The organism is Psychrobacter sp. I-STPA10 (genome assembly GCF_021012795.1).
GTDB lineage: Bacteria > Pseudomonadota > Gammaproteobacteria > Pseudomonadales > Moraxellaceae > Psychrobacter.
Genome location: NZ_VFYU01000018.1, coordinates 57,672 through 113,293 on the forward strand (window position 1 = coordinate 57,672; position 55,622 = coordinate 113,293).

The 55,622-nt window shown below is 39.5% G+C and carries 72 protein-coding genes and 1 tRNA gene (2 of these 73 cut by a window edge); 56 read left to right on the top strand and 17 right to left on the bottom strand.

Annotated elements, in window-relative coordinates; translation table 11 throughout:
- The 6 genes from accD to FHK89_RS08990 form a co-directional block, all read left to right on the top strand.
- Window positions 1-111: the 3' end of an acetyl-CoA carboxylase, carboxyltransferase subunit beta gene (gene accD, locus FHK89_RS08965; RefSeq protein WP_230659191.1), read on the top strand. The gene continues 825 nt to the left of window position 1, outside the view; only the last 111 of its 936 coding nucleotides appear in the window; its start codon lies off the left edge, out of view; it ends in the stop codon at window positions 109-111.
- Window positions 112-344: 233 nt separating this feature from the next.
- On the top strand, window positions 345-1,703 hold the full coding sequence (locus tag FHK89_RS08970; protein ID WP_230659193.1) for a bifunctional folylpolyglutamate synthase/dihydrofolate synthase: 1,359 nt from the start codon (window positions 345-347) through the stop codon (window positions 1,701-1,703).
- 175 nt (window positions 1,704-1,878) lie between these two features.
- Window positions 1,879-3,267 (top strand): SPOR and LysM peptidoglycan-binding domain-containing protein, encoded by a 1,389-nt coding sequence (locus tag FHK89_RS08975; RefSeq protein WP_230659195.1) that lies wholly within the window; start codon window positions 1,879-1,881, stop codon window positions 3,265-3,267.
- A 307-nt stretch (window positions 3,268-3,574) separates the two neighbouring features.
- Window positions 3,575-4,129 carry a DUF2726 domain-containing protein gene (locus FHK89_RS08980; RefSeq protein ID WP_230659197.1) on the top strand — a complete coding sequence of 185 codons (555 nt, stop codon included), beginning with the start codon at window positions 3,575-3,577 and terminating at the stop codon, window positions 4,127-4,129.
- Window positions 4,130-4,416: 287 nt separating this feature from the next.
- Entirely contained in the window at window positions 4,417-5,868 is a 1,452-nt protein-coding gene (locus tag FHK89_RS08985; RefSeq protein ID WP_230659199.1) for a hypothetical protein, read from the top strand.
- A gap of 142 nt (window positions 5,869-6,010) precedes the next feature.
- Window positions 6,011-7,234 (top strand): hypothetical protein, encoded by a 1,224-nt coding sequence (locus tag FHK89_RS08990; protein ID WP_230659201.1) that lies wholly within the window; start codon window positions 6,011-6,013, stop codon window positions 7,232-7,234.
- Window positions 7,235-7,289: 55 nt separating this feature from the next.
- Here the strand turns inward: FHK89_RS08990 and FHK89_RS08995 are convergent, their stop codons facing one another.
- Together FHK89_RS08995 and FHK89_RS09000 are read right to left on the bottom strand one after the other, a co-directional pair.
- Complete coding sequence (locus FHK89_RS08995) at window positions 7,290-7,877, bottom strand: DUF1853 family protein (protein WP_230659203.1); 588 nt, start codon at window positions 7,875-7,877, stop codon at window positions 7,290-7,292.
- The gene (locus FHK89_RS09000) at window positions 7,840-8,301 is read right to left on the bottom strand and encodes a DUF1853 family protein (RefSeq protein WP_230659206.1); all 462 of its coding nucleotides are present in this window, start codon (window positions 8,299-8,301) and stop codon (window positions 7,840-7,842) included. Before FHK89_RS09000 ends, FHK89_RS08995 begins: the two co-directional genes overlap by 38 nt.
- 230 nt (window positions 8,302-8,531) lie before the next feature.
- Between FHK89_RS09000 and FHK89_RS09005 the strand changes: the two genes are divergently transcribed.
- Window positions 8,532-9,713, top strand: coding sequence for an AI-2E family transporter (locus FHK89_RS09005; protein WP_230659208.1), 1,182 nt, complete (start codon window positions 8,532-8,534; stop codon window positions 9,711-9,713).
- Window positions 9,714-9,890: 177 nt separating this feature from the next.
- A complete protein-coding gene (locus tag FHK89_RS09010) occupies window positions 9,891-10,625 on the top strand; it encodes a DUF6796 family protein (RefSeq protein ID WP_230659210.1) in 735 nt (244 codons plus the stop codon).
- Between the two features lie 77 nt (window positions 10,626-10,702).
- On the opposite strand, the gene FHK89_RS09015 is transcribed toward FHK89_RS09010, so the two are convergent.
- The 11 genes from FHK89_RS09015 to gatC all read right to left on the bottom strand — a co-directional run bounded on the left by FHK89_RS09015 (window position 10,703) and on the right by gatC (window position 16,713).
- Window positions 10,703-10,779: transfer RNA gene (locus FHK89_RS09015), tRNA-Pro, on the bottom strand.
- 87 nt (window positions 10,780-10,866) lie between these two features.
- Window positions 10,867-11,130, bottom strand: coding sequence for an SWEET family sugar transporter (locus FHK89_RS09020; protein WP_230659212.1), 264 nt, complete (start codon window positions 11,128-11,130; stop codon window positions 10,867-10,869).
- 77 nt (window positions 11,131-11,207) lie between these two features.
- Window positions 11,208-12,713: an Asp-tRNA(Asn)/Glu-tRNA(Gln) amidotransferase subunit GatB gene (gene gatB / locus FHK89_RS09025; protein WP_230659214.1), complete on the bottom strand. Its 1,506-nt coding sequence runs from the start codon at window positions 12,711-12,713 to the stop codon at window positions 11,208-11,210.
- A 159-nt stretch (window positions 12,714-12,872) separates the two neighbouring features.
- Window positions 12,873-13,007 (bottom strand): hypothetical protein, encoded by a 135-nt coding sequence (locus tag FHK89_RS14890; protein ID WP_268992950.1) that lies wholly within the window; start codon window positions 13,005-13,007, stop codon window positions 12,873-12,875.
- A gap of 98 nt (window positions 13,008-13,105) precedes the next feature.
- The gene (locus FHK89_RS09030; RefSeq protein WP_230659215.1) at window positions 13,106-13,480 is read right to left on the bottom strand and encodes a hypothetical protein; all 375 of its coding nucleotides are present in this window, start codon (window positions 13,478-13,480) and stop codon (window positions 13,106-13,108) included.
- A gap of 83 nt (window positions 13,481-13,563) precedes the next feature.
- Window positions 13,564-13,866: a type II toxin-antitoxin system RelE/ParE family toxin gene (locus tag FHK89_RS09035; protein ID WP_230659217.1), complete on the bottom strand. Its 303-nt coding sequence runs from the start codon at window positions 13,864-13,866 to the stop codon at window positions 13,564-13,566.
- Window positions 13,856-14,101 (bottom strand): addiction module protein, encoded by a 246-nt coding sequence (locus FHK89_RS09040; RefSeq protein WP_230659218.1) that lies wholly within the window; start codon window positions 14,099-14,101, stop codon window positions 13,856-13,858. The genes FHK89_RS09035 and FHK89_RS09040 overlap by 11 nt, the downstream gene beginning before the upstream one ends.
- 79 nt (window positions 14,102-14,180) lie before the next feature.
- Window positions 14,181-14,393, bottom strand: coding sequence for a hypothetical protein (locus FHK89_RS09045; protein ID WP_230659220.1), 213 nt, complete (start codon window positions 14,391-14,393; stop codon window positions 14,181-14,183).
- Entirely contained in the window at window positions 14,390-14,827 is a 438-nt protein-coding gene (locus FHK89_RS09050) for a putative toxin-antitoxin system toxin component, PIN family (RefSeq protein WP_230659224.1), read from the bottom strand. Before FHK89_RS09050 ends, FHK89_RS09045 begins: the two co-directional genes overlap by 4 nt.
- Before the next feature lie 2 nt (window positions 14,828-14,829).
- Window positions 14,830-16,332, bottom strand: a complete 1,503-nt coding sequence (gene gatA / locus FHK89_RS09055; protein WP_230659228.1) for an Asp-tRNA(Asn)/Glu-tRNA(Gln) amidotransferase subunit GatA — start codon at window positions 16,330-16,332, stop codon at window positions 14,830-14,832.
- Window positions 16,333-16,401: 69 nt separating this feature from the next.
- Window positions 16,402-16,713, bottom strand: a complete 312-nt coding sequence (gatC, locus tag FHK89_RS09060; protein WP_230659230.1) for an Asp-tRNA(Asn)/Glu-tRNA(Gln) amidotransferase subunit GatC — start codon at window positions 16,711-16,713, stop codon at window positions 16,402-16,404.
- A 907-nt stretch (window positions 16,714-17,620) separates the two neighbouring features.
- Here gatC and FHK89_RS09065 point away from each other — a divergent pair.
- The 34 genes from FHK89_RS09065 to rplQ all read left to right on the top strand — a co-directional run bounded on the left by FHK89_RS09065 (window position 17,621) and on the right by rplQ (window position 38,213).
- Complete coding sequence (locus FHK89_RS09065; protein WP_230659232.1) at window positions 17,621-18,649, top strand: rod shape-determining protein; 1,029 nt, start codon at window positions 17,621-17,623, stop codon at window positions 18,647-18,649.
- Window positions 18,650-18,780: 131 nt separating this feature from the next.
- Window positions 18,781-19,641 carry a rod shape-determining protein MreC gene (mreC, locus tag FHK89_RS09070; RefSeq protein WP_230659234.1) on the top strand — a complete coding sequence of 287 codons (861 nt, stop codon included), beginning with the start codon at window positions 18,781-18,783 and terminating at the stop codon, window positions 19,639-19,641.
- A gap of 109 nt (window positions 19,642-19,750) precedes the next feature.
- Window positions 19,751-20,236 (top strand): rod shape-determining protein MreD, encoded by a 486-nt coding sequence (gene mreD / locus FHK89_RS09075; protein ID WP_230659236.1) that lies wholly within the window; start codon window positions 19,751-19,753, stop codon window positions 20,234-20,236.
- Between the two features lie 166 nt (window positions 20,237-20,402).
- Window positions 20,403-21,029: a Maf family protein gene (locus FHK89_RS09080; RefSeq protein ID WP_230659238.1), complete on the top strand. Its 627-nt coding sequence runs from the start codon at window positions 20,403-20,405 to the stop codon at window positions 21,027-21,029.
- Between the two features lie 257 nt (window positions 21,030-21,286).
- On the top strand, window positions 21,287-23,065 hold the full coding sequence (locus FHK89_RS09085; protein WP_230659240.1) for an Rne/Rng family ribonuclease: 1,779 nt from the start codon (window positions 21,287-21,289) through the stop codon (window positions 23,063-23,065).
- A gap of 109 nt (window positions 23,066-23,174) precedes the next feature.
- Window positions 23,175-23,660 (top strand): DUF4825 domain-containing protein, encoded by a 486-nt coding sequence (locus FHK89_RS09090; RefSeq protein ID WP_230659242.1) that lies wholly within the window; start codon window positions 23,175-23,177, stop codon window positions 23,658-23,660.
- Window positions 23,661-24,083: 423 nt separating this feature from the next.
- Complete coding sequence (gene rpsJ / locus FHK89_RS09095) at window positions 24,084-24,395, top strand: 30S ribosomal protein S10 (RefSeq protein ID WP_003656991.1); 312 nt, start codon at window positions 24,084-24,086, stop codon at window positions 24,393-24,395.
- A gap of 55 nt (window positions 24,396-24,450) precedes the next feature.
- Window positions 24,451-25,089 (top strand): 50S ribosomal protein L3, encoded by a 639-nt coding sequence (rplC, locus tag FHK89_RS09100; RefSeq protein WP_230659244.1) that lies wholly within the window; start codon window positions 24,451-24,453, stop codon window positions 25,087-25,089.
- A 14-nt stretch (window positions 25,090-25,103) separates the two neighbouring features.
- Window positions 25,104-25,706, top strand: coding sequence for a 50S ribosomal protein L4 (gene rplD, locus FHK89_RS09105; protein WP_230659245.1), 603 nt, complete (start codon window positions 25,104-25,106; stop codon window positions 25,704-25,706).
- A complete protein-coding gene (gene rplW / locus FHK89_RS09110; protein ID WP_230659247.1) occupies window positions 25,703-26,068 on the top strand; it encodes a 50S ribosomal protein L23 in 366 nt (121 codons plus the stop codon). The genes rplD and rplW overlap by 4 nt, the downstream gene beginning before the upstream one ends.
- Before the next feature lie 11 nt (window positions 26,069-26,079).
- On the top strand, window positions 26,080-26,910 hold the full coding sequence (gene rplB, locus FHK89_RS09115; RefSeq protein WP_230659249.1) for a 50S ribosomal protein L2: 831 nt from the start codon (window positions 26,080-26,082) through the stop codon (window positions 26,908-26,910).
- A 12-nt stretch (window positions 26,911-26,922) separates the two neighbouring features.
- Complete coding sequence (gene rpsS, locus FHK89_RS09120; RefSeq protein ID WP_230659251.1) at window positions 26,923-27,198, top strand: 30S ribosomal protein S19; 276 nt, start codon at window positions 26,923-26,925, stop codon at window positions 27,196-27,198.
- 10 nt (window positions 27,199-27,208) lie between these two features.
- Window positions 27,209-27,538 (top strand): 50S ribosomal protein L22, encoded by a 330-nt coding sequence (gene rplV / locus FHK89_RS09125; protein WP_227429913.1) that lies wholly within the window; start codon window positions 27,209-27,211, stop codon window positions 27,536-27,538.
- Between the two features lie 3 nt (window positions 27,539-27,541).
- Entirely contained in the window at window positions 27,542-28,282 is a 741-nt protein-coding gene (rpsC, locus tag FHK89_RS09130) for a 30S ribosomal protein S3 (RefSeq protein WP_230659253.1), read from the top strand.
- 3 nt (window positions 28,283-28,285) lie between these two features.
- Window positions 28,286-28,699, top strand: a complete 414-nt coding sequence (gene rplP / locus FHK89_RS09135) for a 50S ribosomal protein L16 (RefSeq protein WP_230659255.1) — start codon at window positions 28,286-28,288, stop codon at window positions 28,697-28,699.
- Window positions 28,699-28,896: a 50S ribosomal protein L29 gene (rpmC, locus tag FHK89_RS09140; protein ID WP_230659257.1), complete on the top strand. Its 198-nt coding sequence runs from the start codon at window positions 28,699-28,701 to the stop codon at window positions 28,894-28,896. The genes rplP and rpmC overlap by 1 nt, the downstream gene beginning before the upstream one ends.
- Window positions 28,893-29,168, top strand: coding sequence for a 30S ribosomal protein S17 (gene rpsQ / locus FHK89_RS09145; protein WP_230659259.1), 276 nt, complete (start codon window positions 28,893-28,895; stop codon window positions 29,166-29,168). The genes rpmC and rpsQ overlap by 4 nt, the downstream gene beginning before the upstream one ends.
- Window positions 29,169-29,273: 105 nt before the next feature.
- Entirely contained in the window at window positions 29,274-29,642 is a 369-nt protein-coding gene (gene rplN, locus FHK89_RS09150) for a 50S ribosomal protein L14 (protein ID WP_227429908.1), read from the top strand.
- An 8-nt stretch (window positions 29,643-29,650) separates the two neighbouring features.
- The gene (rplX, locus tag FHK89_RS09155; RefSeq protein WP_230659261.1) at window positions 29,651-29,968 is read left to right on the top strand and encodes a 50S ribosomal protein L24; all 318 of its coding nucleotides are present in this window, start codon (window positions 29,651-29,653) and stop codon (window positions 29,966-29,968) included.
- Window positions 29,969-29,989: 21 nt separating this feature from the next.
- Window positions 29,990-30,526, top strand: a complete 537-nt coding sequence (rplE, locus tag FHK89_RS09160) for a 50S ribosomal protein L5 (protein ID WP_230659264.1) — start codon at window positions 29,990-29,992, stop codon at window positions 30,524-30,526.
- 20 nt (window positions 30,527-30,546) lie between these two features.
- Window positions 30,547-30,852 carry a 30S ribosomal protein S14 gene (gene rpsN, locus FHK89_RS09165; protein ID WP_230659266.1) on the top strand — a complete coding sequence of 102 codons (306 nt, stop codon included), beginning with the start codon at window positions 30,547-30,549 and terminating at the stop codon, window positions 30,850-30,852.
- A gap of 12 nt (window positions 30,853-30,864) precedes the next feature.
- Entirely contained in the window at window positions 30,865-31,263 is a 399-nt protein-coding gene (gene rpsH / locus FHK89_RS09170; protein ID WP_230659268.1) for a 30S ribosomal protein S8, read from the top strand.
- A 186-nt stretch (window positions 31,264-31,449) separates the two neighbouring features.
- The gene (gene rplF / locus FHK89_RS09175; RefSeq protein ID WP_230659270.1) at window positions 31,450-31,983 is read left to right on the top strand and encodes a 50S ribosomal protein L6; all 534 of its coding nucleotides are present in this window, start codon (window positions 31,450-31,452) and stop codon (window positions 31,981-31,983) included.
- 11 nt (window positions 31,984-31,994) lie between these two features.
- Complete coding sequence (rplR, locus tag FHK89_RS09180) at window positions 31,995-32,345, top strand: 50S ribosomal protein L18 (protein ID WP_230659272.1); 351 nt, start codon at window positions 31,995-31,997, stop codon at window positions 32,343-32,345.
- Window positions 32,346-32,347: 2 nt separating this feature from the next.
- A complete protein-coding gene (gene rpsE / locus FHK89_RS09185) occupies window positions 32,348-32,845 on the top strand; it encodes a 30S ribosomal protein S5 (RefSeq protein ID WP_230659274.1) in 498 nt (165 codons plus the stop codon).
- Window positions 32,846-32,863: 18 nt separating this feature from the next.
- The gene (gene rpmD, locus FHK89_RS09190) at window positions 32,864-33,043 is read left to right on the top strand and encodes a 50S ribosomal protein L30 (RefSeq protein ID WP_230659276.1); all 180 of its coding nucleotides are present in this window, start codon (window positions 32,864-32,866) and stop codon (window positions 33,041-33,043) included.
- Entirely contained in the window at window positions 33,043-33,492 is a 450-nt protein-coding gene (gene rplO, locus FHK89_RS09195) for a 50S ribosomal protein L15 (protein ID WP_230659278.1), read from the top strand. The genes rpmD and rplO overlap by 1 nt, the downstream gene beginning before the upstream one ends.
- Window positions 33,493-33,527: 35 nt before the next feature.
- The gene (secY, locus tag FHK89_RS09200) at window positions 33,528-34,832 is read left to right on the top strand and encodes a preprotein translocase subunit SecY (RefSeq protein ID WP_442966579.1); all 1,305 of its coding nucleotides are present in this window, start codon (window positions 33,528-33,530) and stop codon (window positions 34,830-34,832) included.
- A gap of 52 nt (window positions 34,833-34,884) precedes the next feature.
- A complete protein-coding gene (gene rpmJ / locus FHK89_RS09205; RefSeq protein ID WP_230659282.1) occupies window positions 34,885-35,001 on the top strand; it encodes a 50S ribosomal protein L36 in 117 nt (38 codons plus the stop codon).
- Between the two features lie 333 nt (window positions 35,002-35,334).
- Entirely contained in the window at window positions 35,335-35,691 is a 357-nt protein-coding gene (gene rpsM, locus FHK89_RS09210) for a 30S ribosomal protein S13 (protein WP_230659284.1), read from the top strand.
- 20 nt (window positions 35,692-35,711) lie between these two features.
- Window positions 35,712-36,101, top strand: coding sequence for a 30S ribosomal protein S11 (rpsK, locus tag FHK89_RS09215; RefSeq protein WP_230659286.1), 390 nt, complete (start codon window positions 35,712-35,714; stop codon window positions 36,099-36,101).
- Between the two features lie 43 nt (window positions 36,102-36,144).
- Window positions 36,145-36,786 carry a 30S ribosomal protein S4 gene (gene rpsD, locus FHK89_RS09220; RefSeq protein ID WP_230659288.1) on the top strand — a complete coding sequence of 214 codons (642 nt, stop codon included), beginning with the start codon at window positions 36,145-36,147 and terminating at the stop codon, window positions 36,784-36,786.
- 40 nt (window positions 36,787-36,826) lie between these two features.
- Entirely contained in the window at window positions 36,827-37,834 is a 1,008-nt protein-coding gene (locus FHK89_RS09225) for a DNA-directed RNA polymerase subunit alpha (protein WP_230659290.1), read from the top strand.
- A gap of 19 nt (window positions 37,835-37,853) precedes the next feature.
- Window positions 37,854-38,213, top strand: coding sequence for a 50S ribosomal protein L17 (rplQ, locus tag FHK89_RS09230; RefSeq protein WP_230659292.1), 360 nt, complete (start codon window positions 37,854-37,856; stop codon window positions 38,211-38,213).
- A 173-nt stretch (window positions 38,214-38,386) separates the two neighbouring features.
- Here the strand turns inward: rplQ and FHK89_RS09235 are convergent, their stop codons facing one another.
- Together FHK89_RS09235 and FHK89_RS09240 are read right to left on the bottom strand one after the other, a co-directional pair.
- Window positions 38,387-39,007: an L-threonylcarbamoyladenylate synthase gene (locus FHK89_RS09235; RefSeq protein ID WP_230659294.1), complete on the bottom strand. Its 621-nt coding sequence runs from the start codon at window positions 39,005-39,007 to the stop codon at window positions 38,387-38,389.
- 43 nt (window positions 39,008-39,050) lie between these two features.
- The gene (locus FHK89_RS09240) at window positions 39,051-39,743 is read right to left on the bottom strand and encodes an elongation factor P hydroxylase (RefSeq protein ID WP_230659296.1); all 693 of its coding nucleotides are present in this window, start codon (window positions 39,741-39,743) and stop codon (window positions 39,051-39,053) included.
- Window positions 39,744-40,260: 517 nt separating this feature from the next.
- Between FHK89_RS09240 and FHK89_RS09245 the strand changes: the two genes are divergently transcribed.
- The 6 genes from FHK89_RS09245 (at window position 40,261) to lysM (ending at window position 44,575) form a co-directional block, all read left to right on the top strand.
- Window positions 40,261-40,830: a YceD family protein gene (locus tag FHK89_RS09245; RefSeq protein ID WP_230659298.1), complete on the top strand. Its 570-nt coding sequence runs from the start codon at window positions 40,261-40,263 to the stop codon at window positions 40,828-40,830.
- A gap of 287 nt (window positions 40,831-41,117) precedes the next feature.
- On the top strand, window positions 41,118-41,300 hold the full coding sequence (gene rpmF / locus FHK89_RS09250) for a 50S ribosomal protein L32 (protein ID WP_230659300.1): 183 nt from the start codon (window positions 41,118-41,120) through the stop codon (window positions 41,298-41,300).
- A 169-nt stretch (window positions 41,301-41,469) separates the two neighbouring features.
- On the top strand, window positions 41,470-42,456 hold the full coding sequence (fabD, locus tag FHK89_RS09255) for an ACP S-malonyltransferase (RefSeq protein ID WP_230659302.1): 987 nt from the start codon (window positions 41,470-41,472) through the stop codon (window positions 42,454-42,456).
- Window positions 42,447-43,181 (top strand): 3-oxoacyl-ACP reductase FabG, encoded by a 735-nt coding sequence (gene fabG, locus FHK89_RS09260; protein WP_230659512.1) that lies wholly within the window; start codon window positions 42,447-42,449, stop codon window positions 43,179-43,181. The genes fabD and fabG overlap by 10 nt, the downstream gene beginning before the upstream one ends.
- Before the next feature lie 247 nt (window positions 43,182-43,428).
- A complete protein-coding gene (acpP, locus tag FHK89_RS09265; RefSeq protein ID WP_230659304.1) occupies window positions 43,429-43,665 on the top strand; it encodes an acyl carrier protein in 237 nt (78 codons plus the stop codon).
- Between the two features lie 400 nt (window positions 43,666-44,065).
- Window positions 44,066-44,575 (top strand): peptidoglycan-binding protein LysM, encoded by a 510-nt coding sequence (gene lysM / locus FHK89_RS09270; RefSeq protein ID WP_230659306.1) that lies wholly within the window; start codon window positions 44,066-44,068, stop codon window positions 44,573-44,575.
- 130 nt (window positions 44,576-44,705) lie between these two features.
- Here the strand turns inward: lysM and queG are convergent, their stop codons facing one another.
- Window positions 44,706-45,848: a tRNA epoxyqueuosine(34) reductase QueG gene (gene queG / locus FHK89_RS09275; protein ID WP_230659308.1), complete on the bottom strand. Its 1,143-nt coding sequence runs from the start codon at window positions 45,846-45,848 to the stop codon at window positions 44,706-44,708.
- A 153-nt stretch (window positions 45,849-46,001) separates the two neighbouring features.
- On the opposite strand from queG, the gene FHK89_RS09280 reads away from it, so the two are divergent.
- The gene (locus FHK89_RS09280) at window positions 46,002-47,765 is read left to right on the top strand and encodes an NAD(P)H-hydrate dehydratase (protein ID WP_230659310.1); all 1,764 of its coding nucleotides are present in this window, start codon (window positions 46,002-46,004) and stop codon (window positions 47,763-47,765) included.
- A 142-nt stretch (window positions 47,766-47,907) separates the two neighbouring features.
- On the opposite strand, the gene FHK89_RS09285 is transcribed toward FHK89_RS09280, so the two are convergent.
- Window positions 47,908-48,345, bottom strand: coding sequence for a DUF4124 domain-containing protein (locus tag FHK89_RS09285; protein WP_230659312.1), 438 nt, complete (start codon window positions 48,343-48,345; stop codon window positions 47,908-47,910).
- A gap of 977 nt (window positions 48,346-49,322) precedes the next feature.
- On the opposite strand from FHK89_RS09285, the gene FHK89_RS09290 reads away from it, so the two are divergent.
- The 7 genes from FHK89_RS09290 to FHK89_RS09320 all read left to right on the top strand — a co-directional run.
- The gene (locus FHK89_RS09290) at window positions 49,323-51,038 is read left to right on the top strand and encodes an acetolactate synthase 3 large subunit (protein ID WP_230659514.1); all 1,716 of its coding nucleotides are present in this window, start codon (window positions 49,323-49,325) and stop codon (window positions 51,036-51,038) included.
- Complete coding sequence (gene ilvN, locus FHK89_RS09295; protein ID WP_230659318.1) at window positions 51,038-51,532, top strand: acetolactate synthase small subunit; 495 nt, start codon at window positions 51,038-51,040, stop codon at window positions 51,530-51,532. The genes FHK89_RS09290 and ilvN overlap by 1 nt, the downstream gene beginning before the upstream one ends.
- 65 nt (window positions 51,533-51,597) lie before the next feature.
- Entirely contained in the window at window positions 51,598-52,614 is a 1,017-nt protein-coding gene (gene ilvC / locus FHK89_RS09300) for a ketol-acid reductoisomerase (RefSeq protein ID WP_230659320.1), read from the top strand.
- Window positions 52,615-52,948: 334 nt separating this feature from the next.
- Entirely contained in the window at window positions 52,949-53,386 is a 438-nt protein-coding gene (locus FHK89_RS09305) for a hypothetical protein (protein ID WP_230659322.1), read from the top strand.
- A 211-nt stretch (window positions 53,387-53,597) separates the two neighbouring features.
- Window positions 53,598-53,810, top strand: a complete 213-nt coding sequence (locus FHK89_RS09310; RefSeq protein WP_230659324.1) for a cold-shock protein — start codon at window positions 53,598-53,600, stop codon at window positions 53,808-53,810.
- 259 nt (window positions 53,811-54,069) lie between these two features.
- Window positions 54,070-54,642 (top strand): DUF421 domain-containing protein, encoded by a 573-nt coding sequence (locus tag FHK89_RS09315; RefSeq protein ID WP_230659326.1) that lies wholly within the window; start codon window positions 54,070-54,072, stop codon window positions 54,640-54,642.
- A 344-nt stretch (window positions 54,643-54,986) separates the two neighbouring features.
- Window positions 54,987-55,622, top strand: partial view of an electron transfer flavoprotein subunit beta/FixA family protein gene (locus tag FHK89_RS09320; RefSeq protein WP_230659328.1) — the 5' portion only. The gene runs 114 nt beyond the window's last position; only the first 636 of its 750 coding nucleotides appear in the window; the start codon lies at window positions 54,987-54,989; the stop codon falls past the right edge of the window.

A 55,622-nucleotide genomic window follows, 5' to 3' on the forward strand; every position in this document is an offset into this window, starting at 1 on the left:
TATTTGCTTGAGCACGGCGTTATTGATCAGGTAGTGCATCGTCAGCAAATGATTGATACCATTTATCGTCTATTGGCAAAATTGACCCATCAGCCGAATCAGCATACGTAATTAAATTTAAGTATTCAATATCTCAACTAATGGATAAAATAAATATAGATTAGTCGAGATAAGCTATTAGATATTACTCATAAGGTAGTCTGCCTTATGAGTATTTTTGTCTGTAGACGGTTATAATTATATTTTTTATTGTGCTCGAGGCTTGGTAAGCAAAATATGCCAATCTTCGCTCTTAACTTACGCTTAGTTAAAGTGATTGTTAGATTATTTATGGTGATATCCAAATGACCACAGTTGATACGCAAAAACCAGTAGAAGCACCCAATCAAAATAGCTCATTGTCACAATGGCTCATATATATGCAGCAGATTCATGTGTCTGCTATTGATATGGGTTTATCACGGGTGATACCAGTTGCTGAGCATCTAAATCTATTGCAGTCCGCCAAAGATAACGCTTATGTATTTATGGTGGCAGGCACCAATGGTAAAGGCTCAACCACCGCAGTCATTGCCGAGATTTGCCAACAGGCAGGCTATAAAACCGCATTGTATCAGTCACCACATTTGGTTGATTTTAATGAGCGGGTGCGTATCAATGGGCAGGCTGTTGGTGATGATAAACTGGTACAGGCATTTTATCAGATCGAGCAAGCTCGCATTGCCTGTGAGCTAACCTTGTCATTTTTTGAGATGACCACACTGGCAGCGATGTTGATATTTGCTGAGGCTGATTGTGATGTGTGGGTGCTTGAAGTGGGATTAGGTGGTCGCTTGGATGTGGTCAATATCATTGATGCGGATATGTGCGTGATTACTAATATTGCCATAGACCATGTGGATTGGCTCGGGGATACTCGAGAGCAGATTGGCTATGAAAAGGCAGGTATTTTGCGTCAAGATAGTACACTTATTTATGGTGAGGCAGATATGCCCAATAGTGTGCGTCAAAAAATTACTGAGTTAAATGTCACCTGTTATCAGACAGGTCAAGATTTTATTTATTGTGATAGCAGTGATGATTTAGGAGATATCTCCAGTTTAGATTGGCAATATAGTGGTGCTGCGCTGACCTTACAGTTACCCAAACCAAGTTTATCATTGGTGAATACCAGCAATGCCATATCAGCAGTTTTAGCCAGCCCTTTAAATATCGCTGAGAAGCATATTATATCTGCTATGCAGCAAGTTAAGTTGATGGGACGATTTGATGCACGTCAGTTAGCTGATAGACAGTGGTTATTTGATGTGGCACATAATGAGCAAGGTATGGCGTTTTTATTGCCCCAATTTGAGCAGTTTTGGCAGGCATATTTAACAAAACATCCAACCGCTAAGTTATATATTATTTTTTCTATGTTGGCAGATAAACCCATTGACGCTGTGGTATCACAGTTAATATCGCTGCCTATTAAGCGGTGGGTAGTAGCAGCAATTGACCATTCTCGAGCGGCATCGCTAGATGAGTTAATGGATATTTTGGCTAAGCACATTCAAGTAGATGATATTGTGACAACACCTAACTTAACAGTGGCTGCAAGACAAGCTATTGCACAGAGCCAAGAAAATGATATGATTTTGGTTTGTGGTTCATTTCATACCATTGGGGAAGTATTGACAGGTTTGTCTATATCCACATTTTAAATAAGCACAAATTTAAAAATTTAAAGAAACATGCTGATAACTGGGTGTATAAGCTGATAAGAAAGCAGACACTGTTTGGGCTTTACTCTATAATAAATAAAGTTTAATCGAGTGTTGGCTAAAATTGAGCTAATTATAATCTATAGTCGTAACATTATTTTAAAGGTAGATACTCATGAAGTTGTCAAGACAGACTCTATTAGGGGGCGTTCTTTTTTTAGGTGGAGGCTTGATGCTATTTGCTATGGTGCAGCAAATAGACATGTCTGATACTTTGCAACAAGATGCCGCATCTATTCAGCCAGTCAATGCAGAACAACCTCAAGAGACAGATGAGATGACTAATCGTCCATTGACAGCAGATATTGAAACAGAACAGCGAATTTTAGCGCAAAAGCAAAAGGAGCGTGCGGCTCGAGTTGCTGAGCAAGAGCGGTTGGCAAAAGAGTTTTTGGCTGAGCAAGAGCAGGCAGAGGTATTGGCGCTTAATAAATCTAGATTAGAAAATGAACAGTATCGTGCCAACAATGCCATTGAGCCTGTACCTAGCAATGAAGATTTGCAAAATGAAGTCAATGTCACGGCTCAACAAGAAATAACGGATACTTCTTCTTCTGTGCAACCAGCGACACCAGTGATACAGTCTCGTCCCATTCCCGCACAGCCCAAACCTGCCAAGCCAGCAGAACCACAAAATCAAACCAATACCACAACAACTCAAGCGGCAAGCAATAATGAGCAACGCAATAGTAGAAATCAAGCCATTGATTATCAGGTAAAGCGTGGTGATGGATTGATTAAGATTGCACGCGAACACAATGTACCTATAGAGGTTTTATTAAAAGCAAATGATATATCGATTAATACCTCAATACATCAAGGTCAAACATTGATCATTCCTTCAACACAGCAGGTTCAGCGGTTACAACGTGAGTTGCAAGCAGCAGCAAAGACGGTAAAACCAAAGCCTAAACCAACACCAACTGTCGCTAAGTCTGAGACGACAACCAAGTCTCAGCAAGATACCACATCAAAGCCACAACCAACTAATACGGCGCCATCACGGGCAGTGGAATATCGAGTTCAACGAGGAGATGGATTAATCAAACTGGCACGGGAATATAATGTTCCTGTGGAAGCTTTGGCACAGGCAAATAACTTATCTACTTCGGCAGCTTTGCATGTGGGGCAAAAATTAACCATACCCTCACAAACACAAATTAGCCGTTTGCAAAGAGAAGCACAGTTAGCAAAACAACGTGCTGAAGCTGCTAAAACCGCGGAACAGCGTTTGGCACAGGCACGGCAAGCAGCAGCAGAAGGTGAAGCGAGAGGTACGTTTGGTGTACAAGTGGCATTGGCTGATAATCAAGCCAAAGCCGATGAAGTCGCCAAAAAAATGCGTGCAGCTGGTTATAAAGTATCAACCAGTGCAACAAGTCGCGGTGTGCGTGTGATTGTGGGGCCTGAGGAAGGCAAACCTGCAGCATTGGCACTAAAAGATAAAATTAATGCAGATCCACGGACAGGCGTAAATAATGCTTGGGTGCTTTATTGGCGTTAATTAGATGCAAATAGGCTTTATTTAGAGTCATCAAATCTAAAATAAAAAAAGACACGACATTGAACGTCGTGTCTTTTTTATTTGGTGGCAGTCTCAATTGTAAAGGTTAAGATGATCAGAGATAATAATTTAAGGTTGCTTTATTACTAGGGTCAATGAAATTGATAACTATTATGGTGTTAAGTGGTGTTAAGCTTGCTTGCTATATAACCATACTATCTGCGCTCGCCTGTCTTGTAACAGTTTATAACTTCGCTGACTATATTGAAGCTACTAATTATTACTTATTGTCGATAAAGGAAATATTTTGTTATTTCAATTCATTTTTATTGTGGTCGGAGTCGGTTTTCTTTGTTTGTTGTTATTATCTAAAACTTCCAATGCCCCTTCAAACTCAAATTCAAACGTAAATTCAAATGATACCCCTGTTCGAGGCGATGATTTGCCTATATGGCCATTTGATCCGATGCCAATCATGACAGATACAGAGGTCATATTCTTTAAAAAATTACAAAAGGCCATTCCTGAGTGTCATATTTTTAGTCAAGTGCAGCTATCCCGTATTATAGAGCCAAGCGATGAAGCAGCAAGTGACCGTCAGTTTTGGTTCAATCGTATTTGTCGACAAAGTGTGGACTATGTGTTGGTCGCCCCTGATGCTCAGACGACACTACTTGCCATAGAATTAGATGACTGGACGCACGAGAGTAAAGCACGCCAAAAGGCGGATGCCAAAAAGGATAAAGCCCTTGCTAGTGCAGGTATCCCAATTTTGCGCTTTCATGCTGAGCGACTACCTAGTATTGAGATACTTCGTCATGAAGTATTACAGGTGATTGAAACATATTCGAATTATGAATAATCAATTAAATTAATTGCAACAATAAAAAGGTAATATTATAATCAATAACTTAGGGAATTTAAGATAATGATAAGTTTATTGTTAGTTTGTTTCATTATCACTATCAAAAGTGTATATGTTGTTATAATATGAGGCATGGTTTAGTTCATGTATTTTTGCAAAGAAAAGATTAACAAACTGTAATGATAAAATGACTTGATCATCAATTTGTTGCGCAGCCATATTATTGTGCAATGATTAACTAATATCTAAGTTTATTGAAAATTTTAAAAACAAGGAGTAATAATATGAAAGTGATGAAACTAACGGCATTGGCATTGGCAACAAGTTTGGTATTGACAGGATGTGGCGATAATGATGATACAGATGCCAATGATGGCAGCAGTCAATCAGGTCAAACGGAAACTAACCTTTCTGAGCAAGAACAAGCCAAAGAAATCATCCGTACTGCTAAATTATTTGTTAGTGATAATAAGGCAATTAAAGAAGCTTATGAAGGTGCAAGTGAGATTCTAACAAATAAACAGCAAAAAAGATTTACCTATGCTTTTGATGTACCAAGCAAAATACAAAAATACATGCAAGAAAATTCTTTAACGCGTCTTGATGCAACTGAGCTTAATCGATTGATTAAATCTAAAGATTTTCAAAATGATTCTTCACGTTTAAAAATCACACCAGGTAAAGACTTTGTGGCAACGTTAGATAGTAATGGTAAGTTTACCTTATCTGGTGGAGTGACGGTTGATACGATAGAGATAGATTATCTTTATAATCGCCAAACTTTTAAAGAGGAGAAGAACGTTACTACTGATAACTTTATGACTAGCTATCAGGGCTTTGAAAATGCTACACAGAATAATACTTCAACTACCACGCCTCAGCTAAGCTTTGGCTTTGATGGTCTGACTATTGGCTCAGGTAGTGAAAAAATGATGCTGACATCGTCTAAACAAGGGCTTAAAGCTCAGGGTACATTTAGTGATAAAGTTACCATGAACAGAGAGTTTGATTGGGAAGAGACTCATAAGAAGGGTATTACTTTACAAAAAGCAGAAGTAAATTTGGATAATGTCAAACTGGTTGCCAATGATAGTACCGTAATTGCTAAAGATTTTGTAGTTGCAATGATGGATGTGAGCAGAACATTAGCTGATGGTAGTAAAGAGATTCGTAGCTTGCCTTATAAGATTGATATCACAGGTCATTTAATCAAAGGTGCGCCAAAGACCGATGTTGAAATGAGTTTTAATGCGATTGCTAATGCAGATGATGTGAAAAAGTACGTTGAACTTAGTAGTAACGATAACTTTGTAGAAAAAGATGGCAAATATGTGGGTATGACCGCAATGTTGAGCTTAAAAGGTAAAGTCACTAAAAATACTGCCTCAGATAAAGCAGTTGTGATTCCACTTGATTTTCTAGTTCGACTAAAACGTACCGCTCGTGATGAGGTTGTTTTAGAAGATTTAACTAAGTTTAGTATTGAGAACAAACCACTGCATATCAAAGGTAACTATAATCTTGATACAAGTCACAATACAACACCCACTCAGTTGATAGTAACGCAAAATAATGCTCGTATAGAGCTCAATGTGGATGCAGATGGCAAATTTAAAACAGATGATCATGGTAAGCTAAGTGATATTATGGTTAATGGTAAAGATTTTGGTGATCTGATTAATAGTAAAGATAAAATCACTGCAAAATTTAACGATAATACTTTCCTATATCTATAAATTTTGCTAAATAAGCTTGTTGGGAATAAAAAAAAGACAGTGTAATGCTGTCTTTTTTTTATCATAATCTTTCTTTGATTATTTTTATTAGCGCTATTTAACATATTTTATTTGTTGGATTTTTCTATTGGTTGAGCATTTTATGAAGTCTTCTACATTATATATTTTGACAGGCATCAGTATATTAATGATGTCTACTCATGTTTTGGCACAACCACTAGATGAGTCTTTGTCATACAGTAATACAGCCTTAAATACACAGTCTTCCATACAATTAATCCCAAAATCTGTCTCACCACAAAAGCAAATTGTTTGGACAATCAATGCCAATGCTTATAGTCCTACGCAGCCCATTGCCTCTTTTGTGGATGATTGGGATGCATCGCTTGATAAAGGTGATGTTGCTTTTGCACAAGGACAAGTTGGGATATCAGTAACACCAGCTAATAGTCAACTTAGTTACGGATTAGATTGGCGTTATGATTATTTAATGACATTTAATCAGCCAACCGCACAGGTATATTGGCAATATAAAAATGATGTTGCTGCTGATAGTCATCAAACTTACCCCTTATATCTACAAGCTCGGCATAATGAGCGATTGGGTGCACATGTTGGTATGAATTTACCATTAGCAGATGATTGGGTATTGGCAACAAAAGCACATATTTGGCAGGGTAGGCATGCGATTGATGGTCAGTTTGCTGGTAGCATGTTAACCCAACCTCTATCCAATCAGGGTTCAAATAAAAAATCTTTAAGAGACAGTCTTGAGAAAGCCAACGCAACGCTAAATTATTATTATGATCAACCTGCACTCGATGAGGAAAATCTGGGCTGGTATCCTAAATCACCGCATGGTTATGGTTATTCACTTGATGTATCACTACAAGGTCAGCTAGGTAATAGTACGCAATTGGTGATTGATGGCTATGATATTTTAGGAAAAATGTACTGGAAGGATATACCTAGTACGCATTATGATTTAGATTATGAAGACAGTCGTCGTCCACCATATACATTAGAAGGTAGTTTAAATACCGACGCTGAAGTGCAACGTATCCCATGGCGAGTAGAGACACATTTGACTCATGACTTAGCTAATCAATGGCAATTGGGCTTGCATAGTCAAAGTAATACTTATCAACACTTGTATCAATTGTCAGCAGGTTATCCGCTACACTATGGTCATCATAAGTATACGAATACTCCAATTATGCTCACAGGTTTACTAGAGCCACAATCAAAGGCAATAGGATTTGCTATAGATAGCCCGTATGCTGGTATCAAACTATTAACGGACAGTCTTAAAAGCAACGAGGCTAAACGGGCACAAGTAAGTATATATGGTCAGTATCAATGGTAGAAATGGTAGATAAGATAATGGTAGGCGAGATATTGTGCTAAATAAGAAGCTGTTCTTATGGTATTGCTTGTTTGGAATAATCAAAACTGCCAGTAAATATCACCACAGGTATATCATTAATAAAATATAACCCTTGTTTGATTTGTGTTAGCTGATGGATGTCATCAATGGATATCGACTTATTATCATAGAAATCACGTTTGCTAAACCACTCTATATAATGTGCTCGGCGTAGTTTAATTGTCAGATTCTCTGGATTATGTTTGTTAGTAGATATTTTTATATTGCTTGTCTGATTGGCAATGGCATGTAATATCTGATTTAACTGAATAGGCGAGAGCTTATTTACATCAATCCAGTAGTGCAATGGAAAAGTTGGTTCTAACCAAGCAGGGCGTATAAAATTTTGCTGATTACTGTCTATACAATAAGGTGCAAAAAATCGCCCTTTAATCACCGCCATACGTTTATCAATTTTTACCTTAGTTTGCTTATTTACATCTTCTCCCACATTCACCCACACGCTGCGAAACTGCTTTTTTTGCATGTGGGTCATTTTATACTGCAAATTATCACGCGAATTAATACCCACCCAATGGGCATAGTCATAGGGCGGTGCGCCCAAAAAAAAACTTAATCGCAAGCTCCCAATGCTCAATTTCATTTGTCTGATGATTACGAATGATAAAATCCAGTTCTCCTATGGTTTGCTTATCACGATAAAGCTGAATATTGTGTGCCAATACTTCAAATGGATGACACTTGTGGATAAAGCCATCTATTAACCAAAAATGCAGTAAGCCTTCAAAATGAAATCCTAAACGATGCGGGCTTGGTCGAGCTAATAAAAATTGGGTCAAAGCTTGATATGCTGCTGTATTGTCTAGCTCTTTAAGTCTATGGGTATAATTTATCAATTGCTGTTGCCAAAATTCAGGTGTATGCACGTGAACTGGTGGCAGTGCTTGTAATGGACAAAAATTTAGCCACTGTTTTATCACCGTTGGACAGGCGATGGCGTACGCTAAGTCACGTACAAAAGGACGGTTAAAATGCTGCCAAGGCATGGGGGTTATCAGTAAATTTGTTCTAGTCATAGCAAGTTTTAAATAAGACTACTAATGAGAAAGTACCTTAGCATAACTTTTATTGAAGCTTGCAGACATTTTTCTTGTATTCTTTGTGCTATTGCAGGCTGTTTTTGTTTGGGCTTAGTCAAGGAAAACGGTATTATGGCTTGTTTTTTATGCTGATGACCACCCATTATTTTTCCTTCATTTAGATGAGACTATCTATCATGCAGTCACTTAAAGCACAAAAATCCTTTATATTTATGGTCGTCATGGTCATTACCTTTATGCTCAGTTTGTGGCTGTTAACTCGAGTATGGCTATTAATTTTTGCCTCCATATTAATGGCAGTGTTTATTTTAAGCCTAGTATCAGGGTTACGAAACTTGCCAGTTGTTGGTAAATGGCTACAACATATCCCTCATGGTGTGATGGTGGCATTGGTGCTACTACTTATTTTTGCTGTATTTACAGGCTTTGTAACTTTGTTTGGTCAAGAGCTTTTGGCACAGCTTGAAGAGATGAAAACTGCCTTACCAGCAGCTGTTGAGCGTGTAGAAGAGTATGTCGCCCAAACGCCTTATATGAATCAGATTAGTGATTGGCTAGAACAAAATGAGCGTTTTAATCCTTTACAAGATGCCATCAGTAAAGCCATGGCATTTATGCCCAGTCTCTTGTCAGGTGTGATGGGTGGGCTTAGTAACTTTATGATTATTATGTTACTGGGTATTTTTTTAGCCATTTCACCGAGTATTTATGTTAATAGCTTTATTGCATTAATACCGCCTGCAAAACGTGATAAAGGTCGTTATTTATTTAATCAAACTTATAAAGCCTTGCGTCAATGGTTACTGGGGCAGTTTGTGGTGATGCTTTTTGTTGGTGTATGTACCAGTGTTGCGCTGTGGTGGATGGACATTCCTTTTGCCCTTGCCATGGGTTTTATTTCCTTTTTACTTGATTTTATTCCAGTTTTAGGACCTTGGATAGCTGCCATTCCCATCATTCTTATAGCCATACTATTCACTCCAGATATGGTGCTATGGGTGATTGTGATGATGATTATTGTGCAGCAGTTGGAGAGTTATGTTATTGCTCCCTTGATTCAGCAAAAACTGGTTAATTTGCCCCCTGTCGCCTTATTAATATCTCAGGTTGTGATGGGTTCTTTGACAGGGTTTTTGGGTATTGCTTTAGCAACGCCATTGGCAGTTACGTTCATCGTTTGGGTACAAGTGCTGTATATCAAATTTACTCTTGGTGATTATAAAGTACGCATTCTTGGGCAAAATATACAAGATATGTTAGAAGATGAGTATGCAAAACCCAGTAAAGTGGATAAAGAAAGTGTATACCAAGATGATGATTCTACTCAACAATCAAATGATAACACAGCAACACAGTAAGCAGGCAAGGATAAGTGTGACAATCAGGGCTAAACAGCATCTCACAGGGCAGCCTTTATTAGTACTCCAAATATAACTGCTTTAAATACCCTTGACAATGATATGGTTAAGCTTACAATTAAATGATAATGAATGTTATTATCATTTAATTAGTTGTTTAATATCAAGGGGATAGTTATGATATATCGTACGAATCAATATGTCCATTGGTCGCTATTATCAGGCATATTTGCCGCTATCTGTTGGTGTATTGGGGATATGTTACTGGTCGGATTTGCTGTCAATCCTAATGATTATCCATTATTTGCAGAGACCTATGCGAGCCAAGTTGATGTTGAGCTTGCTACCTATATGCTCACTGGTTCAACACAGCGTTTACAATGGGGCGCAATGCTTGCTGTTGCCAGTTTACCTTTTTATGCCTATGCCCTATTTGCTGTGTGGCAACTCATCAAGCCAACCGCCAAAAAGTATGGGGTTGCCCTGATTCTGTTATGGATAGTATCGCTCTGTTTCCACCCAATTGGGCACGCTGGATTTTATTATGTGGGTGAAATATACAAAGCCATATTAGCGACTGATAGCAGTGCACATGCCACCTTACTTGAGACTGCAAAAGGCTTTGAGCAAATATTGATGATTAACTGGATGATGGCAATGGGCAGCTTGGCTGCGGTCTATATTTTTTGGGCAGTGCTGGTTTATCGTCGTCAGACTTTATTGCCTCGTTGGGCAGTATGGATAAATCCTGTATTATTTTCCATACTGATTATACTAATTGCTAAGTTATTACCTCAGCCACTACAGAGCTGGGTAGGGGCTGCAACATTTAATGAAGCCAATCTTATCTTTTGGATATTTTTATACTTTTATGTGCGTCGGCAACGGATAGATTTTATTGATTATTCGTAAAAGAGAATTATTGAAATAGTAATAACACCTAAAAACAAAAAAGCCAGCAACCTAAGTTACTGACTTTCTTAAATATTTGGTCGGAACGGCAGGATTTGAACCTGCGACCACCACACCCCCAGTGTGGTGCGCTACCAGACTGCGCTACGCCCCGATGGACTGGATATTATACTCATTTTACTAAGATTTGCAAGAGCTATTTGAGCTAAGCACTAATAATAACCTAAACAGACAGCCAAGACTAAAGAGCCGTTACAAAGCATATCAACCCTAACACCACACCGGGAACATTTGCCATGATAATCGGAAAATCCTTTTTATCTCGTAGCCAGCCATAACTAATCCACAAAATACAATTAAACATCGTCACCAAAGGCAAAATAAGCGACCCTTTTGCCCCTGATAAATTTAAACGTATCTGGTCAATGTAGGACACATACATGGCAATGGCACATAAACTGGCAAGCCAACCAAGTGTTTTTAAGTGTTTATCAGATAGCGTCATAGCAGTGCCTAATAACTGAGCCTATAAAGGTCTATAAAAGCTTGTTTAGTAAGGGCTTATTAAGGCTTCTGACCTTACTACCCCAACAACTCCTTCAAAATCTGATTCACCTGTTGTGGGTTTGCCTTACCACGGCTAGCCTTCATTACCTGACCGACCAGACCATTAAACGCCTTTTCCTTACCGCCTTTATACTCATCGACCATCGCCTGATTATTAGCAATCACCTCTTCAACCATCGCCTTAATCGCTCCAGTATCAGTTTCCTGCTTTAAGCCTTTTGCCTCAATGATTTTATCCACCGCATCGGCTGAATCGCCACCTTCACCCTCATAAAGCGACGCAAACACCTTCTTGCCAAGCTTTCCTGACAGCGTATTATCATCTAAACGTTTTAGCAAACTAGCCAACTGCTCAGCCGAAATGGGAGAATCAGTAATCGTTTTATCTTCCTTATTTAACGCCCCCATCAGCTCACCCATAATCCAATTTGTCGCAAGCTTAGCGTGTTTTTTATCAGAATGGGTCAATACCGCCTCAAAATAATCCGCAAGCTCACGACTTGCTGTCAAAATACGTGCATCATATTCTGACAACCCAAGCTCACGCTCAAAGCGTTCACGTCTTGCCACAGGCAACTCAGGCATATCCGCCTTAATCTTATCCACCGTCTCTTGCTCAATACGCACCGGCAACAAATCAGGGTCAGGGAAATAGCGATAATCGTTCGCCTCTTCCTTTGTTCGCATCGAGCGAGTCTCATCAGCATCAGGGTCATACAAACGAGTTGCCTGCACCACCTTATCACCAGACTCAATCACAGAAATTTGACGCTCAATCTCTCGATTAATCGCCCGCTCAATAAAGCGAAACGAATTCAAATTTTTCAGCTCACAACGAGTACCAAGAGGAGCATTTGGCTTACGCACCGACACATTACAATCACAACGGAACGACCCTTCCGCCATAATTGCATCAGAAATCCCAAGCCAAGTCACCAACTGATGAATCGCCTTCACATAAGCAATCGCCTCCGCGGTCGAACGCATATCAGGCTCAGACACAATCTCAATCAGTGGCGTACCCGCACGGTTCAAATCCACCCCCGTCATACCTGCCACCGCATCATGCACCGACTTACCCGCATCTTCCTCTAAATGCCCACGCGTAATCCCAATCCGCTTCGCATACTCATTATCCTCACCCTCATTGACCACCACATCAATATAGCCACGCCCCACAATCGGATTAGCCATCTGCGTAATCTGATAACCCTTTGGCAAATCAGGATAAAAATAATTCTTACGGTCAAACGTATTATAAAGCCCAAGCTCAGCATTCACCCCAAGCCCAAACTTTAACGCCCGCTCAACCACGCCCTCATTTAACACAGGCAACACACCGGGCAAACCCAAATCCACAATATTTGCCTGCGTATTCGGCTCTTGCCCAAACTCAGTTGGAGAGCTTGAAAAAATCTTACTATCCGTATTTAATTGGCAATGAATCTCAAGCCCGATAACCACCTCATAGCCATCGACCAACAAATCCTCACGTACCGCAAACTCAGTCATATCCATCATAAAACCTACTATCATTAACAATTAAAAAAAATAAAAAACCAAAAATATCGTAAAAATCAAACCTATAAAATCATCTAACAACCTAACTATATTTTTTAACTCAATGCCTTATTACTGATTATATAGTAGCCATTTTGGTAGCTATTTCCCGCTTTTCGCTTATATCTGCACGTCTAGGCGTGGCGGTGGCACGGTTTGGAGTATTCCTGCTACCACGAGACTACCCCAAAACCTAGCCCCCGCAACACGCCCAGCCGTACAGGATACCGCTTCAATCGGGGCTAGCGGTAACATCATCTAACCTATAACCATCTATCGTAATTAATAATACTCTCTCACTGCTTATGATAATACCCTAACTATTGCACCCTATGCCTTAATATCTAGGCTTTTTATTTAATTGCCTGTATAAAAAAATCTTCAATTTTATCCATATGTTTAGGAGTTATCCATATTGTACTCATGGGTATACCATCAAAATCACTTGCATAAGTTGAAAACCCCATACTGTTTTCTTCATAGATTATGACTCTAATAATATAATTCTTACTTTTGTTTTTTGCAGAGAATATTGGATTGGCATCCATCATTTTTTCGCCATTGCCATAAAAAGTATTGAAAAATGGAATGACCCAGTCATCAATATCTTGCCCCAACTCATGTAATAGCTCGATAAATCTTTCCTGTATGATATTTTCGATAAATAAATACTTATCAAGGTCGTTTTGCCATAAGTCATCAACATTGATACTATCAATTTTACTCACTCAAACGCCTCTTTCTTTAGTAGCGTAGGGCAAGGTTAGCAATAGCATAACCTTTCCAAAAATTACTAGCTATAAAATATGGGCTATACATCAACTCTATCTTGCCAACGTAGCGGATTACGGCTTGCATGCATAATTGCAATCACTTGAATTGTATGATTGTCTATTAAATAAAGCACCATTACAGGGAATTTTCTCAATAATCCTCGTCGTACATCGCGATAAACAACCACATATATTTGTGGTGTGTTCTGAATAATTTTAAAAGTATTTTCAAGCTCATCAATGAAACGGTTGCCTAATCCAACTTGTTGACTTTCATACCAGTGAGCAAGCTCTATCATATCTTGCTCTGCCTGCTCGCTGATTAACAGTCTAAAACTCATTGTCAGTTACCGAGCTTGATAAGCCTTCTCGCAATTTAGTCAGAGCGTCCTGATAATCTCTACCTTGAAACCCATGGTTCTCGATATCTGCCAGACGCTTATCTAAGGTTTGTTTTTGATTATCATCTAAGGGTAAATTATGGGCATTGTTTGGATCATCTGCAATGCTATCCCAAATATCCCAAACAAGAGACACACGTTCTTCTATTGGTAGTTTCTCAAGAGCAATTTCCATAATATCCCTCATGATTATTGTGACTTCTAGTCAAGTGGTAAATTAGGGTAAACTAGCAAAAATTAACCTACACATATTTTTATTTACTCATTGCCTTTTGCAATAATGCCAAACCACGCTCAACATCACCTTGCCTAGCTCTGGTTTTAAAGCGTTGATAAGCCTCATGTTCTTTTACCATCATATCGACAGTTTTATCCATCAATTCATCAACACTGAGCCCTTGAGACAAAGCCATCTTTTGTAGATAGTTTAAACGTTCATCATTTAATTCTAAAGTTAATGTTGTCATGATAAATACTCCAAGATGGTATCAGGTAAGCACACTGTTAAACTATCAAAATGTAAATCGCTTTGTCGAAAGTCTTTTAGATTATAAGTTATCAGATAGTTAGCTTGGCTTGCTATTGCTAAATCAATTAAATGGTTATCACCCTCATCAATTAAATTGGGTCGCCAAATAAAGTAAATACGTTGCCAAAAAGCAACTGATAACACAGCATCTAAAACTTCATAACGTTCTTGTAAATTTAATTTACCTTTTACGAAAATAACTTCACGACTTAATACGTCCTCGTATTCAGCCAGTAGCGAAGCACCGATAACAGGTTGTAATTGACCTGATAAACAATGAGCAATAATTTGGTTTGCTTGATATGAGCCCAAACAAGCACCCACCAAGATATTAGTATCTATTACTACCTTGATGGGTAATTGAATAGTCACCATCAAGCCCCTTGCTTAGCAATCCCTGATAACAACGTATGATAATCCGTATGCTGTTGGAAAATATGAGCCGTTGATAACAGCTTCTCTTCGTCCCAATGCTTACCAATCAACTGTAAACCCACAGGTAAGCCTTCATCGCTAAGCCCTGCTGGCATACTAATCGCAGGCAAGCCCGCCAAATTAACCGCAATTGTATAAACATCACCCAAATACATGGTAATTGGATCAACCGCCGTATTCAGCGGATACGCCGTAGTTGGGGCAGTGGGGCTGGCAATCACATCGCACTGCTCAAATGCCTTATTAAAATCATTAACAATCAAACGGCGAACCTTTTGCGCCTTCACATAATAAGCATCAAAATAACCTGCCGATAACGCATACGTCCCCATCAAAATACGGCGTTGCACCTCATCACCAAAGCCTTCTGAGCGTGAACGAGTATAAAGGTCGTGCAAATCTTTAGGATTTTCACAGCGATAACCAAAGCGTACCCCATCAAAACGTGATAAATTCGAAGACGCCTCAGCAGGGGCAAGCATATAATATGTTGCTAACGTGATTTCAGGGTCAGTAATATGCACCTCAACAATAGTTGCCCCCAAATTCTCATATTGTTTTAGCGCAGATTTCACTTGTTTTTCTACATCGGCATTGAGCCCCGCACCAAAATATTCCTTTGCAATGCCAATTCGCAATCCTGCCAATGGTTTATCATTACCACTGGCTTGTTGTCCTGCCTGTTGCAACGCTTGCACATAATCAGGCACGTCTTTATTAATCGAAGTCGCATCACGTGGGTCATGTCCTGCCATCGGTTGCAACAAATAAGCACAATCTTCTGCCGAACGTCCAAACGCCCCCGCTTGGTCAAGACTTGAGGCATAAGCAATCATACCAAAACGAGATACGCGTCCATAAGTAGGCTTAATCCCTGTCAAACCACAAAATGACGCAGGCTGACGAATTGAACCGCCCGTATCACTACCTGTCGCAAACGGTACAAACCCTGCCGATACCGCCGATGCCGAACCACCAGATGAGCCACCGGGTACACGCTGTAAATCCCACGGATTATGCACCGCCCCATAATGTGAACTTTCATTATCTGAGCCCATTGCAAACTCGTCCATATTCAGTTTGCCCAGACACACCGCACCTGCCTCATTAATATTTTTTACAATGGTGGCATCATAAGGGGCAACAAAATTATGCAACATTTTTGAGCCACAAGTGGTCAGCACCCCTTGCGTACAAAAAATATCTTTATGAGCCATCGGTACGCCAAGTAACGGACGCTTATCACCTTCGGCAAGTTGTTTATCAGCAGACTTGGCTTGCTCTAACGCCTGTTCTTTGGTAACAGTGATAAAACTATTGATTTGCTTATCAAAGCTGTCAATACGTTGCAAAAAATGATTGGTTAACTCAACACTGCTAAACTGCTTACTTTGCAAACCTTCGATAAGTTTGGCAACTGAAAGGGTGTGTAAATCTGACATAGGGGTACAATCCATTATTTTTTATTAAGGATAAAATATGTTGCTAATATAAATTCTTTTGGCTAACTCTTACTCAATCACTTGTGGCACTAAATATAAGCCTTGCTCAACCGCAGGGGCAACTGACTGATTAAGCTCACGGTCAATATCCGTATTTGCCACATCGGCTCGCAACTCTTGGCAAGCCTCATGCACATTGGCAAGCGGTGCCAAATCATCGGTATCTACATTGCTAATGGTTTGCATCATGCTAAGGATTTTATCAATGTCATCAGCATAGCTATGTGCAGTGGTCTCATCAATACCCAAACGTGATAATTTGGCAACATTTAAAATATCGTCAGTGCTGACATGGTCTAGGGTGTCATTTTGTGTGGTCATGATATGCTCGTTGTTTTTAAATGATTGGTTAAAACTCTCTATTATGCTATGACTTTGGCGTCAAACCAAGTATAACTTAGTAGAAACCATGTCTCTTTATTTCAGATTAATTAAGATTTGATAAGTATTTCTAAATTTAATTTATAAATATTTAAAATTATTGTAGATATATATTTTTATGGGTAATTTTTATATTTAGGTTAAATTAACTAATGTCTTAACACATATCGTCAGAGTTTATATAGTCAACTTAAATTATAAAAGATGATGATTATCAGCCATTAGTAACCTATAATGCATAAGCTTTATATCATTAGGACTTACGCAAAAACACAATATTAGCCTTATACAGCGACTAGGTATTATATTGAGCTTCTGGAATTACGTACAGCTAGCTTACTTGATAAAAACTCCAGCCCACTTGATAAAAAACAATGATTAACAGTCGCCGACAATCTATAAAATTGCGTAAGTCCTAATGATATGCTGTTATCTCTCTTAAAATTATATGAATATTAGTAGAACGCGGTGAATATTTGACCACCCCTAGTAACTTAGTAACATTGAGCAATATAATCTGTTATGAAAGCCTACACCGAAATATCATGTTGCAAATTATTTATGACTGATTATTTAAGCCAAACAATTATCTATTAATTTTATATGATTTTTGTGTGATTTCTCGTTATAATTTAGCGCAATTTCTAATTTGGTCATTAAGTTAACTATTAACTACCATGGTTTTGCCTTAATTTTACTGGTCAAACCTTATTATTAGTCTGCTTTAAAAATGTATATTAATTTTCCTCATTAGAATATGACTCTTATGTATAACTTCATAAGTAATAGATTATAATAACCCTCACCCTTTGCCCTCACATTTTGAAAGACGCTGGAAAGACGATTCATGAACCTGTTTGGATTTTTATCAAATAACATTGCCATTGACCTTGGTACTGCAAATACCCTTATCTTTACACCTGGAAAGGGTGTCGTGCTCGATGAGCCTACGGTGGTTGCTTTGCGTAGCAATCGTACTCAAAACCCAACAGTAGCAGCGGTCGGTATAGATGCCAAGCAGATGCTCGGGCGTACGCCAGATAATATTACCGCCATTCGTCCATTAAAAGATGGCGTGATTGCCGATTTTGAAGTGACCCAAAAAATGCTGAAGCACTTTATTACCAAAGTCAAAGCCAAGCGTTTTTTAGCACAGCCAAATGTGGTGGTATGTGTGCCTTGTAAATCGACCTTGGTTGAGCGTCGTGCCATTCGTGAGGCAGTGACTTCAGCTGGGGCAAACAAGGTATTGCTATTAGAAGAACCGATGGCAGCGGCAATTGGTGCTGATATGCCAGTACATGAAGCCAGTGGTTCAATGGTGGTTGATATCGGTGGTGGTACAACGGAGATAGCTGTTATTTCACTTTCGGGTTGTGTTTATGCCGATTCGATCCGTATTGGTGGTGATTTGTTTGATGAGGCCATCATTGCGCATGTGCGTCGTACTCATGGCTGTGTGATTGGTGAAACGACTGCTGAGCGTATCAAACAAGTGGTTGGTTCAGCGATAGATGAAGATGCTCAGCTTGAAGTGGAAGTACGTGGTCGTAGTATGGCAGAAGGTGTGCCTAAGACATTAACGGTGACTTCAGAAGAGATTCAAAAGGCACTCAGTGACCCATTAAGTGGTATTGTCAGCGCAGTTAAAGCAGCACTTGAGCAAACGCCACCTGAGTTGTCTTCTGATATTGCAGAACGTGGTATCGTACTTACTGGTGGTGGTGCATTATTGCGTAACCTTGATACACTGTTATCTAAAGAGACAGGTTTGCCAGTATTTGTGGCAGATGATCCATTAACTTGTGTTAGTCGTGGTGGCGGTAAGGCATTATCATTTATTAATGATAAAAGTCTGAATATGATTTTTGTATAATATGATAATTAGATGTTAGATGACAAACATTAGCTAGGTTAGGGTATTGATAGTCATTTAACTTATACTTGCTTGAATTCCCATGAGTTTATGGGCATCGTTAACTACGTATTTCTTACGAAACTTTCTTTATGTCTTTTAGTTTATTTGCGCGTCAACCTTTGTCACTACGCAAGACAGCAGCAGCATTACTGTTAGCTGTTGTCTTGATGTTATTAGATAGTAAAAATCCAGACTGGTTTGCGCCAATACGTAATGTCAGTCATGCTGCCATGCAGCCCATCTATCAATTTTCTGTTGTTCCTAGTTTTGTAGACCATTGGCAGCAAGGCACATTGACAAGCAAAGAATCATTGCGCCGGGAAAATGTCAAATTGCAAACGCAACTGATGCATGCGCAAGCCAAGCTACAACAACAAGATTATATCTTAGCGCAAAATGCTCGCCTGCAAGGTATATTATCCACCACCAAGCCTGATCAATACTCTTTAAACTTAGCCCAAGTTATTGGTACAGATACCAATCCATTAAAGCAAGTTTTAGTGCTCAATAAAGGCAAGCAAGATGGGGTCCGTATTGGGCAAACTGCCATTGATGAAAATGGTGTTTTGGGGCAGATTATCAATGTGTACCCCAATACCAGTCGTCTATTGCTGATTACTGATGAGCAGCAATCTGTAGCAGTGACGGTAAAGCGTACTGGACAAAGAGCCATGGTCACAGGCGTGGGTACCCCGGATGTATTAAAGCTTGATTATATTTTTAAAACTGCTGATGTGCAGGTGGGCGACGAATTAGTGTCATCTGGATTGGGTGGGCGATTTCCTCCTGGCTATCGTGTTGGTAGTATTATAGGTATTGATCCTGAGCAAAATGACAATTTTATGAGTATCAGAGTAAAGCCTGCTGCAGATTTTATTAATGGTTCATTTGTGTTGATTTTACAAGACAAGCCATCTAATAATGTGTTTGATAATAGCATAACCAACTAGGTTTGCTGTCCTACCTTTATTATCTACCCCTGCTAGCTTTATAGTAAATTGTATTAGATTTGTTGTAGATAAAGTTAAGATATATTTACCTAACCAAGGAGGAGGTTTTATGGATAAGTCGTCTTTGACCTCTTCATCAGCATCCACAGTTGTTGTCATTATGGCAAGTTTTATGATTGCCTCTGCCATAAATGTTTACCCTTTTAATATTTCTACTGCCAGTATGCGTCCCATGGCTTTGATCATGGTATTAATTTTCTGGTTGATGTTTCAGCCTCGCTATGTTGGGGTATTTGTGGCATTTTTAATAGGGTTAAGTGCGGATTTATTATTAGATACTCGTTTGGGTCAACAAGCGTTTGCTGCGGTGATGGTAGCGTTCGTCATTAAATTAAGTAGTATTTATTTAAAGCAATTAACCCCAATAACAGCGTGGATATTAGCAAGTCTTAGTTTGTTTGTGTTTCAGCTTAGTTTATGGATTTTACAATATATTGGTCAAAATATATTTGTCAGTAACAGTGCCATAGCGATGTTAGTTAGTATAGCAACATGGCCATTGGTTTACCTAGTATTACAATATGTGAATCGCTAGGATATTGATGATATTAAACAAGTAAGCAACAATATTATATTTATATTTTAGCGATTCATTGTTGTTAATTTGGTTTTTATTAATTTTGATCTTACTTCTATTTGCTACTATCTATTGTCTATAGTATTTTTTCTAATCTTATTTACCACATCATGAATGGTACATTATGCTGCCGATTTTTTTAGCTTCAAGTTCTCCACGTCGCAAAGAGCTGTTGATCACTGCTGGTATTAATTTTTCTACTCTATCTGTAGATATAGATGAAAGTATTGCTGTTGGTGAGTTACCTACCGATTATATTGCGCGTATGGCAACCCAAAAAGCGCAGGCAGCAATGAACAAAATTGCGACAACAATCCCTGTTAATGACGTTTATATTATTATCACTGCTGATACCATTGGAGTATTAGCAGATGGTACAACGATATTAGTTAAACCCAATGATCAACAACATGCGATGCAAATGTGGCAAGCCATGTCTAATAGTACCCATGAAGTATGGACAGCAGTATGTATTAGTTTAGTGAAACCTAATCAATCCCAACATAACCTTATTAAATCTGAGCAGATTTTAGAAAAAACTCAGGTAAATTTTATTGCGTTAACTAAGCAGATGATGCAAGACTATTGGCATACTGGTGAGCCACAAGATAAAGCAGGTGGTTATGCCATTCAAGGACGGGCAGCAGCGTGGGTAAAATCCATTAATGGCAGCTATACCAATGTGGTTGGTCTACCATTAGCGCAGACATTGCAAGTGTTAAATGCTATGCAATCCATCGATTACTCATAAGTAATTGCCTTTTTATCACTCTTATCTGTTTAGCATTTACTGGCTAATCACATCATACCTTTGCTACACTATGGCTCAATATTAAAGCGTTAATAACTTTAAAACCCTAAAAAGAGAAATTTGAAGTTTTAGTATTTATTAGTTAGTAGCTAAATGTGTACCAGACATTTAATCATTTTGAGTTTTATCTATAGTCAAACTAATATAAATTTCACTACAAAACTTTCTTTAAATTATTGCTATTTATAAGGTTACCTATGTCAGAAGAGCTGCTCATTAATGTCAGTCCCATGGAATCCCGCGTCGCAGTTTTAGATAACGGGGTGCTTGGCGAGATTTATATTGAGCGGCACAACAAGCTAGGCTTAGTGGGTAATATCTATTTGGGTACTGTAGTACGAGTGCTGCCAGGTATGCAAGCAGCATTTATTGATATTGGACAGTCTCGTACCGCTTTTCTACATGTTAATGACATGCAGCGTTTGCCTCGTCCTGCCCCAACTTTGACTGAATTACCTGACATACGGACACCTGATAATAATTTACCAAATGAAGTGACTATTGAAAACAGCAGTAGTGCCAATGGTCATATTGTGTATGATAGTAGTAATAATAATAGTAGCAAAGAAGGAATTGGCGAAAAGCTGGCAGCGCAAGCCGTAGAGAATAATGACTTTGCTGACAGTCCTGATAATGATTCACCGACAAAAGTAGGGAATGCGTTAACACAATCAATCAGTGATTCCTTTAATGGCAACAATCAGAGTAGAAACAATAACAGAACCGTCAAATTGGTGACTGAGCCTGCTAAACATGAACTTATCCAAAACCGACTTTATGAAGGACAAAAGATACTGGTACAAGTTACTAAAGACCAGTTAGGTACAAAAGGTGCAAGATTAACTACCAATATCTCTTTACCCTCACGTTATTTGGTGTATTTGCCTTCGAGTGAGCATATTGGTATCTCACAGCGTATTGATAGCGAAGAAGAGCGAACACGGCTAAAAGAAGAGTTAGGTCGATTGATGCAGACAGTTGATCTTAAAGGTGGGTTGATTGCACGTACCGCTGCCGAGCGTGTGCCTGTTAATAAACTTGAAGAAGATATTTATTACTTAGTACAGTTATGGCGTACCATTCAAGCTCGAAAGCAGCAAGTGAATACCCAGTTATCATCTGTGCTTATCTATCAAGAACTGTCATTACCGCTACGTTCAATCCGAGACTTGGTACATGCCGACACCGAAAAAGTCATTATTGATAATGAAGCCATATACAATCAAGTCAGTAGTTTTGCCAAAGAATTTGTACCATTTATTTATCCTAGAATTGTGTTTCATACAGGTGAGCAGCCCATATTTGATATCCATCGTGTCGAAGAAGATCTCAAAGATGCGCTAAAACGTAGAGTGGATTTGAAATCGGGTGGCTATCTCATCATTGATCAAACTGAAGCAATGACCACCATTGATGTTAATACAGGCTCATTTGTTGGCGGGCGTTCATTAGAAGATACTGTCTATAAAACCAATCTAGAAGCCACCCATGCCATTGCTCGTCAACTGCGTCTGCGTAACCTAGGTGGTATCATTATTCTTGACTTTATTGACATGTTAGAGCAAGAGCATAAAGATGATGTACTTGCCAATTTGCAGCAACAATTAGCTCAAGATTATGCCAAAACCAATATTACCCAAGTTAGTGAGCTTGGTTTGGTAGAAATGACTCGCAAACGCACCCGTGAATCTTTAGAGCAACAACTATGTGAGCCTTGCCATACTTGTCAGGGTAGGGGATTTGTCAAAACTGCCGAGACAGTGTGTTTTGAGATTTTTCGTGAAATCATGCGCTGCGCTCGTACCTATAACTCACCGAAAAAATTCACCGTTGTAGCACATGCAGCAGTTATTGACCTATTACTATCAAGTGAAGCAGATACAGTTGCAGATTTAGAATATCTAGTAGGAAGAGTAATTACCTTTGAAGTGGAAAACTTATACACTCAAGAACAGTATGATATTGTTTTAGATTGATATACTGATACTAACCTATCAAAAATATTTTGATAGCTAAAATATTTAGTAATACAGTATTTTAAATACTATTTAAGTAGTGACTACTTATTAGGTTAGGAAGAATGTCATGCAACAAAAAAGGCTACTAACACTATCATCTTGTCTATTATTAGCGACTTTAATGATCAGTGGGTGTGACACAAAAAATACTGCTCCTCAGCCAGATTTATTCCAATATAAAAATGCTTATGTTGGTAACAGCACAGCCGTTGGTAGCATATTAAATGGTTTACCTGTCACAGGCTACTCCAAGGATTTTGAATTAGTCACCCAACAGCGACCTTATGGCATCATATTAAACTATGATGGTAGCGAATCACCGCAGCAGCAACCACAAATCGTTGTTTATACTGCAACCTATCTGTTCGCTTTAATTCAAAATGTTGACTGGATTCGCTATAATTTTGCAAACAGAGAATTGACCATCACTAAAGAACAAATGCAGCAATGGTATGGTGAAGACTTAAGTCGCATACAAAACGAAGATGAGTTGCATACTTTAATAGATAAATATATCAACGATCAGGATAAAATTAAGCAGTTAATACAATGATCGTAGATGTTATTGCATCAACAGGGCATATTAAATACATCCTTGCAATTTTATAAAATCTATGTATAATATATACCACTAAATTACGTAAGCGTGTGCAAAGCTACAAAACATATAAACTTGACTGAAAGTAGCTAGTAATAGTTAAGTAAAAAGCTACTAACAATTAAGTAGTAAATATATGGCTTTGCAATGAATCACGCAGTGACAGCCAGAGCATCGATTCTGGCAATAAACTATCTGTCTTTGCTGCCTTCCAAAACAAGGAAATGGCTGGCAAGGAATAAATTTATTCTGCTTTTTATAGCGTGTCTTTTTATGTTAATGACACCTTTAACAAGTTAAATAGTTAACAAAAACGCCTATTTGTCATCATCACTTTTATAGATATATGGCAAAAGCAATTATTAGGAGCTTGCTGGCATGGCTAACCAGAGAATCCGTATCCGACTAAAATCATTTGATCATAGATTGATTGATCAGTCGGCACAAGAGATTGTCGATACCGCAAAGCGCACTGGTGCGCAAGTATGCGGTCCTGTCCCGTTGCCTACTCGCATCGAGCGTTTCAACGTCCTAACATCGCCACATGTCAATAAAGATGCCCGTGATCAGTACGAAATCCGTACTCATAAGCGTATGATTGATATTGTGCAACCAACCGACAAAACCGTGGATGCGTTGATGAAGTTAGACTTAGCGGCAGGGGTTGATGTACAGATTGCATTAGGTTAATGCAAGCTTTACACAATACTCCAATCCATTAATAGAAGATATAAAGAGGTTTAAAATGGCGATCGGTTTAGTCGGTAAAAAATGCGGCATGACCCGAGTCTTCACTGAAGCAGGAGTTTCTATTCCTGTCACAGTAGTCGAGGTCGATGCAAACCGCATTACTCAAGTAAAAACGACAGACACAGATGGTTATCAAGCTATCCAAGTTACGACAGGTGAACGTCGTGACAGTCGAGTTACTGCAGCTCAAAAAGGACACTTTGCAAAAGCGGGTGTTAAAGCTGGACGCGGTGTTTGGGAATTTCGTGTTGACGAAAGCGAGTTAGAAGGTCGTGAAGTTGGTGGCGAGATTTTGGCTGATCTATTTGAAACAGGTCAGTTAGTTGATGTCACAGGCCAGAGCAAAGGTAAAGGCTTCCAAGGTGGTGTAAAACGCCATAACTTTAGCATGCAAGATGCCACCCATGGTAACTCAGTATCGCATCGTGTCCTAGGTTCAACTGGTCAAAACCAGACACCTGGTCGTGTATTTAAAGGCAAAAAAATGCCAGGTCAGATGGGTAACAAGCGTGTGACTGTACAAGGACTGGAAGTCGTATCTGTCGATGCTGAAAAAGGTCTACTGGTCATCAAAGGTGCCATCCCAGGTGCCAATGGTGGTGATGTCATCGTACGTCCGTCAATCAAAGCCTAAGCAAGGGGATTAACGTGAATTTAAAAACTGTTACAGGCGCGGCGATTGAGCTATCTGACACGGCATTTGGTCGTGAATTCAACGAAGCCCTAGTACACCAAGTTGTGACTGCCTATTTGGCAGGCGCACGTCAAGGTACGCGTGCTCAAAAAACGCGTGCAGAAGTTTCTGGCGGTGGTAAAAAGCCATGGCGTCAAAAGGGGACAGGACGTGCACGTGCAGGTTCTATCCGCAGCCCAATCTGGCGCAGTGGTGGTCGAGCATTTGCTGCTAAACCACAAGACTGGTCACAAAAAGTAAACCGTAAAATGTATCGTGGTGCGATGCAATGTATCTTAGCTGAGCTAGTACGCCAAGATCGTTTGGTATTAGTAGAAGAGCTTAAGATCTCTGCACCAAAAACCAAAGAGCTGGTTAGCAAATTAGCTGAGCTAGATGCGCCAAAGGCTCTAATCGTGACCAATGAAGTTGACGAAAACTTATATTTGGCTGCTCGTAACATTCCACATGTGAATGTACTTGGCACCAATGAAGTCGACCCTGTTAGCTTGATTGCGTTTGACAAAGTCATCATGTCTGTTGACGCAGCGAAACAATTTGAGGAAGCACTAGCATGAACAACGCAAGACTTTATCAGGTCTTAAAAGGGCCTGTGTTCTCAGAAAAATCTCAGCTGTTAGGTGACTCTTATGGTGTTCAGGTATTTAAAGTAGATACCAACGCCACCAAGCGTGAAATCAAAAAAGCAGTCGAGTTAATGTTTGAAGGTGTTGAAGTCACCAAAGTGAACACCTTAAATGTTAAAGGTAAAACAAAGCGTTTTGGACGCACTATAGGTCGTCGTAATGACTACAAAAAAGCCTATGTGTCTTTAAAAGCTGGTCAAGATGTAGCCAATCAGAATTTAACTGGGGCTGATGCTGGTGAAGACGTAGTGAATACTACAGATTCTGCTAGTGAAACAGCGAACAACGAATAAGGATTCAACTCATGCCTATCGTAAAAGCAAAGCCTACATCACCAGGTCGCCGTTTTGTTGAAAAAGTGGTGCATCCACACCTTTACAAAGGTCGTCCATATGCGCCGCTGGTTGAAGCAAAAGGTAAATCAGGTGGTCGTAACAATAATGGACGTATTACAACACGTCACATTGGTGGTGGTCATAAGCAACATTATCGTGTTATCGATTTCAAACGTACAAAAGATGGCATTCCAGCCACAGTTGAACGTATTGAATATGATCCAAACCGTACCGCACATATTGCATTATTAAAATATGCAGATGGTGAGCGTCGTTATATCATCGCACCAAAAAAATTGAGTGTTGGTGATAAAGTACATTCTGGCGAAGGTTCTCCTATCCGTCCAGGTAATTGCTTGCCACTAAAAAATATTCCAGTCGGTACAGTCATTCATAATATTGAACTAAAAATTGGCAAAGGTGCACAAATGGCACGTTCTGCTGGTGCAGCGGTTCAATTGTTAGGTCGTGATGGTACTTATGCTATCTTACGCCTACGCTCTGGTGAAACTCGCCGTGTGCACGTTGAATGCCGCGCAGTGATTGGGGAAGTTTCAAATACTGAAAACAACCTAAAATCACTTGGTAAAGCAGGTGCCTCTCGTTGGCGTGGTGTTCGTCCTACCGTTCGTGGTACAGCGATGAACCCAGTTGATCACCCACATGGTGGTGGTGAAGGTCGTAACAATGGTAAGCATCCGACCAGCCCTTGGGGTCAGAAGACTAAAGGTCTTAAAACGCGTCATAATAAGCGTACTGACAATATGATCATCCGTCGCCGTCGCGCCAAGAAGAAATAAAGGAAAAATTTCATGCCTCGTTCATTGAAAAAAGGTCCATTTATCGATGCGCATTTGTTTGCCAAAGTCGAAAACGCTTTAGAAACAAAATCTCGCAAGCCTATCAAGACTTGGTCGCGCCGCTCGATGATTCTGCCACAAATGGTTGGCCTAACTATCTCTGTGCATAATGGTCGTACTCACGTACCTGTTATCATTAGCGAACAGATGGTTGGTCATAAACTAGGTGAATTTGCCCCGACTCGTACATATCGTGGTCATGGCATTGACAAGAAAGCTAAGAGATAAGGTGCTTATTATGGAAGTAACTGCAAAACTACGCGGTGCCGCCATTTCGGCACAAAAAGTACGACTTGTCGCTGATGAAGTGCGTGGTAAGTCAATCGAACGTGCTTTGGATATTCTTGCGTTTAGCAACAAAAAAGGTGCAGTCTTTGTTAAAAAATGCTTAGACTCTGCAATTGCCAATGCTGAACACAATCATGGTTTGGATATTGATAACTTAAAAGTTTCAACCATCTATGTTGATGAAGGTATTACGCTAAAACGTATCCTACCACGTGCTAAAGGCCGTGCTGATCGTATCAGCAAGCGCACCTGTCACATCACTGTTAAGGTAGGAGAATAACTCATGGGACAAAAAGTACATCCAATCGGAATTCGTCTTGGTGTTATCAAAAAGCATAATGCTAATTGGTATGCCAGTCCAAAGCAGTATTCTGAATACTTGATTAATGATTTACAAGTGCGTGATTATCTACGTAAAACACTAGATAACGCCATGGTCAGTAATATCATGATTGAACGTCCAACGGGCGCTGCCAAAATCACAATTTCAACTGCTCGTCCTGGTATCGTCATTGGCAAAAAAGGTGAAGATATCGAGAAGCTTCAAAAGCATCTCACCAAAATGATGGGCGTACCAGCGCAAGTTAACATTGAAGAGATTACCTCACCTGATTTAGATGCTCGTCTGGTAGCTGATGGTATTGCAAGTCAGCTAGAGCGTCGTGTTATGTTCCGCCGTGCAATGAAACGTGCTGTCCAAAACAGCATGCGTGCTGGTGCTCAAGGTATCAAAGTTGAGCTTTCAGGACGTCTTGGTGGTGCAGAAATTGCACGTACAGAATGGTATCGTGAAGGTCGTGTACCTTTACATACATTACGTGCAGACATTGACTATGCTTCAGTACGTGCAGAGACTACTTACGGTACGATCGGTGTTAAAGTTTGGATCTTCCGTGGTGAAATTCTTGATGGTATGAAGAGCGTTTATAATCCTGCCAAAAAAGAAGAAAAAGCGCGTGCACCAAAACGCCGTGGTCGTGGTAATCGCCGCAACTCGGACAGAGCTAACGCAGACAGAGGGTAAACTATGTTACAACCAAAACGTACCAAGTTTCGCAAAATGCATAAGGGGCGTAACACGGGCCTTGCCCATCGTGGAAGCACCGTTGCTTTTGGTCAAATTGGTCTAAAATCTATTGGTCGTGGTCGTATGACTGCACGCCAAATTGAAGCGGCTCGTCGTACCATTACACGCCGTATCAAACGTGGTGGTAAAATTTGGATTCGTGTGTTTCCAGACAAACCAATCACTAAAAAGCCACTTGAAGTTCGTATGGGTAAAGGTAAAGGCCCAGTAGAATATTGGGTTTGTGAAATCAAGCCTGGTAAGATGCTATACGAAATTGAAGGGGTCTCAGAAGAGCTTGCTCGTGAAGCATTGACACTTGCTGCTGCGAAGCTACCTTTCAAAACCACCATTGTTAAGCGGACGATAATGTAATGAAGATCAGTGAATTACGTGATAAATCAGTAGAAGACCTGACCCAGTTACTAGATGAAAAGCAGTTAGAAGCTTTTCGTCTTCGCATGGCAAAAGCCACTGGTCAGTTAGGTAACACGCATGAAATCAAAGGCAATCGTCGTACGATTGCTCAGATTAAGACTTTGATTAACGAGAAGCAAAGAGGCGCCTCATGAGTGAAAGCAACCAACAAAACCAAAGCGTAGGCGTGGTTACTGGTAAAGTTGTCAGTAACAAAATGGATAAGTCTATTACAGTATTGGTTGAGCGTCAGATTCGCCATCCTATGTATGGTAAACAAATCCGTCGTTCTACAAAAATTAAAGCCCACGATGAAAACAACGTATGCCAACAAGGTGATACTGTTCGCATCAAAGAAACCCGTCCTATTTCAAAAACTAAGACGTGGACTTTGGTAGATGTTGTTGAAAAAGTGGAAAAAATCTAAGAAATTGCATTATTGAGAGATAGCTGTTAAAATACGCCACTTTTTGGTGGGTTATCGTATTTATGACAGCCATCAATCAACTATGCTTATCAATGGAGTAACGCGATGATTCAGACTGAAACAATGCTGGAAGTTGCTGACAATAGCGGTGCAAGGCGAGTTCAGTGCATCAAGGTGCTGGGCGGTTCTCATCGTCGTTATGCATCAGTTGGTGATATTATCAAAGTCACAGTAAAAGAAGCCATTCCACGTGGTCGTGTTAAAAAAGGCGACGTGATGAATGCAGTGGTGGTACGCACTAAAAAAGGTGTACGCCGTCCTGATGGTTCTGTACTACGTTTTGATGATAATGCGGCTGTTTTGCTTAACCAAAACAAAGCACCGATTGCAACTCGTATTTTTGGACCGGTAACTCGTGAACTACGTGGTGATCAATTTATGAAAATTGTATCACTTGCACCTGAAGTATTGTGAGGTAACCCATGGCAAAATTACGTAAAGGCGATACGGTAATTGTCATTGCTGGCAAAGATAAAGGCAAGCAAGGCACTATCCTATCTATCAAGCAAGACCGAGTCAAAGTAGAAGGCATTAACATCGTCACCAAACATCAAAAGCCAAATCAGGCGACTGGTGCTGAGGGTGGTATTGTTAAACAAGAAGCTTTTTTACATATTTCTAATGTCGCAATTTATAATGCGCAAACCCAAAAAGCTGATCGTATTTCTTACCAATTTGATGAAAATGGCACAAAAAAACGTGTATTTCGCTCAAATGGTGAAGAAGTGGCGACTGCGTAAAACACTAAGGGTGTAATAGTAATGGCAAGATTAAAAACTCAATACAACGACGAATTAAAGCAGCAGATCCAACAAGAGCTTGGTTTAGACAATGTAATGCAAGTGCCTAAAATCACTAAAATTACACTAAACATGGGTGTTGGTGGTGCCGCACAAGATAAGAAAATTCTTGAAGGTGCATTGGCTGATATGACAGCGATTGCTGGTCAAAAACCAGTCGTAACAAAAGCTCGTAAATCAGTTGCTGGCTTTAAAATCCGTGAAGAATGGCCAATTGGTTGTAAAGTAACCCTACGTGGTGAAAGAATGTACGAATTCTTGGATCGTCTCATTGCTATTGCAATTCCTCGTATCCGTGACTTCCGAGGTTTTTCACCCAAAGCATTTGATGGTCGTGGAAACTATTCTTTAGGTATCAAAGAACAAATCGTTTTTCCTGAAGTAGATTTCGATAAGATTGATCGTATTCGTGGTCTTGACGTGACTATCACGACAACTGCGACTACTGATGAGCAAGGTCGGGCATTATTAAAAGCATTTGGCTTCCCATTTAAATAAGTCTAAAGGACAGATACATTATGGCTAAAAAAAGCATGATTAATCGCGAATTAAAACGCGAGAAAATGGTAGCCAAGTATGCTGAGAAGCGTGCACGGCTAAAAGACATCATCAGTGATTCAAATGCAAGTGATGAAGAACGTCTAGATGCAATGCTTGAACTACAATCATTGCCACGTAATTCTTCACCTGTACGTTTACGTAATCGCTGTGGACTAACTGGTCGTCCTCATGGTTACTTCCGTAAGTTTGGTCTATCACGCAACATGCTTCGTGAGCGTGTGATGCAAGGTGATGTTCCAGGCGTTCGCAAAGCTAGTTGGTAAGGGAGTAATATTATGAGTATGCAAGATACTGTTGCTGATATGCTAACCCGTATCCGTAACGCACAAATGGCAAATAAAGTTTCAGTTGAGATGCCTAGTTCTAAATTACGTAAATCTATTGCTGATTTACTAGTGGAAGAGGGCTATATAGCTTCTGCTGAAGTGACAGAAGAAGAAAATGGTAAAGCAACCTTAGCCATAGAACTAAAATACTTTGAAGGTAAACCGGTTATTGAGACGATCAAACGTTTTTCTCGTCCTGGTTTGCGTCAGTACCGTGGTAAAGATGACCTGCCAAGTGTACGTCAAGGTCTAGGTGTTGCTATTGTTTCAACAAGTCAAGGTATTATGAGTGACCGTGCAGCACGAGCTGCTGGCATTGGTGGCGAAGTGATTGCATTCGTTGCTTAAATATGGCTTATGTTTGTTAATAGCAAAAAATAGTATCAGATTACAAAAAGGACTATTGTCAGTTATGAAGCATTAAATCTACTTTATATTTGTTATTAGTTCTTCAATCGTATATGATACGACTCACTAACAGGCTGCGGCCTGTTAGTTTCGTAAAATAACCGTAAATTTTTAAGGAATACTCCTATGTCTCGTGTGGCTAAAGCCCCTGTAGCCTTGCCCGATGGTGCAAGCGTTACTTTGAACGGTCAGCAGGTTGAAGTTAAAGGCAAGAATGGTACAATGTCTTTACGCCTGCATGATTTGGTCGAGCTAAATCAAGAAGATGGACAAGTCATCTTATCTCCAAAAGCGGAATCAAAAGAAGCGTGGATGCATACTGGAACCATTCGTTCTTTATTGAACAACATGGTTGAAGGTGTGACTAATGGTTTTGAAAAACGCCTACAATTAATTGGCGTTGGTTACCGTGCACAAGCAGCAGGTAACAAAGTAACCTTAAACGTTGGTTATTCACATCCCGTTGAATACACATTGCCAGAAGGTGTGTCTGCTGAGACACCAAGTCAAACTGAAATTGTTTTGAAATCAACTGATAAACAAAAACTTGGTCAAGCAGCTGCTAACATCCGTAGTTTCCGTCCACCAGAGCCTTATAAAGGTAAAGGGATACGCTACAGCGATGAGCATGTGGTTCGTAAAGAAGCTAAGAAAAAATAAGGTGAATTGACATGTTTGATAAAAAATCTGCTCGTTTACGTCGAGCAAAAAAGACACGTGCACATATTCGGCACTTGGCTGTCCATCGTTTAACCGTAAATCGTACCCCACGTCATATCTATGCACAGATTATCTCTCCTACTGGTGGTGAAGTATTAACTCAAGCCTCTACTTTGGATGAGACACTACGTTCTGGTGCAACTGGTAATGTTGAAGCTGCTAAAGCAGTGGGTAAACTTATCGCTGAGCGAGCTCAAGCTGCTGGTATTACAAAAGTAGCATTTGATCGTAGTGGTTTTAAATATCATGGTCGCATCAAAGCATTAGCGGATGCTGCTCGTGAAAATGGATTGGAGTTTTAATCATGGCTAAAGTTGAACAAACAGACGGTTTAGTAGAAAAATTGGTTTCTGTTGATCGTGTTTCTAAAGTTGTAAAGGGTGGTCGAATTTTCTCTTTTACTGCTTTGACAGTGGTCGGTGACGGAAATGGTCGTGTTGGCTTTGGTCGCGGTAAAGCTCGTGAAGTGCCAGCGGCAATTCAAAAAGCGCTTGAAGCTGCCAAACGTAATATGATCACAGTTGATTTAGATGGTGCGACATTGCAACATCCTATCAATGCTCGTCATGGTGCTAGTAAAGTATATATGCAGCCTGCCTCTGAAGGTACAGGTGTTATTGCTGGTGGTGCGATGCGTGCGGTTTTGGAAGTTGCAGGTGTACAAGACGTACTAGCAAAATGTTATGGCTCTACAAATGCAGCCAACGTTGTGCATGCAACATTTAAAGGCTTACGTGATATGTCAACTCCAGAAAAAACTGCAGCAAAACGCGGTAAAACTGTTGACGAAATTCTGGGCTAATGGAGTAGGTGAGTATTAATGAAAACAATGAAAGTTACTCAAGTAAAATCAGGTGCCCATCGCCTCAAAAGCCATAAAGCATGCTTGAAAGGATTGGGCTTACGCCGTATTGGTCATACTGTAGAAGTTGAAGACACTCCTTCTACCCGTGGTATGGTGAATCGCATCAACTACATGGTAAAAGTGGAGGAAGCGTAATGGGACTTAAATTAAACGAATTATCACCAGCACCAGGTTCGAAAAAAACGGCACAGCGTCGTGGACGTGGTATCGGTTCAGGGCTTGGAAAAACTGGTGGTCGTGGTGTTAAAGGTCAAAAATCACGTACGGGTTCAAGTATTCGTGCAGGATTTGAAGGTGGTCAAATGCCACTTTATCGCCGTCTGCCAAAATATGGCTTTACCAGCAAAATGGCGATGACAACGGCTGAAGTACGTTTGTCTGAACTAAATAAAATTGAAGGTGATGTGGTTAGTGTTGAAACACTAAAAGCGGCTAATATTATCCGTGGAGATATGAAACGTGCTCGCATTATCTTATCTGGTGAAGTAGATAAAGCTTATACTTTCAAAGGCGTTAAAGTAACCAAAGGTGCCAAAGAAGCGATTGAAGCTGCTGGTGGCCGTGTTGAGGATGCCGAGGAGTAATCTAAATGGCGAAGCAATCAACGTCTGCAATCCCGATGAATCCCATCATATTTATTCGTAAATATGATGAACTATGGAGTCGGTTGCTATTTTTAATTGGGGCATTGATTGTTTATCGTTTAGGCTCACATATCCCTGTGCCAGGAATGAACCCTGAAGCTTTAGCAGATTTGTTCTCTCGTAATGAAAACACCATCTTGAGCATGTTTAATATGTTCTCAGGAGGGGCATTAGAGAGAATGTCTATTATGGCTTTGGGGATTATGCCTTATATTTCTGCTTCTATTATTGTACAAATGATGTCGGCAGTTATACCATCACTAGAAGCACTGAAAAAAGAAGGGGAAGCAGGGCGGCGAAAGATTAATAAATATACACGTCAAGGTACACTGTTTCTTGCGTTGATTCAGTCTGTATTTATGTGTACTGGATTAATCAGCCAAAACTTAACATTAAGTACAGGGTTGACTTTTTATATCCCTGCTGTGACTTCATTGGTTGCAGGTGCGATGTTCCTCATGTGGCTTGGTGAGCAAATTACTGAGCGTGGTGTGGGTAATGGCATTTCGATGTTAATATTTGCCAGTATTGTTGCTGGTGTGCCAGGTATGATCAGTACTTCTATTGAGCAAGTTAATCAAGGGCAAATGAGCATTATTGCATTACTGATTTTTGCTATATTAGGTATTGCAGTAACAGCAGGCATTGTCTATATCGAACGTGCGCAACGTCGTATTCCAGTAAATTATGCACAAAAGCAACAACAAGGGCGCAAGATATATGCGCAACAGCAGTCACATCTACCATTAAAGATAAATATGGCTGGTGTCATTCCTGCCATTTTTGCCAGTTCTTTATTATTATTTCCTGCCAGTCTAGGGCAGTGGGTGGGTAGTTCTGCTGATCCTAGTTTAACCCAAAGAATCCTACAAAATGTATCTTTAGTACTTGCGCCTGGTCAGCCTTTATATCTGGTGTTATTTGGTGCGATGATCATCTTCTTTTGTTACTTTTATACTGCGTTGGTCTTTAGTCCACGTGAGGTAGCAGAGAATTTAAAACGTAGTGGTGCTTATATCCCTGGTATTCGACCTGGATTACAGACTCAGCGTTATCTAGATCATGTGCTAAATAGATTGACCTTTATTGGAGCAATCTATATGACTGTGATATGTCTGATGCCCATGTTGCTACAATCATCATTTGGTATACCTTTCCATTTAGGCGGTACCTCCTTATTAATCATGGTAGTTGTAGCGATGGACTTCATATCACAGTTACAAGCTCATTTGATGACGCATCAATACCATGAGCAAACGTTAATTCGAAACCCTTCTTAAGCCAAGTGCTGAAAGATAAGCAATATCCAGAATACTCAGATAGGAGAGTAAAATGAAAGTTCAAGCATCAGTTAAAAAGATTTGCGGCAGTTGTAAAGTTATTCGCCGTGGAGGTAAGGTTCATGTTATTTGTAAAGCAGAACCACGCCATAAACAACGTCAAGGTTAATCATTAATTAATATATTTTGCTTTTAGCAAGATAGTGGCAAAATCAATATGATGTGTGCTTCAAGTAGTTAATATTCTATGAATTTGCCATATTTAATAATTAAACCTTGAAAAAAAGTAGCGGATAATATATTATCCGCTACTTGCCGTCGTTTGTAGTAAGTTTGTAGGTATAAGTTTTTATATTATAAAAGTTATGATGTAAGCTGTCATACATAGTAAATATAAAGACTATTTATTACTTTTTTTACTATAGACTGCAATGAATCTGAAGTGTTGGAGTAGGCTACCTACTGTAGTCACTACTGGTATTTCATAATTGGAGAGAAATCAATGGCTCGTATTGCCGGTGTAAATATTCCGGATAACAAGCATGCTGTGATTTCATTGACTTATATTTTTGGTATTGGTCGCACCACTGCAAAGCAAATTTTAGAAGCAGTGAATGTTGATCCAACCACTAAAATTGGTCAATTGGAAGATGCGCAGTTAGATGCTATCCGTGCTGAAGTCGGAAATTATATGACAGAAGGTGACCTTCGTCGTGAAGTTTCGATGAACATTAAACGCTTAGTTGATTTGGGTTGTTACCGTGGCATTCGTCATCGTCGTAATTTGCCTGTCAATGGTCAGCGTACTAAAACGAATGCGCGTACCCGTAAGGGACCTCGCCGCGCACTGAAAAAATAACTAACTTAGGAAGCTAAAAGATGGCAAAAGACACCCGTGGTCGTAAAAAAACGGCACGTCGTTCGGTATCAGAGGGCGTAGCCCACATTCATGCGTCTTTTAATAACACCATTGTGACTATTACCGATCGTCAAGGTAATGCATTGGCTTGGGCCACCGCTGGTGGACAAGGCTTCCGTGGTTCACGTAAATCTACACCATTTGCAGCTCAGGTTGCCGCTGAAGTAGCTGGTAAAGCTGCTCAAGAGTATGGTGTGAAGAATGTCGATGTTTTGGTCAAAGGACCAGGACCGGGTCGTGAGTCTGCGGTAAGAGCCTTAGGTGCATTGGGTTATAAGATTAATACAATCTCTGATGTAACACCAATCCCACACAATGGTTGCCGCGCGCCGAAGAAGCGCCGCGTCTAATATTAAAGACGAAGCTTAATATACAAGCGAAGGAGACACAAAAATGGCCCGTTATATTGGACCAAAATTAAAGTTGTCACGTCGTGAAGGTACCGATTTACAATTAAAATCTGGTGTGAAGCCTTATGACGTTAAGACAAAAAAAGCAGGACGTGCCCCTGGGCAACATGGCAATAGCCGTAGCAAAACTTCAGATTATGCTAGCCAACTACGTGAAAAGCAAAAAGTAAAACGTATGTATGGCGTACTAGAGCGTCAATTTGCGAACTACTATAAAGAAGCAGCTCGCATGCGTGGTGCAACTGGTGAAAATCTACTTGAAATGTTAGAACGTCGCCTAGATAACGTTGTTTATCGTATGGGCTTTGGCTCAACTCGTGCAGAAGCGCGTCAGTTGGTTAGCCACCGTGCGATTATGGTCAAAAAAGCTGGACGTGATGAGTTTGTTCGTGTGAACATTCCTTCTATCCAGTTGCAAGATGGTGATGTGATTGCTGTACATGAAAAAGCACGTCAGCAGTTGCGTATTAAAAACGCAATTGAACTGGCTGGTCAGCGTGGCACACCAGAATGGCTAGATGTTGATCATAGCAAAATGGAAGGTACATTCAAGCAAGCACCAGATCGTATCGATCTCCCTGCTGAGATTAACGAAAGCTTGATCGTCGAATTGTACTCTAAATAATCGACGTTAATATAACCAGTTTAATAATCGAGGTGACATCATGATGCTAAATGCAACAGAGTTTCTAACGCCGAATGCCATTAATGTGGATACGGTCAATGAAACCAATGCAAAGGTCACGCTCGAGCCGTTAGAGCGCGGCTTTGGGCATACTTTAGGTAATGCCTTACGCCGTATTCTTTTATCATCATTACCTGGTGCTGCTGTAATTGAAGCTGAAATTGAGGGGGTAGATCATGAATATTCTACTCTTGAAGGTTTGCAAGAAGATGTTTTAGATTTATTATTAAATTTAAAAGGTCTTGCAATTACTTTGCATGATCAAAATGAAGTATTTTTAACATTAGACAAACAAGGTCCTGGGGTGATTACTGCAGCGGATATTAACTTACCGCATAATGTAGAAATTATGAACCCTGACTTGGTTTTGGGAACTTTGGGTGATCGTGGTCATCTAAAAATGCGTCTGCGTGTGGTTATGGGTCGTGGCTATGAGCCTGCGAACCAACGCCGTGAAGATGGGGATACTAAAGCGATTGGTCGTCTAAAACTAGATGCCAGCTTTAGTCCTGTATCACGTGTCGCATACCAAGTTGAAAATGCTCGTGTTGAGCAGCGTACTGATTTAGATCGTCTTATCATTGAACTTGAAACCAATGGTACAATCGATCCTGAAGAGGCTATTCGCAAAGCAGCGACGATTTTACAGCAACAGATTTCTATCTTTGTTGATTTGGAAGCTGAAGAAGCACCTGAGCCTGTGAAAGAAAAAGAAGAGGTTGATCCTGTGCTATTACGCCCAGTAGATGACCTTGAGCTAACGGTTCGCTCAGCCAACTGTTTAAAAGCTGAAAACATTTATTATATCGGTGATTTGGTACAACGTTCTGAAACAGAACTTCTAAAAACCCCAAATCTTGGTAAGAAATCATTAACCGAAATCAAAGACGTATTAGCGTCAAAAGATTTAGAATTAGATATGCGCCTAGAAAACTGGCCACCAGCTGATTTGCGTGTTGATGATCGTTTTTCTTATCGTAGCCGTTAAACTTTAAGGATATTTGACCATGCGACATCGTAAGAGTGGAGTAAAGCTGGGTCGTACCAGTAGCCATCGTAAGGCAATGTTCCAGAACATGACAAACTCTTTGTTTGAACATGAACTGATTAAAACAACATTACCGAAAGCAAAAGAGTTACGCCGTGTAGCTGAGCCATTAATTACTTTGGCAAAAGAAGACACCGTAGCAAACCGCCGTTTGGCTTTTAGCCGTATGCGCAACAAAGATATGGTAGGAAAACTATTTTCTACTCTAGGTCCACGTTACCAAGAGCGTCCAGGTGGATACTTGCGTATCATCAAATGTGGCCATCGTGACGGTGACAATGCGCCAATGGCGTATGTTGAGCTAGTAGATCGTGACTAGTTTATATATTATTGTGCTGTAGTCTCTACTATCGCATACACAATAAGACTAGCAGTTTTTATTTAGTGCAATATATAAATAAAACCCCCAATCTAAATGTAATCTAGGTTGGGGGTTTTGTTTGTCAGCAAGTTTATTTAATCTTTTTTGTATCTGTTTAACTCATTTAAAAGTTAACTAATGTATTGGCTGACATCTGCTGCACCTTGTCTGACGATGGTTGCAGTATCTGACGTCATGTCTATGATAGTGGTAGATTTTGTTGTCTTAATGCCAGCATTGACCAGTACATCAATCAGATTATCTAGTTTTTCTTCTATATCAAACGGATCATCTAATATACTGTCATCATCTGCTAAAATAAGTGAACTGGTTAATATGGGTTCGTTGACAGCTTCAAGTAATGCTTGTGATATTGGATTATTAGGAACCCGGATACCAATGGTTTTTTTCTTGGGATGAGTCAATTTTTTGGGTACATCTTTGGTGGCATTTAAGATAAAGGTTATGGCAGCAGGTGTCATAGATTTCAGTAGCTTAAATTGCTGATTATCTACGGTAGCATAGGTGGCAATTTCGCTTAAATCTCGACACAATAAAGTAAATTGATGCCCATCATCCAATGCTCGAATTTGCTTAAGCCGTGCTAGGGCTTCTTTAGAGCCAATCTTGCAGCCAAAAGCATAGCTGGTATCCGTCGGATAGACGATAAGTTTATCTTGTATCAAGGCATCAGCGACTTGTTTAATGAGTCGTGGTTGTGGATTATCTGGGTGGATATAGACAGTGTGCATGGTGGCAAAACTCCTGTGGCAGTAAGCTGCATTCGTTGCTATTTTAACTGCAAACTTTGTTGAGTGTATTAATTAATAATAAAGCATCTTTGGGTAGTAAGTCAGGTTTAAATAAATAATTTTGTATTTGTTGATGGACATCTTGATCAAATTGAGTGTCTTTTAGCGCAAATCTGGCTTCTAGATTGTCTTTAGAGGTATGAAAATTTTTTTTGCATGCCCAAGTTAATAGGCATTCAATGGCTTGTGGTTTGACTTCTACTTGTTCAAATATACGTTGTTGTTCTGGACTGCGACCATCAGGGGCATACCAATAGCCAAAATCTGCAAGTGTGCGTCTTTTTTTGCCAGCAATACTCCAGTGGCTAATTTCGTGTAAAGCACTACTAAAATAACCGTGAGCAAAGACAATTTGTGCTGGCGTCTCTATAGTAGCAGGAAAATACTCAGGTTCGGTATTACCCTTGACTAATTTTACGTTTTGCCAATGAAATAAATCATTAAAAACGTCAATGAGCCACTGTACTTGCTGAGCTTCTATTTTATTATTGCTTGTGCAAGTTTGCTCAGATGAAGTAGCAGTGTTAAAGTATTGGATATGCTGCCATTGCTGTTGCCATTGTCTTAGCTGCTTAGGACTTGGATAATGGCTTTGTATGTAATTTTGTTTTTGCTTATCTAGCATTTGTAATTTAGGTATTTTTTGACACTTAAAGTCTGTAAACTGAGGATTCATAAGGGTAGGCTTAACGACAGAAATGTTGCTGGTGCATAAATTGTATCATTATAGACAATATTAGCCAGATTGCTATGTTTGTCATTGATATGCCACTGTTTAGTTGTATATAAGAACCTGTATTCACAACCCATAATGGTGGCTTTTTGCCTAAAATAGACGTACTACGGCGTTAAATTTTGGGTTAAATAGAGTGACTATTCACCCCAAAATTTGCCTTGTATTACGCAATTTTAGTTTAAAACTCCCCTGATTTTGGATTATGAATACAGGTTCTAAGTTTTATTATTGGTTGATACCATCAGCGGTGTGTTTACTATTTTTCACAGCATCAGTATGGTGTTATCATGTTAAGCCTATATTATTACGACTTATGCAAAAACACGATGTTAGTTTGTAGGGTGCATTTTATGCATCTTTACCTTTGATTTAACTGTGCGTAAATGCACTCTACAACTGATTACAATCAAGTTGTAGCTATTAGCCTTTTTTATTAGCCAAAGTATTAGGATACTCTATGACATCACAAAATACACCACGTACTGTGAGTAATCCGTCTTTTCCTCAGTCTATTATTTTAGATAAATGGGAAGATGCTGGCTTTTCATGGGAAGGTGAGGTGACGCCAATGTTATTTCCACGTTTGCTGGAGCTTGTGGATACCAATCACCGCAAAACTGCAATAAACTTGTGCTGCAAATTAGAAAAACGAGATAATGTTACTTGGCTATCCATGTCATTTGATGGTGCGCTTTGGGTCATTTGTCAACGCTGCTTACAGCCACTTGATATCGAGCTGGATTATGAAGAGAAGCTGGCTTTGTTATATGATGAATCACAAAGTAGTTTATTAGATGATGAGATAGATTATGTGCTTTTAGATGAAGTTATTAGTACACAACAACATCAGCGATTATTGCCTTTAGCAGAGTTGGTGGAGGATGAGCTATTATTAAATGTACCTTTGTCTGCTAAACATGAAGATTGTGAGATGATGGTTGCGCAGGTGGGTGACATACCAGAAGATGAGGAATCGGATAATCCATTTGCAGTATTGGCAGGGCTAAAAGAACAGCTATCAGAGTAAATATATATCTAAGCTTATCTCAATGATAATTGTATGATGGGCTTTATTATTTTGCATTATGTGCGTATAATGGCACGTTTATTCAAATTAGATTGATTCTAGCGGTAAATGTAACCCTTGCTGGTGAGCTTTACTGCATGATTACGACAAAGTTGATTTTTTGCTACTCGATACTGATAAGTAGTGGCGGACGGCTTTGTGTAAGATATCAAATACGCACGCAACAATGCAAACAATGCACTATAGTAATATAATGCAACATTAAGCAAAAGCATAGGAGCTTTATCATGGCAGTTCAACAAAACCGTAAGAGCCGTTCACGTCGTGACATGCGTCGTTCACATCACCATATGAGCGTTGCAGAGCTGAGCGTAGACTCTACTACTGGTGAAAAACATCGTCGTCATCACATGACAAAAGATGGTTTTTATCGTGGTCGTCAGTTATTTAAAGTGAGTCAAGACGACTAAATTTGCCTATATGGTGAATTTATAAAGCCAAGGTATGTGTCTTAATGTTTACATTAGGGTACATCTCTTGGCTTTTATCGTTTAATGGCTTAAAGAAGTTAATACTTTAATAAATTAATGATTTGATTAGTAAACACTCATAGAGTGTGAGACATAAGGAAATGGAGTAATGCCAACCAAGCCAAGTAAATCATCGCATGTAGATATTGATGCAAATCAAAAGCAACGTATTGCATTGGTTTTTCCAGGTCAAGGCTCGCAGTCGGTGGGTATGCTTGCTGAATTAGCACCTGTCTATCCTGTGGTAGAGCAGACATTTGCCCAAGCCAGTGAAGCACTCGGATTTGATTTGTGGCAGATTTGCCAAGATGAAGAAAAGCTGGCAATGACACAGTATACACAGCCAGCGTTGTTAACTGCCAGTATGGCAATTTGGTATATTCTACGAGAGCAAACACAGATACAGCCGATGTTTTTGGCAGGTCATTCATTGGGTGAATACAGCGCCCTATGTGCTGCTGAAGCGTTAAGCCTTGCTGATGCTGTTACCTTGGTACATAAACGAGGGCAGTTTATGCAACAAGCAGTCGCTGGGATAGAGACAAAAATGGCGGCTGTATTAGGATTAGATGATAATCAAGTGGCGGTGGTGTGTGAGCAAGTGATGAGCTCAAATGATGATGCCTTAGTCAGCGCAGCGAATTTTAATAGTCCTGGTCAGGTTGTGGTTGCTGGTAATCGCATTGGCGTAGATGTATTGATTGAACAGATTCAATGTATGGGTAAAAAGGTTGTGCCACTCAAAGTCAGTGTTCCTTCTCATTGTGCACTGATGCAGCCTGCCAAAGAAGCATTGCAGCAGGCATTGGCAGAGGTAGAATTTAATACACCAAATATACCAGTGGTACAAAATCGTGATGCGACCATTCATAAGACCAAGCAAGACATAAAAAATGCCCTTATAGAACAAATCACTGATCCAGTACAGTGGCGACAGACGATGCATTTTTTGGCACAAAGACATGTGAACTTATTAATAGAGTGTGGTGCAGGCAATGTCTTAAGTAACTTGTCAAAACGACAAGATCCCCCAATTCCTAGCTATCCAACCGATAAACTTGCTCGACTTGATAAAATAATGGAGGTATTGGTATGAGTCGTACAATTACATTAGTGACAGGTGCTAGCCGTGGTATCGGTAAAGCAATCGCCAAGCGTTTTGCCAAAGAAGGACATTTTGTCATTGGTACGGCAACGACTGAAGCTGGCGCAGAAGCGATTGAAGAGTATTTACATGAAGCAGGTGGAATTGGTCGCATCTTAGATGTTACCGATCAGGCGCAAATTGATAAGTTATTTGAAGAGATTGAAAGTGTTTATGGTAGCGTGCAAGTACTGGTAAACAATGCTGGCATTACCAAAGACAGTTTGCTAATGCGCATGAAAGATGAAGTGTGGGATCAGGTAATTGATACCAATTTGACCTCAATTTATCGTATGAGTAAACGGGCAGTGCGTGGTATGATGAAGGCACGCCGAGGTCGTATTATTAATATTACTTCTGTTGTTGCTCAGATGGGTAATGCAGGACAAGCCAATTATGCTGCCACCAAAGCAGGTGTCGAAGGGTTTAGCCGTACTTTGGCTCGAGAAATTGGCACCCGTCAAGTAACCATCAATTGCGTCGCACCTGGTCTTATTGAGACAGACATGACAGATGAGCTAGATGAGCGTTTGTTAAACTCTATGTTAGATGCTGTACCTGTCGGTCGTTTAGGACAGCCAGAGGATGTGGCCGCAGCGGTTGCTTATTTGGCAAGCGATGAAGCCAGTTACGTGACAGGAGCTGTATTGCCTGTCAATGGTGGTATGTATATGTAGGTTGATAAATTACATATCAGCCATGGCTCATGGTCGGTAGTAATATTATTAAGCATACTGTGAACAAGTGTAAACTTGTCTTTTTAATTTTAAATTTGGTGTTATAATTATCGCGATTATTTTCTAGGGATAGATGCCTGAGCTTAGTTTAGCTTTTATGGGTAATACATCCATTACAAACATTTGGCAACTGTGGTAAATTAGCAGCCCGTCAAATGCTATTTAACGTATGATCATGGAGAACAAAATGAGTAATGATATTGAGTTGAAAGTAAAATCTGCAGTTGCAGAGCAATTGGATATTAGTGTAGAAGAGATCAGCAATGATGCTTCTTTTATGGAAGATTTGGGTGCAGATTCATTAGATTTAGTAGAGCTGGTGATGTCATTTGAAAATGACTTTGGTATCACCATTCCTGATGAAGATTCAGCTGAGTTGACTACAGTACAGCAAGCCATTGACTATGTAAAAGCTAAGTTGTAAATCCTTTAAAGAGGTTTGCTTTATCATAAGATACTATCAAAGTTGTTCAAAACTATTGATGTTATCTTATATTTTAGGCTCTCAACTTAGTTGGGAGCTTTTTTATGGTCAATGGTTTATTGATTGACGGCTGATGATGAAGCTGAGTATAAATTATAAAATATTTTTTAACAAAACTGCTTATCAAAGTCATCACAGTGAAACTAAAATATTGGTATATTATTGCTAGCTTTTGAATTATAAGCCAAATGATCATATCATTTATAATAAATAAAGTTGTGATTATAGAGCTTATTACTAATCAATTTAATGTGTTATAAATTACAGGTAATAAACTATAATTAGCTAATTTTGACTATCAGATTTAGAAAAATCCAATTATTAACTTAAGGAGTGTAATATGGGAATTTTTAGTTTTGCCAAAGATATTGGTGATAAAATTTTTAATAGAGATGACGAAAAGCATCAAGCCAATGTAGAAACAAAAGCTTCTGCTGATAAACCAGCAGCAAGTACTGAACCTTCTGCTCAGTCAGTGGCAAATTTGCTATTAGCTCGTATTCAACAGCAAAATTTAAATATCAAAGATTTAAAAGTAAAATACAACGGTACAACGGATACAGCTGAGATTAGTGGTAAAGCCAGCACACAAGCTGACCGTGAAAAAGCTATTATTGCTATTGGTAACGTACAACATGTTGCTAAAGTCATTGATAATATTGATATCGAAAATGATGCTCCTGAATCAACCATGTATACGGTAAAATCTGGTGATACCTTATCAAAAATTTCAGAAGATGTTTATGGTTCTGCCAATGAGTATATGAAAATCTTTGAAGCCAATAAGCCAATGTTGTCAGATCCTAATAAGATCTATCCTGGTCAAGTATTGCGTATCCCTAAGCCTTAAGTTGTATCAAATCCTAATTTGGCAGCGTTGTGCTAATTTAGGATAGATTTGACAAGTTAAAGTGGAAGGTATGATTATTGTTATTAAAGAAAAGGTATGATCTTTGGATCATGCCTTTTTTGTTTGGCTGTTAGCACAGTTTGCGTTTTTGTTCTGCAATCGCCCAGTGGATATGCTCATCTAACATATTACTGTGTCCCAAGCGGTTTTGTAGCGTAGTAATATTTTGTCTATCAGCCGTGGCATTGCCTAAACCAATGGCAACATTGCGCATAAAGTTAAGATATCCCGTACGTCTTAGGGGACTGCCTTCGGTGGACTTTAAAAACTGTGCTTCGTCCCACTGCCAAAGCTCGATAAGACGGATGCTATCTAGTCCATGACGTGGGGCAAAGTCATCAATGACAGCAAGTTTGGCATAGCGATTCCATGGACAAATAAGCTGACAGTCATCACAGCCAAAAACACGGTTGCCAATAGCACGGCGGTATTGCTCAGGAATGATGCCATCGTATTCGATGGTAAGATAAGAGATACAGGCATTGGCATTGAGCTTGTAAGGTGCAATGAATGCTTGGGTGGGGCAGATATTGATACATGCTTGGCAGCTACCACAATGCGGTGTGGTTGGCTCACCTTCAGGTAACTCTAAACTTAAAAAAAGTTCACCCAAAACAAAAAAAGACCCTGCTTGTTTATTCAGCAGTAACGTGTGTTTGCCTGTCCAGCCCAAACCGGCGGCATCTGCTAAAGGACGTTCAAAAATAGGCGCAGAGTCACTAAAAGGACGAAATACAAAGGGTGCTTCGGCATTGATTTGTAGATGTTGCCAGTGTGGTAGCATGGCCTCGATACGCTGTGCTAACTTTTTCAGACGTGAGCGCATGACTTTATGATAGTCACGACCACGAGCATAGCGCGCGATAATGGCATGATTGGGGCGGTCATTATCTTCAACTGTACGACGTTTTGGCGGAGTTTGTAGATAGTCCATACGCACACTAATGATACTGCGAGCACCTTCAACTAAGAGGGCAGGATTCGCACGTTTATCATGATTATTCTCTAAAAAGGTTAATTGACCATGATAGCCTTGCTCTAGCCATTGTTTTAGCCCTTGCATTTGTTTGGCAAACAAGGGGTTATGAACACTGACAACACCACAATCTGCAAAGCCAAGCTCAATGGCTTGCTTACGAATCCACGCGATGACATCGCTGGCAGTGTGAAAAGGGTTTATCTCTAAGTTGGCAGATGTATTAGCAAAAGGCATGATAGGCTGTGCAGTAGGGGCAATGGATTTGATTCTCGCAATGTAGCAGTATGATATGCTAGTTTTGACTCAATACCAATTTTAATATCAAAATTATTGTATTAATTGGTTTTATCTTCCATCAGACTTATTATAAAAGACTTAGGAGAAATCATGAATACTCTTAATAAAGATGAGCTATTATCCTATCAGCAGAGATTAGATATGACCGCAATCCCCTTATTTAGTAGTGAGCAAGTCTATAATCTTGAGTCACAATGGTTTGCAGCAGGAAATGATGACTTTGCTTTGATGCAACAAGCAGCATGGCAAGCGGCACATTGGTTGCAGTATCAATTTGATTCACAGATAGAAAAAAGCCAACGCCAAAGAAAAGCCAAACTTGCTATTATTTGGGTGGGAGCAGGGAATAATGGTGGTGATGGTTGGTTAATGGCACATTATTTAACCCAGTTTGGCTGGCAAGTACAAGTGGTGGCAGTGGCAGCTCCGAGCTCTAAACTGACAAAAAAAGCCAAAGCGGTATATTGCCAGAAGCAAGATGCAGATACTATTTTTAGTCTAGAAAATCTTAGTTTAGAAAACGATATATTGGCTCAAACTGGGCAGGCAAAAAAAGCCGATATACAAGATTTGCTATATCAACAGTGCCAACATTTATCAAGAGCAGAATCTATTATCCATATTGATGCATTATTTGGCATTGGGCTAGACCGTGTGCCTGCAGGTAATTACCAACAAGCGATTGAAACAATCAATCAAATGGCCACTCATCTTCGGGGAACTGTTGTGGCAGTGGATATTCCTAGTGGGCTGGTTGCCAGTACTGGACAAGTGTTTGAGTCTGTGGCGGTGCGAGCAGATTATACGCTGTGTATGCTGGCTCGTAAAGTTGGGCTGCATATCAAATCTGGACGTGATTATGCAGGTGAAGTCATTGATATTCCACTGATTCCTTATACCTATTATTATGCTCAGCAAGACAGCCAACAAACTGACCAAGTGACATCAGATGTACCATGTGCCTGGTTGCAGTCAGCAATACAACCATTTAACCCTCGTCAACATGACAGTCATAAAGGTAGTTATGGGCATGTGCTTATTATTGGAGGCAATTATGTCGATGGATCACAAGGCATGGGTGGTGCAGCTATTTTAGCTGCCAGTGCGGCATTAGCAGCAGGGGTGGGTAAGCTGACTGTGGCTTGCCATCAACAATTTCATGGGGCATTAATCACTGCTTTACCCAATGCAATGAGTATTGATCTGATGGATACGAAAGCAGTCAAAGCCATACTGTCACAGGTAGATGTGATGGCAATTGGTATGGGGCTAGGTCGTAACAATGCTAGTGAGAAATTATTTACTATCTATCTTGAAGCGGCTATTGCTGCTAAAAAAGATTTGTTGATAGATGCTGATGGGTTATATCATTTGGCATCACTGGCTCAAACTAAGAAACAGTCGTTGCGCAAAAAGTTCATGACACATATTCAGGCGCATGATGTTTATTTTACCCCACACAGTGGGGAAGCGGCTCGATTATTAGATTGTGAAGTAGCAGAGGTTGAGTCAGATCGTATCACTGCCATACAGCAGCTTGGCAAGCAGTGGGGTGGCAGTTGGCTATTAAAAGGGGCAGGTTCAATTGTATGGTCAGAAGAAGAATGTCATATTTGTGCCGCAGGTAATGCAGGTATGGCGACTGCGGGTATGGGTGATGTGTTATCAGGATTGGCAGCCGCGTTATTAGCACAGACAGATTTGCCTCAGTTACAACGTAGTTTGTTACAGGCGGTTATGGTACATGCTATTGCTGGTGATGAATTAGCCAGTCATGTTGGGCACAGAGGTGTACAAGCCAAAGATATGGCAGACTTTATCTCTCAAGTAATGAGTACATCAAATAATTTTTAAGATAAATCAAAAAAACAATAGCAGTCAATTAATTATATGGTAAACATTGCTATCAGACCCTTATTTGAATTCAAGATGAATTTAATTAAAAGGGCTGAGAGCAGTGTTTGGTTTGCTGGTATATTTTTTAGATGCTCTAATTTTAGGTGCTTTGACCTGAGCAATATTGTTGCAGAGCCTTTTGTACAGTCTCACGGCGCAGCTCTATTTCACGATTATCTAAATATTTACGGTTACCTTGATCATCTTTTTCATAGACTCGTTCACCTGTTGAAAGATTGGTTAAATTAGTACGTAGATTTTGACAGCGTTGTGCAAGATCCTGTTCTTCTTTTGCTCGAAGTTTGGCTTCTAGCTCAGCATTACGTTGTTCAAGTTCTGATTGTTCAGTTGAGGCATTGGCATCGGTTTGTCCTGACATTTGTCCTGCATCTACAGTACGCCCATCTGGACGTAATTCCATGACAATGACATCAGTCGCATCTTGTGGTGGAGTTTGTGAGTATTTCTGTTCACCAAATGCACCAACAGATTTATAAATGGTCACGGCATTTGCAGCAGGTAAAATGCTGCTGCTCATTAGAGCACAAAGACATAGCAAAGCGGATCGACGTTGGATACGAGATATTATGACAGTTTTCATGAATATAGGCTCAAGTTTATTTGTAGTTTAATGGTCGTTTATTAATGGGATAGTAACATATTTATAAAACTGATGGCGACAGTTGATGTTAGAAGTATCATAAAATTTTTTGCTGTCATTACTATGATAAACTATCTGAGTAAGGATAAAGTTTAGAATTTAATGAGTCTTGATAATATTTCGGTAGATTGATAACAGATAGTTATTGTTAATGCATGGTTTTTTTACTTGACAACTTGTCCTAAACCACCGAATATAAAGGCTGATTGGTCAGTCAGTGCTACCTATCATAGTAGTATTGATTTGAAAGGAGATGACAATCATCACTTACCTGTGTTGATTTATATGCCCTTTCTTTGTGATAATTCCTTGATTTTAAAGGGTATTTATTAATAATATTCTTTTAAGATTTAAAGGTATTTTGGACTTATCGGTCTACAATGACTTAGCTACCATAATGTGAATGTCAGCTGCTTGAGCTATCAAAAATAGCAAATCAGCTTCCTTTCTGAATGTTCACTTGTCAGTGAAAGATGCTTTATCGTCATTGTTTTCTCAAGATTTTTCTAAGTCCTATACACAACTTGCATTTATTAACTCTCCAATCAAAGATAGTGGAGTGTCGTTTTTTTATTGGTGTTGCCATCAGTTTTTAATAGTATATTGAGTCAAAAATACCACCACTGGTATGTTGTTGATACAAGTAACAAGTAACTGGCAATCAATATCAATACGGTATTTGCTATCTTAATTTTTTTAATTGGTTAGTACAATTTTGTCCAACCACTATATAGGTGATGACAGTGACACAAACAACCCAAAGCCCAAATATGACTGGGCATACCCAAACCGCTGATGCGGCAGCAAACTTTGATAAAAAGCGAGCGGATCTTGAGGGTGAAAATAAAACAGTGATGCTCTCTGGGGCAGAGATGTTAGTACAATCACTGATAGACGAAGGGGTTAAATACCTTTTTGGCTACCCAGGTGGTGCTGTATTACACATTTATGATGCTTTATTTAAACAAGATGAGATTGAGCATATATTAGTACGACATGAGCAAGCAGCAGGTCATATGGCGGATGCTTATTCTCGGCGCACTGGTAAAACAGGTGTGGTATTAGCCACTTCTGGTCCTGGTGCAACCAATACAGTCACAGCGATAGCTACCGCATTTATGGATTCTATTCCTATGGTGGTGATATCAGGTCAGGTGCCAAGTAATTTAATTGGCGATGATGCCTTCCAAGAGACAGATATGGTTGGGGTATCTCGTCCTATTGTCAAACATAGTTTTCAGGTGCGTCATGCTTCTGATATACCAACCATTATCAAAAAAGCCTTTTATATTGCTCAGTCTGGTCGACCAGGTCCTGTGGTCATTGATGTGCCAAAAGATACCACTGCGCCTCATGAAAAGTTTGCTTACGAGTATCCTGAATCTATCAATATTCGTTCTTATCAGCCTTCATTTAAGGGGCATGGTGGACAGATTAAAAAGGCGATTGAGACCATTTTATCAGCGAAACGACCAATTTTGTATGCTGGTGGAGGAGTGATATTAGCAAATGCAAGTGCTGAGTTAACAGAATTTGCGCATCGTTTGAATTTGCCAGTTACCAATACTTTGATGGGGCTAGGCAGCTTTCCGGGTTCGGATAGACAATTTGTTGGTATGCTTGGTATGCACGGTACGTATGAAGCCAATATGACCATGCACCATGCCGATGTGATTATTGCTGTTGGAGCACGTTTTGATGACCGTGTGACCAACAATGTGAAGAAATTTTGTCCAAATGCAACCATTGTGCATATTGATATTGATCCTGCAACCATCTCGAAGATTATTACAGCACATATTCCTATTGTGGGTGATGTAAAATCAGTCTTGACTGAGATATTAGAGGTGATTAAAGAGGGTGATAAACAGCTTGATCAACCCGCATTATTAGATTGGTGGTCACAGATTAATGAATGGCGCAATCGCCATGGTCTACGCTATGACACCAGCACCGAACATGGTATGAAGCCTCAGCATGTGATTGAAACTTTATACAAGCTAACCAATGGTAAAGCCATTATTACCAGTGATGTGGGACAGCATCAGATGTTTGCTGCATTGTATTATAAATATGATGAGCCACGGCAATGGTTAAATTCAGGTGGCTTGGGTACCATGGGTGTGGGCTTACCTTACGCCATGGCAGCCAAACTGGTTGAGCCGGAGCGTGATGTGGTATGTATTACTGGTGAAGGCTCTATACAGATGAATATTCAAGAGTTATCGACTTGTTTCCAGTATGATTTACCTGTGAAGATTTTGAACTTGAATAATGCTCAGTTGGGTATGGTAAAACAGTGGCAAGACATGCTATATGAAGGTCGTCATGCGCATTCTTATATGGAGTCTCTACCAGATTTTGTAAAACTAGCAGAGAGTTATGGACATAAAGGGGTCAAGATTACTGATCCTGATAAATTAGAAGAACAGCTAGCTCAAGCATTAGCAATGAAAGATAAGCTGGTATTTATTGATGTTTATGTGGATCGTAATGAACATGTTTACCCCATGCAGGTAGCAGGTCAGTCGATGCGTGATATGTGGTTAGCCAAAGGGGAGCGTACCTAATGCAACAACATCTTATCTCCGTACTTTTAGAAAACGAAGCGGGCTCATTGTCACGAGTGGTTGGGCTGTTCTCTCAGCGTGGTTATAATATTGAGTCTCTCAATGTTGCGCCTACTGAAGATAAAACCATTTCTCGGTTGACTTTAACAACCAACACCACCACAGACAAAATTGAGCAAATTACTAAGCATTTGCATAAGCTGATTGAAGTGGTCAAAGTGAGCAATCTATCAGATAATGCCCACGTAGAGCGTGAAATGATGCTGATTAAAGTGCGTGCCACAGGCAATGTGCGTGAAGAGATCAAACGTAATGCAGATATATTTCGTGCTCAGATAGTGGATGTCACTGCAAACTTGTATACTATCCAAATTGTGGGTGATGCAGAAAAGCTTGATGGGTTTATTGATGTCATCGGGCGGGATCGTGTATTAGAAGTTGTGCGCTCAGGTGTTATCGGTATTTTGCGTGGTGAGCGTACGTTGAGCGTTTAAATTTTGCAATGTTTTGCAAAAATTTATTTTAAATTAAAATTTTATTTAATTAAAAGGATACAGTAATGAATGTTTATTATGATAAAGATTGTGACTTGTCAGTAATTCAAGGTAAAAAAGTTGCTATTATTGGTTATGGTTCACAAGGTCATGCACACGCATTAAACCTAAAAGACTCAGGTGTTGAGGTGATTGTTGGTTTGCGTAAAGATTCAGGCTCATGGAAAAAAGCAGAAAATGCAGGGCTAACAGTTGCAGAAGTTGCCGATGCGGTGAAATCAGCCGATGTAGTGATGATTTTGACCCCAGATGAATTCCAAAAAGCGCTATATGAAGATGTGATTGAGCCAAATATTAAAGAAGGTGCGACCCTTGCTTTTGCGCATGGTTTTGCGATTCACTACAACCAAGTTGTACCTCGTAGTGACCTAGATGTGATTATGGTTGCGCCAAAAGCACCAGGTCATACTGTACGCTCTGAGTTTACCAAAGGTGGTGGTATTCCAGATTTGATCGCAATATATCAAGATGCTTCTGGTCAAGCCAAACAAGTGGCATTGTCGTATGCCGCTGGTGTGGGTGGTGGTCGTTCAGGTATCATCGAAACCACATTCAAAGATGAAACTGAAACGGATCTATTTGGTGAGCAAGCGGTACTATGTGGTGGCGCAGTTGAGCTGGTTAAAATGGGCTTTGAAACCTTGGTTGAAGCAGGTTATGCACCAGAGATGGCATATTTTGAGTGCTTACATGAGCTAAAACTGATTGTTGATTTGATGTATGAAGGTGGTATTGCTGATATGAACTACTCAATCAGTAATAATGCTGAATATGGTGAATATGTGACAGGTCCTGAAGTGATCAATGAAGAGTCTCGTGCTGCCATGCGTCATGCGCTAAAACGTATTCAGTCTGGTGAATATGCGAAGATGTTTATTGCTGAAGGTGCGAGCAACTATCCTTCAATGACAGCACGTCGTCGTAACAATGCTGCTCATGATATCGAAAAAACGGGTGCTAAACTACGTGCCATGATGCCTTGGATTGGCGGCAACAAAATCATTGATAAAGAAAAGAACTAAGATAGAGCGTGGTTTGTAGGTAAAATAAAGCAGTTTATAAGGATATCATGATCTATTTGAATATTTGATAAATTGCTAACAAAGCTCCAAGGTAGACTATCTTGGGGCTTTGTTATTTTTACAATTATCAAGTAGCTTGAAAGCCTATTTTGCTAGCCCCACATATTTTAGACAGTTATATTATCGTTAAATATTATAGACGTTAAATATTTTTCGTTGTGAATGTAGCTGTCAATATTGGCTTAACAGGGTGAGTGTTTAACCGACCCTATAAATACGCTTTAACTATTAATCAATTATTAATCTTCATTACTAAACTAACAGGTTGTATGCTGTGTTATCTTCTATATCAGATTGGCTAACTTCACAAAATATTTATGTGGCTTTGAGTGCGATCATTGCTGTATTAATTTGGTGTGAAGCTGAGATGCTCAAAAAGACAGAAGGCAAGCTGCCAGAGTCTAAATTTTTTCATATTAGCTCAGTGTTAGATACAGGTTGGTTTTTTGTCTCACTTTGGGTCTTGTTTACATTAAAAGTACAAGCATTGGCCTTAGCGGTGCCTGTTGCCTATGCTATCTATACTGTATTTGGCTGGATATATGGGACACGTTTGCTACGTCGTAAAGGGTTGCCAGATTCGCCAGAGGATCTTGTGGTTCCTATGCGTTATGTGGCTTACAGCCAGTCTTTTTCTCTAATCTTCTTTTCATTATGTTTGCTGGTATTGGCGGCTCCTTGGTTACCCATTGAGCAACTTAATGTCACTTAACTTATGGAAGTTTGCATTATTATTGTAACGTTTACAAAACATCTGTAATTAATATAGGATATTTTGGGAAAAGCTGTTATAATTTCTACAGAAGTTTGGTTAACTCTTTAAAAAATTGCATATTTTTAACTTTTGTTTGAAATTGTTTTTGATTGGAAAAAGAGTAAACAAAACTCTGTTAACCCAAAAATTAGTATTTGTAGGATAAGTTATGTCAGATCGTGTTCAAGGCACTGTTAAGTGGTTCAACGAAGCAAAAGGTTTTGGTTTCATCGCACAAGACGATGGTGGACAAGATGTATTTGCTCATTATAGCGCTATTCAAGGTAGTGGTTTCAAAACCCTAGCTGAAGGTCAAAAAGTTTCATTTGTACTAGGTCAAGGCCAAAAAGGTCCACAAGCCGAACAAATCGAGCCAGTATAACCTTTTTAGCTCACTATTTTATACTTCAAGTATAAACTTGATATTTAAAAAATAAGCTAAAAATATATTATAATTATAATAATAAAAAGCAACCTAACTTAGGTTGCTTTTTGCGTTTATGGCAGCTTATATTTTGGGATAGAGTTATGTTCTAAGTGTCTATTTACTTTCTTTTGTACAGATACTTACAGCATGGAATATTAAATTATTTTATATTATTTTTTATCATTTAAATAAATAATTATAGGGGTAAGTAGCAATGGATTGGAGTGCTTGGTTGGGTATGGATTGGCAACAAGTCGTGATGATTTTTATTTCGGCTTTGGGTGTCTATGTAGGACTTATGTTTTATACACGGCTAATGGGACTACGCAGCTTCTCTAAGTTATCAAGTCATGATTTTGCTATGACAGTGGGTGTGGGTAGTATTCTTGCATCTACGGTACTTTCAAAAGATCCATCATTGTTACAAGGCTTGGTGGCAATGGCATGTTTGTTTATTTTTCAGGCGGTGGTGTCAATGTTGCGCCGTAAAGTCAAACCTATTAAAAAATTGGTTGATAATCAAGCCATTATACTAATGGCCCATGGAGAGTATATTGCTGAAAATCTAAAAAAAGCCAATCTTGCCAAAAGTGACATACAAGAAGTGCTCAGAAAAAATGGTTTAAAAAATCCTGCCCAAGTATTTGCTGTGGTGATGGAAACCACAGGTGATATGAGTGTTATTAAACAAGATGATCAAGCACCCGATATGCAAATGTCGCTGTTTGATGATATTCGTGATTATGAAATTTTGTTAAAAGATAAGCCGATAAAAAACAGATCCTAAAACCATAAATATAAATAACATTACTAAGATAGATCCAAAATTTTATAACATGGATTATTTTTGTAACAAAAATGATTTTTTACAAAAAATCAATGACGCAACATTCACGGCTATAACTTGACCTCATTACAACACTACATCAATATAAATCTGCTAAAATTTTAACCTATTTACTATTTGGTAGCCTTTGGCAGATTGCTATAATGATTGTAATGATGGATATCAGATAGAAGTTATTTATGTAGTAAAGCACAATTAAAAGCGCAATGAAGAGGTGCAGTTTTGCTTTGGTAGTTGGCTGATAATTGAGTTCCATTAAACTTATAAAAATTAATGAGGAATATATGAAAGCATTAGTTGCTGTGAAGCGTGTAATTGATTATAACGTTAAAGTTCGTGTTAAAGCTGATAACTCTGGAGTAGATCTTAGCAACACAAAAATGTCTATCAACCCTTTTTGTGAGATTGCTGTTGAAGAGGCAGTACGTCTAAAAGAAGCAGGTGTGATTGATGAGATTATTGTGGCAACAATTGGTCCTAAAGAAGCGCAAGAACAAATTCGTGCTGCACTGGCATTGGGAGCAGATCGTGGCGTATTAGTACAAACTGATGAAAAAGCGTATCCTCTACAAGTTGCTAAAATTTTAAAAGGCATTGCTGAGCAAGAAGGTACTGAGGTTATCTTGCTAGGTAAACAAGCCATTGATGATGACAATAACCAAACAGGTCAGATGTTGGCGGCACTCATGGGCGTTGGTCAAGCGACATTTGCTTCAGAAGTAACCATTGAAGGTGGTAAAGCGACTGTCAAACGTGAAATTGATGGTGGATTGCAAACTGTGGCACTGGATTTGCCAGCCGTCATCACTACTGATTTGCGCTTAAATGAACCACGCTTTGCTAAGTTACCTAACATTATGAAAGCGAAGAAAAAACCATTGGACGAAAAAACGCCTGCTGACTTTGGTGTGGATATGAGC

Bases quoted from the DNA above. Each gene is read 5' to 3' on its own strand.
- FHK89_RS08970 (WP_230659193.1), top strand. From the start codon at position 345: ATGACCACAGTTGATACGCAAAAACCAGTAGAAGCACCCAATCAAAAT.
- FHK89_RS08975 (WP_230659195.1), top strand. From the start codon at position 1,879: ATGAAGTTGTCAAGACAGACTCTATTAGGGGGCGTTCTTTTTTTAGGT.
- FHK89_RS08985 (WP_230659199.1), top strand. From the start codon at position 4,417: ATGAAAGTGATGAAACTAACGGCATTGGCATTGGCAACAAGTTTGGTA.
- FHK89_RS08990 (WP_230659201.1), top strand. From the start codon at position 6,011: ATGAAGTCTTCTACATTATATATTTTGACAGGCATCAGTATATTAATG.
- FHK89_RS09000 (WP_230659206.1), bottom strand. From the start codon at position 8,301: ATGCCTTGGCAGCATTTTAACCGTCCTTTTGTACGTGACTTAGCGTAC.
- FHK89_RS09005 (WP_230659208.1), top strand. From the start codon at position 8,532: ATGCAGTCACTTAAAGCACAAAAATCCTTTATATTTATGGTCGTCATG.
- FHK89_RS09010 (WP_230659210.1), top strand. From the start codon at position 9,891: ATGATATATCGTACGAATCAATATGTCCATTGGTCGCTATTATCAGGC.
- FHK89_RS09020 (WP_230659212.1), bottom strand. From the start codon at position 11,130: ATGACGCTATCTGATAAACACTTAAAAACACTTGGTTGGCTTGCCAGT.
- gatB (WP_230659214.1), bottom strand. From the start codon at position 12,713: ATGATGGATATGACTGAGTTTGCGGTACGTGAGGATTTGTTGGTCGAT.
- FHK89_RS14890 (WP_268992950.1), bottom strand. From the start codon at position 13,007: ATGTTACCGCTAGCCCCGATTGAAGCGGTATCCTGTACGGCTGGGCGT.
- FHK89_RS09035 (WP_230659217.1), bottom strand. From the start codon at position 13,866: ATGAGTTTTAGACTGTTAATCAGCGAGCAGGCAGAGCAAGATATGATA.
- FHK89_RS09040 (WP_230659218.1), bottom strand. From the start codon at position 14,101: ATGGAAATTGCTCTTGAGAAACTACCAATAGAAGAACGTGTGTCTCTT.
- FHK89_RS09045 (WP_230659220.1), bottom strand. From the start codon at position 14,393: ATGACAACATTAACTTTAGAATTAAATGATGAACGTTTAAACTATCTA.
- gatA (WP_230659228.1), bottom strand. From the start codon at position 16,332: ATGTCAGATTTACACACCCTTTCAGTTGCCAAACTTATCGAAGGTTTG.
- gatC (WP_230659230.1), bottom strand. From the start codon at position 16,713: ATGACCACACAAAATGACACCCTAGACCATGTCAGCACTGACGATATT.
- FHK89_RS09065 (WP_230659232.1), top strand. From the start codon at position 17,621: ATGAACCTGTTTGGATTTTTATCAAATAACATTGCCATTGACCTTGGT.
- mreC (WP_230659234.1), top strand. From the start codon at position 18,781: ATGTCTTTTAGTTTATTTGCGCGTCAACCTTTGTCACTACGCAAGACA.
- mreD (WP_230659236.1), top strand. From the start codon at position 19,751: ATGGATAAGTCGTCTTTGACCTCTTCATCAGCATCCACAGTTGTTGTC.
- FHK89_RS09080 (WP_230659238.1), top strand. From the start codon at position 20,403: ATGCTGCCGATTTTTTTAGCTTCAAGTTCTCCACGTCGCAAAGAGCTG.
- FHK89_RS09085 (WP_230659240.1), top strand. From the start codon at position 21,287: ATGTCAGAAGAGCTGCTCATTAATGTCAGTCCCATGGAATCCCGCGTC.
- FHK89_RS09090 (WP_230659242.1), top strand. From the start codon at position 23,175: ATGCAACAAAAAAGGCTACTAACACTATCATCTTGTCTATTATTAGCG.
- rpsJ (WP_003656991.1), top strand. From the start codon at position 24,084: ATGGCTAACCAGAGAATCCGTATCCGACTAAAATCATTTGATCATAGA.
- rplC (WP_230659244.1), top strand. From the start codon at position 24,451: ATGGCGATCGGTTTAGTCGGTAAAAAATGCGGCATGACCCGAGTCTTC.
- rplW (WP_230659247.1), top strand. From the start codon at position 25,703: ATGAACAACGCAAGACTTTATCAGGTCTTAAAAGGGCCTGTGTTCTCA.
- rplB (WP_230659249.1), top strand. From the start codon at position 26,080: ATGCCTATCGTAAAAGCAAAGCCTACATCACCAGGTCGCCGTTTTGTT.
- rpsS (WP_230659251.1), top strand. From the start codon at position 26,923: ATGCCTCGTTCATTGAAAAAAGGTCCATTTATCGATGCGCATTTGTTT.
- rplV (WP_227429913.1), top strand. From the start codon at position 27,209: ATGGAAGTAACTGCAAAACTACGCGGTGCCGCCATTTCGGCACAAAAA.
- rpsC (WP_230659253.1), top strand. From the start codon at position 27,542: ATGGGACAAAAAGTACATCCAATCGGAATTCGTCTTGGTGTTATCAAA.
- rplP (WP_230659255.1), top strand. From the start codon at position 28,286: ATGTTACAACCAAAACGTACCAAGTTTCGCAAAATGCATAAGGGGCGT.
- rpmC (WP_230659257.1), top strand. From the start codon at position 28,699: ATGAAGATCAGTGAATTACGTGATAAATCAGTAGAAGACCTGACCCAG.
- rpsQ (WP_230659259.1), top strand. From the start codon at position 28,893: ATGAGTGAAAGCAACCAACAAAACCAAAGCGTAGGCGTGGTTACTGGT.
- rplN (WP_227429908.1), top strand. From the start codon at position 29,274: ATGATTCAGACTGAAACAATGCTGGAAGTTGCTGACAATAGCGGTGCA.
- rplX (WP_230659261.1), top strand. From the start codon at position 29,651: ATGGCAAAATTACGTAAAGGCGATACGGTAATTGTCATTGCTGGCAAA.
- rplE (WP_230659264.1), top strand. From the start codon at position 29,990: ATGGCAAGATTAAAAACTCAATACAACGACGAATTAAAGCAGCAGATC.
- rpsN (WP_230659266.1), top strand. From the start codon at position 30,547: ATGGCTAAAAAAAGCATGATTAATCGCGAATTAAAACGCGAGAAAATG.
- rpsH (WP_230659268.1), top strand. From the start codon at position 30,865: ATGAGTATGCAAGATACTGTTGCTGATATGCTAACCCGTATCCGTAAC.
- rplF (WP_230659270.1), top strand. From the start codon at position 31,450: ATGTCTCGTGTGGCTAAAGCCCCTGTAGCCTTGCCCGATGGTGCAAGC.
- rplR (WP_230659272.1), top strand. From the start codon at position 31,995: ATGTTTGATAAAAAATCTGCTCGTTTACGTCGAGCAAAAAAGACACGT.
- rpsE (WP_230659274.1), top strand. From the start codon at position 32,348: ATGGCTAAAGTTGAACAAACAGACGGTTTAGTAGAAAAATTGGTTTCT.
- rpmD (WP_230659276.1), top strand. From the start codon at position 32,864: ATGAAAACAATGAAAGTTACTCAAGTAAAATCAGGTGCCCATCGCCTC.
- rplO (WP_230659278.1), top strand. From the start codon at position 33,043: ATGGGACTTAAATTAAACGAATTATCACCAGCACCAGGTTCGAAAAAA.
- secY (WP_442966579.1), top strand. From the start codon at position 33,528: ATGAATCCCATCATATTTATTCGTAAATATGATGAACTATGGAGTCGG.
- rpmJ (WP_230659282.1), top strand. From the start codon at position 34,885: ATGAAAGTTCAAGCATCAGTTAAAAAGATTTGCGGCAGTTGTAAAGTT.
- rpsM (WP_230659284.1), top strand. From the start codon at position 35,335: ATGGCTCGTATTGCCGGTGTAAATATTCCGGATAACAAGCATGCTGTG.
- rpsK (WP_230659286.1), top strand. From the start codon at position 35,712: ATGGCAAAAGACACCCGTGGTCGTAAAAAAACGGCACGTCGTTCGGTA.
- rpsD (WP_230659288.1), top strand. From the start codon at position 36,145: ATGGCCCGTTATATTGGACCAAAATTAAAGTTGTCACGTCGTGAAGGT.
- FHK89_RS09225 (WP_230659290.1), top strand. From the start codon at position 36,827: ATGATGCTAAATGCAACAGAGTTTCTAACGCCGAATGCCATTAATGTG.
- rplQ (WP_230659292.1), top strand. From the start codon at position 37,854: ATGCGACATCGTAAGAGTGGAGTAAAGCTGGGTCGTACCAGTAGCCAT.
- FHK89_RS09235 (WP_230659294.1), bottom strand. From the start codon at position 39,007: ATGCACACTGTCTATATCCACCCAGATAATCCACAACCACGACTCATT.
- FHK89_RS09240 (WP_230659296.1), bottom strand. From the start codon at position 39,743: ATGAATCCTCAGTTTACAGACTTTAAGTGTCAAAAAATACCTAAATTA.
- FHK89_RS09245 (WP_230659298.1), top strand. From the start codon at position 40,261: ATGACATCACAAAATACACCACGTACTGTGAGTAATCCGTCTTTTCCT.
- rpmF (WP_230659300.1), top strand. From the start codon at position 41,118: ATGGCAGTTCAACAAAACCGTAAGAGCCGTTCACGTCGTGACATGCGT.
- fabD (WP_230659302.1), top strand. From the start codon at position 41,470: ATGCCAACCAAGCCAAGTAAATCATCGCATGTAGATATTGATGCAAAT.
- acpP (WP_230659304.1), top strand. From the start codon at position 43,429: ATGAGTAATGATATTGAGTTGAAAGTAAAATCTGCAGTTGCAGAGCAA.
- lysM (WP_230659306.1), top strand. From the start codon at position 44,066: ATGGGAATTTTTAGTTTTGCCAAAGATATTGGTGATAAAATTTTTAAT.
- queG (WP_230659308.1), bottom strand. From the start codon at position 45,848: ATGCCTTTTGCTAATACATCTGCCAACTTAGAGATAAACCCTTTTCAC.
- FHK89_RS09280 (WP_230659310.1), top strand. From the start codon at position 46,002: ATGAATACTCTTAATAAAGATGAGCTATTATCCTATCAGCAGAGATTA.
- FHK89_RS09285 (WP_230659312.1), bottom strand. From the start codon at position 48,345: ATGAGCAGCAGCATTTTACCTGCTGCAAATGCCGTGACCATTTATAAA.
- FHK89_RS09290 (WP_230659514.1), top strand. From the start codon at position 49,323: ATGCTCTCTGGGGCAGAGATGTTAGTACAATCACTGATAGACGAAGGG.
- ilvN (WP_230659318.1), top strand. From the start codon at position 51,038: ATGCAACAACATCTTATCTCCGTACTTTTAGAAAACGAAGCGGGCTCA.
- ilvC (WP_230659320.1), top strand. From the start codon at position 51,598: ATGAATGTTTATTATGATAAAGATTGTGACTTGTCAGTAATTCAAGGT.
- FHK89_RS09310 (WP_230659324.1), top strand. From the start codon at position 53,598: ATGTCAGATCGTGTTCAAGGCACTGTTAAGTGGTTCAACGAAGCAAAA.
- FHK89_RS09315 (WP_230659326.1), top strand. From the start codon at position 54,070: ATGGATTGGAGTGCTTGGTTGGGTATGGATTGGCAACAAGTCGTGATG.